53 protein-coding genes (1 of these 53 only partly in view) are annotated in these 56,370 nt (G+C 70.2%); 28 read left to right on the top strand and 25 right to left on the bottom strand.

The window, feature by feature from the left end:
* A protein-coding gene (locus ATM97_RS11145; protein ID WP_255587555.1) for a sugar porter family MFS transporter crosses the window boundary here: on the top strand, positions 1-444 show its final stretch. It extends 1,125 nt beyond the left edge of the window; only the last 444 of its 1,569 coding nucleotides appear in the window; its start codon lies beyond the left edge, outside the window; it ends in the stop codon at positions 442-444.
* 14 nt (positions 445-458) lie between these two features.
* Here ATM97_RS11145 and ATM97_RS11140 read toward each other — a convergent pair whose 3' ends face one another.
* On the bottom strand, positions 459-1,298 hold the full coding sequence (locus ATM97_RS11140; RefSeq protein WP_218717899.1) for an NAD(P)-dependent oxidoreductase: 840 nt from the start codon (positions 1,296-1,298) through the stop codon (positions 459-461).
* 105 nt (positions 1,299-1,403) lie between these two features.
* On the opposite strand from ATM97_RS11140, the gene ATM97_RS11135 reads away from it, so the two are divergent.
* Entirely contained in the window at positions 1,404-2,141 is a 738-nt protein-coding gene (locus ATM97_RS11135) for a PaaX domain-containing protein, C- domain protein (protein WP_308248447.1), read from the top strand.
* A 226-nt stretch (positions 2,142-2,367) separates the two neighbouring features.
* Here the strand turns inward: ATM97_RS11135 and ATM97_RS11130 are convergent, their stop codons facing one another.
* On the bottom strand, positions 2,368-3,225 hold the full coding sequence (locus ATM97_RS11130) for a TetR family transcriptional regulator (protein ID WP_218717898.1): 858 nt from the start codon (positions 3,223-3,225) through the stop codon (positions 2,368-2,370).
* A gap of 129 nt (positions 3,226-3,354) precedes the next feature.
* Here ATM97_RS11130 and ATM97_RS11125 point away from each other — a divergent pair, with 129 nt between their 5' ends.
* Genes ATM97_RS11125 through ATM97_RS11115 form a run of 3 tightly spaced genes read left to right on the top strand, consistent with a single transcriptional unit; the run spans position 3,355 to position 6,322 of the window.
* A complete protein-coding gene (locus ATM97_RS11125; RefSeq protein WP_218717897.1) occupies positions 3,355-4,563 on the top strand; it encodes an acyl-CoA dehydrogenase family protein in 1,209 nt (402 codons plus the stop codon).
* Between the two features lie 11 nt (positions 4,564-4,574).
* Positions 4,575-5,582 (top strand): phosphotransferase family protein, encoded by a 1,008-nt coding sequence (locus ATM97_RS11120; RefSeq protein ID WP_218717896.1) that lies wholly within the window; start codon positions 4,575-4,577, stop codon positions 5,580-5,582.
* The gene (locus tag ATM97_RS11115; protein WP_218717895.1) at positions 5,579-6,322 is read left to right on the top strand and encodes an SDR family NAD(P)-dependent oxidoreductase; all 744 of its coding nucleotides are present in this window, start codon (positions 5,579-5,581) and stop codon (positions 6,320-6,322) included. The genes ATM97_RS11120 and ATM97_RS11115 overlap by 4 nt, the downstream gene beginning before the upstream one ends.
* Here the strand turns inward: ATM97_RS11115 and ATM97_RS11110 are convergent.
* A complete protein-coding gene (locus ATM97_RS11110; RefSeq protein WP_218717894.1) occupies positions 6,310-7,299 on the bottom strand; it encodes a diiron oxygenase in 990 nt (329 codons plus the stop codon). The two genes, ATM97_RS11115 and ATM97_RS11110, sit on opposite strands and share 13 nt — an antisense overlap.
* A 98-nt stretch (positions 7,300-7,397) precedes the next feature.
* Positions 7,398-8,246 (bottom strand): SDR family NAD(P)-dependent oxidoreductase, encoded by an 849-nt coding sequence (locus tag ATM97_RS11105; RefSeq protein ID WP_218717893.1) that lies wholly within the window; start codon positions 8,244-8,246, stop codon positions 7,398-7,400.
* A gap of 54 nt (positions 8,247-8,300) precedes the next feature.
* Between ATM97_RS11105 and ATM97_RS11100 the strand changes: the two genes are divergently transcribed.
* The gene (locus ATM97_RS11100) at positions 8,301-9,299 is read left to right on the top strand and encodes an alpha/beta hydrolase (protein ID WP_308248446.1); all 999 of its coding nucleotides are present in this window, start codon (positions 8,301-8,303) and stop codon (positions 9,297-9,299) included.
* A 67-nt stretch (positions 9,300-9,366) separates the two neighbouring features.
* On the opposite strand, the gene ATM97_RS11095 is transcribed toward ATM97_RS11100, so the two are convergent.
* Positions 9,367-10,020, bottom strand: coding sequence for a TetR/AcrR family transcriptional regulator (locus ATM97_RS11095; protein WP_218717892.1), 654 nt, complete (start codon positions 10,018-10,020; stop codon positions 9,367-9,369).
* Positions 10,021-10,122: 102 nt separating this feature from the next.
* Here ATM97_RS11095 and ATM97_RS11090 point away from each other — a divergent pair, with 102 nt between their 5' ends.
* From ATM97_RS11090 to ATM97_RS11070, 5 genes are all read left to right on the top strand, one after another.
* A complete protein-coding gene (locus ATM97_RS11090; RefSeq protein WP_218717891.1) occupies positions 10,123-10,959 on the top strand; it encodes an SDR family oxidoreductase in 837 nt (278 codons plus the stop codon).
* Positions 10,960-10,983: 24 nt separating this feature from the next.
* Entirely contained in the window at positions 10,984-11,907 is a 924-nt protein-coding gene (locus ATM97_RS11085; RefSeq protein ID WP_218717890.1) for a ferritin-like domain-containing protein, read from the top strand.
* The gene (locus ATM97_RS11080; RefSeq protein ID WP_218717889.1) at positions 11,904-12,470 is read left to right on the top strand and encodes an NAD(P)/FAD-dependent oxidoreductase; all 567 of its coding nucleotides are present in this window, start codon (positions 11,904-11,906) and stop codon (positions 12,468-12,470) included. The genes ATM97_RS11085 and ATM97_RS11080 overlap by 4 nt, the downstream gene beginning before the upstream one ends.
* On the top strand, positions 12,467-13,951 hold the full coding sequence (locus ATM97_RS11075; protein WP_218717888.1) for an NAD(P)/FAD-dependent oxidoreductase: 1,485 nt from the start codon (positions 12,467-12,469) through the stop codon (positions 13,949-13,951). Before ATM97_RS11080 ends, ATM97_RS11075 begins: the two co-directional genes overlap by 4 nt.
* 130 nt (positions 13,952-14,081) lie before the next feature.
* Entirely contained in the window at positions 14,082-14,810 is a 729-nt protein-coding gene (locus ATM97_RS11070) for an HAD family hydrolase (protein ID WP_218717887.1), read from the top strand.
* A gap of 4 nt (positions 14,811-14,814) precedes the next feature.
* Here the strand turns inward: ATM97_RS11070 and ATM97_RS11065 are convergent, their stop codons facing one another.
* From ATM97_RS11065 to ATM97_RS11030, 8 genes are all read right to left on the bottom strand, one after another.
* Positions 14,815-15,276 carry a cupin domain-containing protein gene (locus ATM97_RS11065; RefSeq protein ID WP_218717912.1) on the bottom strand — a complete coding sequence of 154 codons (462 nt, stop codon included), beginning with the start codon at positions 15,274-15,276 and terminating at the stop codon, positions 14,815-14,817.
* A 166-nt stretch (positions 15,277-15,442) separates the two neighbouring features.
* Positions 15,443-17,623: an MMPL family transporter gene (locus ATM97_RS11060; RefSeq protein WP_218717886.1), complete on the bottom strand. Its 2,181-nt coding sequence runs from the start codon at positions 17,621-17,623 to the stop codon at positions 15,443-15,445.
* Positions 17,620-18,825, bottom strand: a complete 1,206-nt coding sequence (locus ATM97_RS11055; protein ID WP_218717885.1) for a peptide synthetase — start codon at positions 18,823-18,825, stop codon at positions 17,620-17,622. The genes ATM97_RS11060 and ATM97_RS11055 overlap by 4 nt, the downstream gene beginning before the upstream one ends.
* 31 nt (positions 18,826-18,856) lie before the next feature.
* The gene (locus tag ATM97_RS11050; protein ID WP_218717884.1) at positions 18,857-19,900 is read right to left on the bottom strand and encodes an NAD-dependent epimerase/dehydratase family protein; all 1,044 of its coding nucleotides are present in this window, start codon (positions 19,898-19,900) and stop codon (positions 18,857-18,859) included.
* The gene (locus ATM97_RS11045; protein ID WP_218717883.1) at positions 19,897-21,558 is read right to left on the bottom strand and encodes a fatty acid CoA ligase family protein; all 1,662 of its coding nucleotides are present in this window, start codon (positions 21,556-21,558) and stop codon (positions 19,897-19,899) included. The genes ATM97_RS11050 and ATM97_RS11045 overlap by 4 nt, the downstream gene beginning before the upstream one ends.
* Positions 21,555-22,460, bottom strand: coding sequence for a hypothetical protein (locus ATM97_RS11040; protein ID WP_218717882.1), 906 nt, complete (start codon positions 22,458-22,460; stop codon positions 21,555-21,557). Before ATM97_RS11040 ends, ATM97_RS11045 begins: the two co-directional genes overlap by 4 nt.
* 8 nt (positions 22,461-22,468) lie before the next feature.
* Positions 22,469-23,518: a 3-oxoacyl-[acyl-carrier-protein] synthase III C-terminal domain-containing protein gene (locus ATM97_RS11035; RefSeq protein ID WP_218717881.1), complete on the bottom strand. Its 1,050-nt coding sequence runs from the start codon at positions 23,516-23,518 to the stop codon at positions 22,469-22,471.
* Positions 23,519-24,089: 571 nt separating this feature from the next.
* Entirely contained in the window at positions 24,090-25,100 is a 1,011-nt protein-coding gene (locus ATM97_RS11030; RefSeq protein WP_218717880.1) for an LLM class flavin-dependent oxidoreductase, read from the bottom strand.
* 144 nt (positions 25,101-25,244) lie between these two features.
* On the opposite strand from ATM97_RS11030, the gene ATM97_RS11025 reads away from it, so the two are divergent.
* The 3 genes from ATM97_RS11025 to ATM97_RS11015 all read left to right on the top strand — a co-directional run bounded on the left by ATM97_RS11025 (position 25,245) and on the right by ATM97_RS11015 (position 27,767).
* Complete coding sequence (locus ATM97_RS11025) at positions 25,245-25,676, top strand: DUF779 domain-containing protein (RefSeq protein ID WP_218717879.1); 432 nt, start codon at positions 25,245-25,247, stop codon at positions 25,674-25,676.
* Positions 25,677-25,725: 49 nt separating this feature from the next.
* Positions 25,726-26,430 (top strand): hypothetical protein, encoded by a 705-nt coding sequence (locus ATM97_RS11020; RefSeq protein WP_218717878.1) that lies wholly within the window; start codon positions 25,726-25,728, stop codon positions 26,428-26,430.
* A gap of 101 nt (positions 26,431-26,531) precedes the next feature.
* Entirely contained in the window at positions 26,532-27,767 is a 1,236-nt protein-coding gene (locus tag ATM97_RS11015) for a cytochrome P450 (protein WP_218717911.1), read from the top strand.
* Positions 27,768-27,809: 42 nt separating this feature from the next.
* On the opposite strand, the gene ATM97_RS11010 is transcribed toward ATM97_RS11015, so the two are convergent.
* The 4 genes from ATM97_RS11010 to ATM97_RS10995 all read right to left on the bottom strand — a co-directional run bounded on the left by ATM97_RS11010 (position 27,810) and on the right by ATM97_RS10995 (position 32,903).
* Positions 27,810-29,072 (bottom strand): cytochrome P450, encoded by a 1,263-nt coding sequence (locus ATM97_RS11010; RefSeq protein ID WP_374104848.1) that lies wholly within the window; start codon positions 29,070-29,072, stop codon positions 27,810-27,812.
* Positions 29,073-29,119: 47 nt separating this feature from the next.
* Positions 29,120-29,539: a roadblock/LC7 domain-containing protein gene (locus ATM97_RS11005; protein WP_218717877.1), complete on the bottom strand. Its 420-nt coding sequence runs from the start codon at positions 29,537-29,539 to the stop codon at positions 29,120-29,122.
* Positions 29,536-30,942 (bottom strand): ATP-binding protein, encoded by a 1,407-nt coding sequence (locus ATM97_RS11000; protein WP_218717876.1) that lies wholly within the window; start codon positions 30,940-30,942, stop codon positions 29,536-29,538. The genes ATM97_RS11005 and ATM97_RS11000 overlap by 4 nt, the downstream gene beginning before the upstream one ends.
* Positions 30,943-31,178: 236 nt before the next feature.
* A complete protein-coding gene (locus ATM97_RS10995) occupies positions 31,179-32,903 on the bottom strand; it encodes a GMC oxidoreductase (protein WP_218717875.1) in 1,725 nt (574 codons plus the stop codon).
* A gap of 182 nt (positions 32,904-33,085) precedes the next feature.
* Here ATM97_RS10995 and ATM97_RS10990 point away from each other — a divergent pair, with 182 nt between their 5' ends.
* Positions 33,086-33,787, top strand: coding sequence for a TetR/AcrR family transcriptional regulator (locus ATM97_RS10990; RefSeq protein WP_218717874.1), 702 nt, complete (start codon positions 33,086-33,088; stop codon positions 33,785-33,787).
* Here the strand turns inward: ATM97_RS10990 and ATM97_RS10985 are convergent.
* Positions 33,763-34,389: a TetR/AcrR family transcriptional regulator gene (locus ATM97_RS10985; protein WP_218717873.1), complete on the bottom strand. Its 627-nt coding sequence runs from the start codon at positions 34,387-34,389 to the stop codon at positions 33,763-33,765. The genes ATM97_RS10990 and ATM97_RS10985 overlap by 25 nt on opposite strands.
* 107 nt (positions 34,390-34,496) lie before the next feature.
* Between ATM97_RS10985 and ATM97_RS10980 the strand changes: the two genes are divergently transcribed.
* Positions 34,497-36,419, top strand: coding sequence for an acyl-CoA dehydrogenase family protein (locus tag ATM97_RS10980; protein ID WP_218717872.1), 1,923 nt, complete (start codon positions 34,497-34,499; stop codon positions 36,417-36,419).
* 124 nt (positions 36,420-36,543) lie between these two features.
* Here the strand turns inward: ATM97_RS10980 and ATM97_RS10975 are convergent, their stop codons facing one another.
* The 4 genes from ATM97_RS10975 to ATM97_RS10960 form a co-directional block, all read right to left on the bottom strand.
* Positions 36,544-37,773 carry a sensor domain-containing diguanylate cyclase gene (locus tag ATM97_RS10975; protein WP_218717871.1) on the bottom strand — a complete coding sequence of 410 codons (1,230 nt, stop codon included), beginning with the start codon at positions 37,771-37,773 and terminating at the stop codon, positions 36,544-36,546.
* Between the two features lie 214 nt (positions 37,774-37,987).
* Positions 37,988-39,400, bottom strand: a complete 1,413-nt coding sequence (locus ATM97_RS10970) for an NAD(P)/FAD-dependent oxidoreductase (protein WP_218717870.1) — start codon at positions 39,398-39,400, stop codon at positions 37,988-37,990.
* 14 nt (positions 39,401-39,414) lie between these two features.
* Complete coding sequence (locus ATM97_RS10965; protein ID WP_218717869.1) at positions 39,415-41,226, bottom strand: DUF3556 domain-containing protein; 1,812 nt, start codon at positions 41,224-41,226, stop codon at positions 39,415-39,417.
* 90 nt (positions 41,227-41,316) lie between these two features.
* Positions 41,317-42,759: a class I adenylate-forming enzyme family protein gene (locus ATM97_RS10960; protein ID WP_218717868.1), complete on the bottom strand. Its 1,443-nt coding sequence runs from the start codon at positions 42,757-42,759 to the stop codon at positions 41,317-41,319.
* A gap of 160 nt (positions 42,760-42,919) precedes the next feature.
* Between ATM97_RS10960 and ATM97_RS10955 the strand changes: the two genes are divergently transcribed.
* From ATM97_RS10955 to ATM97_RS10945, 3 genes are all read left to right on the top strand, one after another.
* The gene (locus tag ATM97_RS10955) at positions 42,920-44,140 is read left to right on the top strand and encodes a CdaR family transcriptional regulator (protein WP_218717867.1); all 1,221 of its coding nucleotides are present in this window, start codon (positions 42,920-42,922) and stop codon (positions 44,138-44,140) included.
* A 223-nt stretch (positions 44,141-44,363) separates the two neighbouring features.
* Positions 44,364-44,939 (top strand): hypothetical protein, encoded by a 576-nt coding sequence (locus ATM97_RS10950; RefSeq protein WP_218717866.1) that lies wholly within the window; start codon positions 44,364-44,366, stop codon positions 44,937-44,939.
* An 81-nt stretch (positions 44,940-45,020) separates the two neighbouring features.
* Positions 45,021-45,851: an alpha/beta fold hydrolase gene (locus ATM97_RS10945; protein WP_218717865.1), complete on the top strand. Its 831-nt coding sequence runs from the start codon at positions 45,021-45,023 to the stop codon at positions 45,849-45,851.
* A 45-nt stretch (positions 45,852-45,896) separates the two neighbouring features.
* On the opposite strand, the gene ATM97_RS10940 is transcribed toward ATM97_RS10945, so the two are convergent.
* Positions 45,897-46,292 (bottom strand): nuclear transport factor 2 family protein, encoded by a 396-nt coding sequence (locus ATM97_RS10940; protein ID WP_218717864.1) that lies wholly within the window; start codon positions 46,290-46,292, stop codon positions 45,897-45,899.
* A gap of 126 nt (positions 46,293-46,418) precedes the next feature.
* On the opposite strand from ATM97_RS10940, the gene ATM97_RS10935 reads away from it, so the two are divergent.
* The 4 genes from ATM97_RS10935 to ATM97_RS10920 all read left to right on the top strand — a co-directional run bounded on the left by ATM97_RS10935 (position 46,419) and on the right by ATM97_RS10920 (position 48,872).
* The gene (locus ATM97_RS10935; protein ID WP_218717863.1) at positions 46,419-47,021 is read left to right on the top strand and encodes a TetR/AcrR family transcriptional regulator; all 603 of its coding nucleotides are present in this window, start codon (positions 46,419-46,421) and stop codon (positions 47,019-47,021) included.
* A 39-nt stretch (positions 47,022-47,060) separates the two neighbouring features.
* A complete protein-coding gene (locus ATM97_RS10930; protein WP_255587552.1) occupies positions 47,061-47,936 on the top strand; it encodes a siderophore-interacting protein in 876 nt (291 codons plus the stop codon).
* Between the two features lie 100 nt (positions 47,937-48,036).
* Positions 48,037-48,498: a MarR family winged helix-turn-helix transcriptional regulator gene (locus tag ATM97_RS10925; RefSeq protein WP_218717862.1), complete on the top strand. Its 462-nt coding sequence runs from the start codon at positions 48,037-48,039 to the stop codon at positions 48,496-48,498.
* Positions 48,495-48,872 carry a DUF5313 family protein gene (locus ATM97_RS10920; RefSeq protein ID WP_218717861.1) on the top strand — a complete coding sequence of 126 codons (378 nt, stop codon included), beginning with the start codon at positions 48,495-48,497 and terminating at the stop codon, positions 48,870-48,872. Before ATM97_RS10925 ends, ATM97_RS10920 begins: the two co-directional genes overlap by 4 nt.
* An 8-nt stretch (positions 48,873-48,880) precedes the next feature.
* On the opposite strand, the gene ATM97_RS10915 is transcribed toward ATM97_RS10920, so the two are convergent.
* A complete protein-coding gene (locus ATM97_RS10915; RefSeq protein WP_218717860.1) occupies positions 48,881-49,570 on the bottom strand; it encodes a TetR/AcrR family transcriptional regulator in 690 nt (229 codons plus the stop codon).
* A 205-nt stretch (positions 49,571-49,775) separates the two neighbouring features.
* On the opposite strand from ATM97_RS10915, the gene ATM97_RS10910 reads away from it, so the two are divergent.
* From ATM97_RS10910 to ATM97_RS10895, 4 genes are read left to right on the top strand one after another with little or no spacing between them, the layout of a single operon-like run.
* Positions 49,776-50,717 carry an alpha/beta fold hydrolase gene (locus tag ATM97_RS10910; RefSeq protein ID WP_218717859.1) on the top strand — a complete coding sequence of 314 codons (942 nt, stop codon included), beginning with the start codon at positions 49,776-49,778 and terminating at the stop codon, positions 50,715-50,717.
* Between the two features lie 7 nt (positions 50,718-50,724).
* A complete protein-coding gene (locus ATM97_RS10905) occupies positions 50,725-52,503 on the top strand; it encodes an amidohydrolase family protein (protein ID WP_218717858.1) in 1,779 nt (592 codons plus the stop codon).
* Positions 52,500-53,390, top strand: a complete 891-nt coding sequence (locus ATM97_RS10900) for a metal-dependent hydrolase (RefSeq protein WP_218717857.1) — start codon at positions 52,500-52,502, stop codon at positions 53,388-53,390. The genes ATM97_RS10905 and ATM97_RS10900 overlap by 4 nt, the downstream gene beginning before the upstream one ends.
* Entirely contained in the window at positions 53,387-54,493 is a 1,107-nt protein-coding gene (locus ATM97_RS10895) for a PDR/VanB family oxidoreductase (RefSeq protein WP_218717856.1), read from the top strand. Before ATM97_RS10900 ends, ATM97_RS10895 begins: the two co-directional genes overlap by 4 nt.
* Here the strand turns inward: ATM97_RS10895 and ATM97_RS10890 are convergent.
* Positions 54,455-55,042, bottom strand: a complete 588-nt coding sequence (locus ATM97_RS10890; protein WP_218717908.1) for a TetR/AcrR family transcriptional regulator — start codon at positions 55,040-55,042, stop codon at positions 54,455-54,457. The two genes, ATM97_RS10895 and ATM97_RS10890, sit on opposite strands and share 39 nt — an antisense overlap.
* Before the next feature lie 160 nt (positions 55,043-55,202).
* Here ATM97_RS10890 and ATM97_RS10885 point away from each other — a divergent pair.
* The coding region (locus ATM97_RS10885; protein WP_218717855.1) for a molybdopterin-dependent oxidoreductase at positions 55,203-56,370 on the top strand (1,168 nt) is incomplete at its 3' end.

The following is a 56,370-nucleotide window of genomic DNA, read 5'->3' as shown; positions in this document are numbered from 1 at the left end:
ATCGGGATGAGTCTGATCGACCGGATCGGCAGGCGGCCGCTGATGTTCATCGGCCTGTCGGTGATGGTGGTCGCGCTGGTCGGCATGGCGCTGGTCGAGCGGATGACCCAGGACACCGCGACCGGCTATCTGCTGCTGGCGCTGATGATCGTCTACATCTCCTCGTTCCAGGTCGGCGTCGGCGTGCCCACCTGGTTGCTGCTGTCGGAGATCTTCCCCGCCCCGATCCGGGCCACCGCGATGAGTATCACCACGTTCCTCATCTGGGCGGGCAATTTCCTGGTCTCCCTGGTGTTCCCGCCGCTGGGCGAGCTGTGGGGCGCCTCGACGATGTTCTTCCTCTTCGCGGCGATCTCGGCGGTGTCGCTGGTGTTCTGCTACCGCCGGGTGCCCGAGACCAAGGGCGTGTCGCTGGATCAGATCACCGCGGTGGCGGAGAGCTGATCCAGCGCACCAGGTCAGGCCTGCGGCGGGTCGACGAAGATGTCGTACTCGAGGGTGCCCGAGCCGCCGTAGCCGGACAGATCGGTGATGCCCTCGGCCGCCAGGACATCGACGTCGAGGTAGGTGTTGCCGGTGGTGGTGCGGGCGTCGCGGCCCAGGATGGCGACGGCGGCGTCGGCCACGATCTCCGGGGTGCGGGCCTTGGCGATGGCCTCGTCGCCGCCGAGCAGGTTCTGCACCGCGGCGGTCGCGATCAGCGTCTGCGGCCACAGGCAGTTCGCCGCGACGCCGTGTTCGGCGTACTCGGCCGCCCAGCCGAGCGTGAGCAGCGACATGCCGTACTTCGCGACCATGTAGGCCGGATGTCCGCCGAGCCAGTGCGGGGCCATGTTCAGCGGCGGCGACAGGCTCAGGATGTGCGCGTTCTCGCTGTTGCGCAGGTGTGGCAGGCAGGCGCGGGAGAGCAGGTAGGTGCCGCGCAGCTGGATCTGCTGCATGAGATCGAAGCGCTTGATGGGCAGTTCCTCGGTGGAGGCCAGCGCGATCGCCGAGGCGTTGTTGACGCAGTAGTCGATGCCGCCGAAACGCTCCACCGCCTGGTCGACCGCGTTCGCCACCGAGGCCTCGTCCCGGACGTCGCCCACCACGGCCAGCGCCTGACCGCCCGCTTCCTCGATCTCGGCGGCCGCGGTGTGGATGGTGCCGGGCAGGCGCGGATCCGGCACGTCGGTCTTGGCCAGCAGCACGATATTGGCGCCCTGGCGAGCGGCGGCGACGGCGATCGCCAGCCCGATGCCACGGCTGCCACCGGACATGATCATCGTGCGCCCGGCGAGCGGGTGGGTAGCGGTCATGGGCGAGGCTCCTTGTCGTCGGCGACGCCGGAGAGGCGGCTGATGGTCGGCAACGTTACATATTTCTGATGGCCGTGGCAATAGTGAAATATGTAGACTCGATCCGTGCAACCCCCTGTGACCGGCCCCGATACCGAGGTCCGCCCGGTATCGGCCCGCTCGGCGCTGGTCCGGATTCTCATCGCTGCCGATTCGCCGACGATGACCTCACGCGAGATCTGCGCCGCCACCACCACCCTCGGCTACCCGGAGGCGACCGTCCGCGTCGCCGTGTCCCGCATGGTCGCCGCGGGCGAGCTGATGCGGGAGAACCGCGCCTACACCCTCGCTCCCGCGTTGCGCGCCCGCCGCACCGAACTCGCCGAACCGGCGACGCTCCCGTGGACCGGCGACTGGGAACAGGTCGTCGTCACCGCCACCGGCCGCCCCGCCACCGACCGTGCCGCCCTGCGCGCGCGCCTGCTCTCGCTGCGGCTGGCCGAACTGCGCGAGGGTGTCTGGATGCGTCCGGCCAACCTCGACCGCGCCTGGCCCGCTGACCTCGACGACACCGTTTTCCGCCTGCGCACCCGCCCGGTCGCCGACCCCGCCGACCTCGCCGCCCGGCTCTGGCCGCTGGCCGACTGGTCCGCCCGCGGTCACGCGCTGCTGGCAGCCATCGAAACCCCCGACCCCACAGCCAGATTCGCCGCTGTTTGCGCCGGGCTGGATCACCTCACCACCGACCCCGTCCTGCCCGCCGAACTCCATCCCGACGACTGGCCCGTCGCCCGCCTGCGCGCCGTCACCGCCGACTACCTCGCCTGGTTCGCCGCGCTGGGCGCGGAAGCGGTCACGTCCTGAGGCCGGCTCGCCCGGCCCGATCCCCGTCTCGGCATCGTGCGGGGCGAAATCGATAGTGAGATCTGCGGACAACCCGGGGTCCGGCATGTTGTCCTCGGCAGTCCGGGTGTGGTTGCGGGAGAGATGAGGTCGGTCCGTCTACGATGGACCCTGCCGTGCGACGTGGCGGCGCCGCATGGTGCATGGGGAAGGGCCCGCCCCGAGAGTTTCGGGGCGGGCCGCACCGTCAGCGGGGGATGCCCAGGACGCCGAGGGCGAAGTCGGCGTAGTCGGTGGCGATCTGTTCGGGCGTGGCCGGGCCGTCGAGGCGGAACCACTGCGGCAGGGCCGTGCACATGGTGGCGATCGCGCGGCCCGCGGCGCGCGCGTGTTCGGTGCTGCGCTGGTTCTCGGTGAGCGCGGCGTCGATATCCGCGTCGAGCAGATACTGGATCTCGTTGCGGGAGTCGGTGATCCGGCGCCGGTTGGCGGGTTCGAGGCTGCGCATCTCACTGGCGCCGATGAAGGCGAGCTCGCGCCGGTGGGTATGGAACAGTGCCAGCGCCTCGACGACCCGCGTCACCCGGTCGCGACCAGTGCTCGCCTCGTGACGCGCCGCGTCGACCCGCCAGTGCAGCTCGTCCATCGTGAGGTCGAGCGCGCGCACCAGCAGGTCCTGCTTGTCGCGGTAGTGGTGGTAGACGCCGGGCACGCTCATCCCCGCGCGCTGGGCGATCGAGCGCATGGTGGCGCCGTGGTAGCCGGTCTCGACGAAGGAGTCGATCGCGGCGGCGAGGACGGGATCGATGTCCAGCGGCGGGAATCGGCGCCAGGCGCGGGCGGTGTCGGCCGCGGGGGCGGCGCCGCGCGGCCGCGGTTGCGGTGCCCGCGCGGACTCCTCGCCGATCAGCCACTGGGTCGTCGTGTCGAGTTCGGTGGCCAGCGACCGCAGGCGCGGGACCGAGATGCCGGTCTTGCCGGTCTCGATGGCGCTCAGCGTGGCGGCGCTGACCTCGATGCGGCGCGCGGTCTCCCGCAGCGACAGGCCGGCCGCGGTCCTCGCCTGTCGCAGGCGGGCGCCGAGCCCGCCGTCGGAGGTGTTCATGATGTTCAGAATAGCTGAACATTGCCCCCTCGAGAATCCGTCGATTGACAGCAGTTATCGGGTCATGTCACTGTCGTAGGTGTCCGGTGCCGAGCGAACGTTCGGCAAGTGTGTGGAGGAGTGAAGCCCGTGGCGATCGACCTGTCCCATCCGCCCGAGGTACAGCGGCTGGCCGAGCGCACCCGCGCCTTCATTCGTGACCGGGTGCTTCCGCTCGACGACACCCATGACGGCGACATCACCGCCGCGGGCGGCGATGCCCTGCGCGTGGAGTTGCAGCGCGAGGCGCGCGAGGCCGGCGTGTTCGCCCCGCACGCGCCGATCGAATTCGGCGGGCACGGCCTGGGGATGTCGGATCGCGCCCCCATCTTCGAGGAAGCCGGGTACTCCCTGTTCGGGCCGACGGCGCTGAACATCGCCGCCCCGGACGAGGGCAATGTGCACATGCTCGCCCACATCGCCGATCCGGAACAGAAGCAGCGGTTCCTGGCGCCGCTCGCGCGCGGCGACATCCGTTCGGCCTTCGCGATGACCGAGCCGGCGCCCGGCGCCGGCTCGGACCCCGCCGCCCTGGCCACCCGGGCGGTGCGTGCCGAGGGCGGCTGGCGCATCAACGGCCACAAGTGGTTCATCACCGGTGCCGACGGCGCGGGCTTGTTCATCATCATGGCCCGCACCTCGGGCGAACCCGGCGATCGCGGCGGCGCGACGATGTTCCTCGCCCCCGCCGACACCCCCGGCATCCGGGTCGGCAGGCATATCGACACCCTGGACCGGTCGATGCTCGGCGGCCACTGCGAGGTGTTCTTCGAGGATCTGCTCGTCCCCGATGCGGCGGTGCTCGGTGCGGTCGACCGCGGCTTCGAGTACGCCCAGGTGCGGCTCGGCCCCGCCCGGATGACCCATGTGATGCGCTGGCTCGGCGCCGCGCGCCGCGGCCACGACGTGGCGGTGGACCGGGTGGCGCAGCGGCGCGGATTCGGTTCGCGCCTGGGCGATCTCGGCATGATCCAGCAGATGATCGCCGACAACGAGATCGACATCGCGGCCACCCGCGCGCTGCTGACCCGTGCCTGCTGGGAACTCGATCGCGGCGAGTCCGCGGCCGACGCGACCTCCATCGCGAAGACCTACGCCGCCGAGGCGATCTTCCGGATCATCGACCGCAGCATGCAGATGTGCGGCGGCCTCGGCGTCGCGGCGGACCTGCCGCTGGCGCGCCTGTCGCGCGAGGTCCGGCCGTTCCGGATCTACGACGGTCCCTCCGAGGTCCACCGGTGGGCCATCGCCAAGCGCGCGGTGCGCGCGGCCGAACGAGCGCATCGGGCCGCCGAATGAGCCTTCCCGGAATGGATGTCGCCGCGCTGGAGCGGTTCTTGCGGGCCGGCGGCGTCGAGGTGCGCGGCGAACTGCGCGTGGAACTGATCAGCGGCGGTCGCTCCAATCTGACGTTCAAGGCCGCCGACGACGCGTCCACCTGGGTGGTGCGGCGCCCACCCGTCGCCGGGCTCACCCCGTCCGCGCACGACATGGCGCGTGAGTTCACCGTCACCGCCGCGTTGCAGGGCTCGGCGGTGCCGGTCGCGCGCACGGTCGCCTTCGACGAGCGGGGATCCGCCCTCGGCGCGCCGATGACCGTGGTCGAGTACGTCGACGGGCGGGTGATCCGCGACCAGGACGACCTCGCCGCACTCACCGACGACCAGGTCGCCGCGAGCGCGACCGAGCTGGTCGACGTGCTGGCCCGGCTGCACGCCGTCGACCCGGAGGCGGTGGGGCTCGGCACATTCGGCCGCCCGGCCGGTTTCGTCGAACGGCAGGTGAATCTGTGGGCGTCGCAATGGGATCGGGTGAAGACCCGGGAGCTCGCCGATGTCGCGGTGCTGCACGCGGCCCTGTCCGAGGCGGTGCCGAGCACGTCGGCGTCCTCGATCGTGCACGGCGACTTCCGCATCGACAACACCATCCTCGACGCCGCCGATCCGAGCCGGGTGCGTGCCGTGGTCGACTGGGAGATGTCGACCCTCGGTGATCCGCTCACCGATGTCGCGCTGATGTGCGTGTACCGGTCGCCGATCTTCGACCTGGTGCTCGGCTCGTCGGCCGCATGGACCAGCGACCGCATGCCCAGCGCCGACGCCCTCGCTCAGTCCTACGCCGACGCCTCCGGCCGTGACCTCGGCGACTGGGGCTTCTACCTCGCGCTGGCCAACTTCAAACTCGGCGTGATCGGGGAGGGCATCACCCACCGGGCGCTGCGTGGCTCCGGCGCGGGAGCCGCCGCGGAGCGTGCCGCGGAGGCCACCCCGGAGTTCATGGCCGCCGGCCTGCGCGCATTGAAAGGACACCGGAAATGACCGCGACCAAGTCCGCACTGATCAGCGGAGCCTCCCGTGGCATCGGCCTGGGCATCGCGAATCGGCTTGCTCGGCAGGGCTATTCGCTGACGATCACCGCCCGCGACGCCGACCGGCTCGCCGCTGTCGCCACCGAGCTGCGCGCTCTCGGCGCCCCCGACGTGGTCGCCGTCGCCGCCGACATGGCCGACGAGGACGGGATCGCCCGCCTGCTCGCCGAGCATGCCGACCGGTACGCGACCCTGTCCGCGCTGATCCTCAACGCCGGTGTCGGTACCGCGGGCACGCTCGCCGAGTCCTCGATGAAGCGGTTCGACAAGACCATCGCGGTGAATCTGCGGGCCCCGCTGCAACTGATCCAGGGCGCGCTGCCGATGCTGCGGGCGGGGGCCGCCGCCGATCCGGACCACGGCGCCAAGGTCATCGCGCTGTCCTCGATCACCGGCGTGTACGCCGAGGCGGGTCTGGCGGTCTACGGCGCGGCCAAGGCGGCGATGATCTCGCTGCTGGCCACGCTCAACGCCGAGGAGTCCGGCAACGGTGTCACCGCCACCGCCATCGCGCCCGCCTATGTCGACACCGACATGAGCGCCTGGATCCACGACCGGATCCCGCCCGAGCGGATGCTGGCGGTGAACGACATCGTCGAGATGGTCGACTCGCTGCTGCGGTTGTCGGCCCGCGCGGTGGTGCCGACGATCGTGATGTCCCGCGCGGGCGCCGACGGCTACCGCGCCTGAGCGGTGCGGCGGTCGGGCTCGCTGCGGTAGCGGGCCTGACCACCGTCGATCTTGAGCAGCTTCCACAGCGGCCTGGTCACCGGGTTCAGCAGACCGAGTTCGCCGGCCAGAGCGCGCATGTCGCCGAAGAACCCGCTGAGGATCTTGCGGGAGGTCGGGCTGCGCCAGAAGGCGTCCTCGAACACCTCGTCGGGAATGTCGAACTTGGTGGCGAACGACTTCGACGGCTTGACCAGTTCGTCGGCGAGCCAGCGCATGGCGATCGGGAACGCCACGGCGCAGACCGCGGTGCTCACCGGGTTCATCCGCGCGAGGTGGTTGCGCAGGAACTCGTTGGCGAAGGAGATGTGGCGCGCTTCCTCGGCGATGTGGATCTCCATGATCCGCAGCAGCGTCGGCTGGGTCGCGGTGCCGGACCGGATCAGGGCCTTCTGATAGTGGTCGATCGGCTCCTCGCCACCGAGGATGCCGATGAACAGGATGGCCCAGAAGTAGCCGCCCGCGACGCCGATGAACGGCGAGGCGACCCGGAACAGCGGCCGCATGCCCGGCACGTCGTCACCGATGCGGTTCACCAGCTCCTGGAACATCTGGATGTGGTTGCACTCCTCGGTCATCTCGTGGAGGCAGTACCGGAATTCGGGCGACCCGTTGGGCAGGGCCATCGCGTACTGCATCATCCCGCGGATGAGGATGGACTCGAAGGCCAGCCCGACCTTGGCGGCATTGGCCTGCCGCCAGCGGCCGATCTCGATGCGGCGCTCGAGCGGCAGCGATTGATACCACGCGGTGGCGCCCAGCGGATCGAGTTCGGCCGAGAGAACCCAGCGCGGGTCGTCCCGATCGATCGCGAATTCCGGTGCGTCCCAGTCGATATCGAGGAAGGGATCGAACCTGCGGTGTACCGAGCCCTCCGACAGGGTGAGCAGGGCGTCGGTGTAGTCCGGATCGGCGGCAGCGGTCTTCGAGAACGTCATTGTTTCTCTCCATCGTCACAGGGATCGTCGTCGAGCCGACTCTCCCTGATTTGAATGTAACGCACTGTCTCACCTAAATCCAGGGGTGAACTCCGCGATCAATCGGCGCGTGGAATTCGGCCGTCGACGTCGGTGAATCCGTAGTCGACGGCGAGGTCGGCGACCTTCCAGGCCCCGCCGCCGCGGGTCGATCGATCGGGGTCGGCGGCCAGTGCCACGACCGCGCGGCCGGGGAACCGCGGCGTTTCGGCGGCATTGAGATCGAAGGTGCCCTCGCCGGGCAGGGTCACCTCGCGGCGCCCGTTCTCGTCGGCCGGAACCATCTGTAGCAGTTCGGTATCCACGATGCCAGGCCAGATCGAGACCGCGGTCGCGCCGGTGCCGAGCAGGTCGTGGGCCAGGTCGGCGGTGAGCCGGTCCAGTGCGGTCTTGGCGACGCCGTAGACGGCGTTGTGCATGTAGCGCTGGGAGCCGGGGGAGGAGACGTTGACGATCAGCCCGGCCGACTCGATCAGCAGCGGCGCGGCGAACACGCTGGCCACGTAGTGCGAGCGGACGCCGATGTCGAAGGTCTCGTCCCAGGCCTTCGGTGGGACGTCCCAGAACTTGCGTCCGAGCCAGCGCGCCGCCGCGGGGGAGTTGTAGACGTTGTTCACCAGCACATCGAGGCGGCCCTGCTCGTCGCGGACCTGCGCGAACAGCTTCTCGACGGCGGTGTCGTCGGCGTGGTCGCACACGACCGCCACGCCGTGACCGCCCAGCGCGGTGATCTCCTCGGCGGTCGCGTGCACGGTCCCCGGCAGTCGGCCCGCTGTGGTGGTGCGGCCGGTGACGTACACGGTGGCCCCGGCCGCGCCGAGTTCCTGGGCGATGCCCTTGCCGATGCCACGGCTGGCGCCGGTCACCACCGCGACCCGGCCGGCGAGAATCTTGGGTGTTCCGCTCATGGCCTCCAGACACTACCGTCAAAATAGGAACACGTTCTAGAAACGGAGACGGTAGTGGAGCTGACCCATCGATTCCTGGACACCGGCGGCATCCGGATGCACGTCACCGAGCAGGGGCAGGGGTATCCGGTCGTCTTCTGCCACGGCTTCCCGCACACGGGTTTCGTGTGGCACCGCCAGCTCGCGGCCGTGGCCGGCGCGGGTTTCCGGGCCATCGCCCCGGACCTGCGCGGCTACGGCCGCACCGACGTCCCCGCCGACGTCGCGGCATACACCAACGAGGCGGTGATCGGTGATCTGCTGGCGCTGCTCGACGACATCGGCGCGGCGAAGGCGGTGTTCGTCGGCCTCGACTTCGGTGCCCAGCTCGTGTGGGAACTGGCGTTGCGCGCCCCCGAACGCGTGGATGCCGTTGTCGTGCTGAACAATCCGTTCTCCCCGCGCCCGCCGCGCGCCCCTTCGGAGTACTGGACCAAGGCTGCCCAGCGGCACTTCCTGCACCTGGCCTACTTCCAGGAGCCGGGCGTGGCCGACGCCGAACTGGCCGCGCGACCCCGTGAATTCCTGGCCAGGGTCTACTACTCGCTCTCCGGCGACTACCACTACCTCGACACCTGGAAGAACCCGCCGGGCCTGGGCTACCTCGATGTCCTGCCGCAAGCCCCCGACCTGCCCTGGCCGTGGCTGAGCGAGAACGAATTCGACACCCTGGCAACGGAGTTCGAACGTACCGGCTTCACCGGTGGCCTGAACTGGTATCGCAATCTCGACCGCAACTGGGCGCTCACCGAAGCCCTCGCGGACGCGCGGGTGTCGGTACCCACCTACTTCCTCTACGGCGAGAACGACCCCGACATGGAGGGCTTCAGCGGCCGCGACCCGCTGGCCGTGCTGCGCGCGAACGTCCCGGATCTGCGCGCGGTGGTGAAGGTCCCGGGCGCGGGCCACCTGGTGCAGCTCGAACGCACCGACGCCGTCGACGAGTTCCTGGCCGACGCCCTGCGCGACCTCGGTGTCGCCGCCTTGCCGAGCGGTCAGCACACCCGGTCGTAGTCGAGCGCGAGCCCACCGAGTTCGCCCACCCCACCGATCCCGCTCGGCGAAGCCCTTCCGCGACGGGCTATCGGTCGCCGATGATCTCCGGGGGTAGGAACATCGTCGCGAGCTGGGCGGCGATGGCACTGGTGTGGTCGATGATGCGGTCGGCGTCGACGTCGAGGACGCCGGTGCGCCAGGCCGAGAGCAGTTCGATGAAGCCGCCGATGCCGGTCAGGGTGCTCATCCGGATATCGGTCTCGTCGACGCCGGCGCGCAGGTAGGGCCAGGCGGCGGCGATGAGCAGATCGGTCGCGTCGGTGAGCATGGTCTTGCGGCGCTGCTCGAGCACGGCGCTGCCCGCGTGATCGGCGAGCAGGATGCGGGCGCGCCCGCGCGGGTCGGCCTGGAGCTCGACCGCGCGGGTGATCGCCGCGCGCATGACCTCGAGTGGCGTGCGATCCGCGGTCTCGGCGAGCACGCAGGCCAGGTCGGCGAAGACCTCGGCACACACCTCGTCCCACACCGCCGCCAGCAGCTCGTCGCGGTCGGCGAAGTGTTCGTAGAAGTAGCGGTCGTTGAGCGAGGTCCGCTGGCAGACGCCCCGCATGGTCACCGCGGCCCAGCCGTGCTCCAGCCAGATGGTCAGGGCGGCGTCGACCAGGCCGGCGCGTCGTTGCGCCCTGCGCTGGTCGGCGGTCAGTCCGCCCCAGGTTCGTGCCGGTGCGCGCACATCCATGGTTGACAAAGTACTCCGCCGCGAGCCTAATTGGTGTCAGGTGCGGCCAATGGTGGCAGATGCCACCAATTCGAGTCGTACCGGGTCGACCCGGGAGTTGCCATGCGACTGTTTCCCTTCGGCGGACGCCGCCGGACCACGAGCGCCGATGCCGTGGTGACCGGCGCGGGCAGCGGCATCGGGCGGGCCTTCGCCGTGGAGCTGGGCAGGCGCGGTGGCCGCGTCGTGTGCTCCGACCTCGATCCCGACCGCGCGGCCGAGACCGCGGGACTCGTCGAGGCCGCGGGCGGGAAGGCGATCGGCACCGCCTGCGACGTCACCGCGATCGCCGAGGTCACCCGGCTCGCCGCCACCGCCCAGGACTGGTTCGGCGACGCGCCGACGGTCGTGATCAACAACGCGGGTATCGGCGCGGGCGGACCGGTGATCGGGGAATTCGCCCTCGACGATTGGCAGCGCACCCTCGGCGTCAACCTGTGGGGCGTGATCCACGGCTGTCATGTCTTCGCGCCGATCCTGCGGGCGGCGGGGCGCGGGGCGATCGTCAATGTCGCCTCGGCGGCCGCGTTCGGCGCGGCGCCCCGGATGGCCGCCTACAACGTCAGCAAGGCGGGCGTGCTCGCGCTGTCGGAGACCCTGTCGGCGGAGCTGGCAGGCACCGGCGTCGGCGTGACGGTGCTGTGCCCGACCGGCGTGAAAACCAACATCATGCAGGCCGATTCGCCGATGGACGAGACCGCCGAGCGCCTGGGCGGTCTGCTGCTGCGGTGGACCGGTCGCGCACCGGCGACCATCGCGCGCGCCACCCTCGATGCCGTCGACCACGGCGAGCTCTACGTGGTGCCGCAGCTCGAGGCCAAGGTGCTCTGGCAGGCCAAACGCTGGATGCCGGCGACCTACACCCGTTCGGCCGGCCTGCTGGAGCGGGTCGTGCGCTGATCCATCACCGAAGGAGATCGAACAATGACGTTCGCCTATCCCGATATGCTCGCCACCGTGCGCGCCAAGCAGTGGGCGCTGGCCGACATCGACTGGGACGCACCGGGTGCCGACACCATCACCGACGAGCAACGCCCCCGGCTGGCCACCTTCATGGCCGATCTGGTGTGGATCGAACACGTCGGCGCGCGCGGTTTCGCCGCCCTCGTGCACCAGGCGCCGCCGGGCCCGCTGCGCGAGATCTACCGCTACTTCCACGCCGAGGAACAGAAACACGCCAACGCCGAACTCGCGCTGATGCGCCGGTGGGGAATGCTCGACGGCGACGAGATGCCGGTGCCCAACAAGAACATCCGCCTCGTGATCAGCTGGCTCGACCGCTACGCCGATCAGCTGAGCCTGCCGGTGCTCGGCACCGTCATCCCCTCGCTGGAGACGGCGCTGGACGGCGCGCTGGTGAAATTCCTGCTGGACGAGGTCGACGACCCGGTGTGCCACGAGGTCTTCCGCCACATCAACAACGACGAGTCCCGGCACCTGGCCGTCGGTTTCCAGGTGCTCGAACAGCTCGGCGCCGGGCCCCTCCGCCGGATCGCCATCGAGACGGCCGGTTTCGCGGTGCGTCCGTCGTTCGTGCTCGGCGCGCTGCTGTACGCGCCGCTGCTGTCGCGGATGTCGACCAACATCATCGCACTGGGCCTCGACGAGGAGAAGCTGTGGCAGGCGGTGCGCCGCTACGAGAACGTCGGCGAACGCAGCCCCGCCATCCGCCGGGTGCCGCTCTATCACGTGGTGAAGACCCACGGGAAGGCCACGATTCACCGGCGACAGCCGTTCCAGCTGCTGGCGGATGTGTCCAACGCCTGTATCGACCGGTTCCCGATCCGGGTGCTGGGCCGCAGGCCGGCCTGGTCCGACGAACTCACCTACGAACCGGTGGCGAAATGACCGCGCTTCGTTTCGCCGAGACCTTCACCGGCCGCCAGCTCCATCACACGAGCTTCGTCCCGCGCCACGAGTTCAGCGGCAGGCGGGTGGCGATCGTCGGCAGCGGGGCCGCGGCCGCGCGCCTGCTGCCCGGCATCGCCGCCGAGGCCGCGCGGGTGACGGTGTTCCAGACCGACGCGGTGTGGATCGTGCCGCGCGCGCCGCTGCCCGGCGCGATCCTGCGCCGGCTGCCCGAGCCGGTGGTCCGCCTGGGCGCGCGGATCAATCTGCGTGTCCAGGTGCGGGATTCGTGGCTGCGGCACCGGCTCACCCCGGACGAGGATGCCGGGGTCGCCGTGCACAACGGCTACTACCGCACACTGCGGCAACCACACTGCTCCCTGGTGACCTGGCCGATCGCGCGCCTGGTCCCGCTGGGCCTGCGCACGGTCGACGGGATCGAGCACCGGGTCGACACCATCGTCTACGCCGAGGACACCGGACACGTGATCCGCACCCTCGCCCGTCGCGGCCGCACCCACTACTCGCCCGAATTCGCCGGCGAGACGAAGGAGATCGCATGAGCACCACCGGGATCGACCACGAGATCGTCATCGTCGGCGCCGGATTTTCCGGGATCGGCGCCGCGATCGCACTGCGCAACGCCGGATTCGAGGACTTCCTCATCGTCGACGAAGCCGACGGCGTCGGGGGAACCTGGCATTGGAACACCTATCCCGGTGTCGCCGTGGATATCCCGTCGTTCAGCTACCAGTTCTCGTTCGAGCAGCGCACCGACTGGTCGCGGGTCTACGCGCCGGGCCGCGAACTCAAGGCCTACGCCGAGTCGTGCGTGGACAAATACGACCTGCGGCCCCGAATCCGCTTCGGCACCACCGTCACCGGGGCCGACTTCGACGAGAAGGGTCGGCGCTGGGTGCTGCACACCGCCGACGGCGCCGATCTGACGGCGCGGTTCGTGATCAGCGCGACCGGCGTGCTCACCCGGCCCAAACTGCCCGACATCCCCGGCATCGAGGACTTCGCCGGTATCACCATGCACACCTCGCGCTGGGATCACCGCCAGGATCTGCGCGGCAAGCGGGTCGCGATCATCGGCACCGGCGCCTCGGCCGTACAGGTGATTCCCGAGATAGCGCCGGAGGTCGCGCAGCTGACGGTGTTCCAGCGCACGCCGATCTGGTGTCTGCCCCGACCCGACATGCCGCTGCCGCTGCCCGCGCGCTTGGCGCTGAAAGTGCCGGGCGGACGCACCCTGACGCGGTTGGTGAGTCAGACCTATGTCGAATTCACCTTTCCCCTCGCCGCCCACTACCACCGGTCCCTGCCGACCGCCGCGATCGGGGAACGCGCGGGGCTTGCCCATCTGCGCCGCCAGGTGAAGGACCCGGCGGTCCGCGAGGCGCTGACCCCGAAGTACGCGCTCGGCTGCAAGCGGCCCAGCTTCTCCAACGACTATCTGTCGACCTTCAACCGGTCGAACGTGACCCTGGAGACCACGGCGATCAGCGCGATCACGCCCACCGGCGTGCGCACCGAGGCGGGCGCCGAACACCGCGCCGACGTGCTGATCCTGGCCACCGGGTTCAAGGTGATGGAGTCGGGCAACATGCCGACCTATGACCTGCACGGCGTCGGTGGCCGCGATCTGGAGACCTGGTGGGACGAGAACCGCTTGCAGGCCTACGAGGGCGTCAGCGTCCCCGGCTTCCCGAACTTCTTCTCCATCATCGGTCCCTACGGCTACAACGGCGCGTCCTACTTCACCCTGATCGAGAACCAGACCCGTCACATCCTGCGCTGTCTGCATCACGCCCGCAGCACCGATGCCGAGCGCATCGAGGTCACCGAGGAGGCCAACGACCGCTACTTCCGGGAGATGCTCGCCCGCCGCGGCGGGCAGGTGTTCTGGCAGGACAGCTGCGCCACCGCCAACAGCTATTACTTCGACAAACACGGCGACGTGCCCCTGCGTCCCGCCTCCACCCTCGAAGCCGCTTGGCGCAGCGGTCATTTCGCTCTCACCGACTACGCCTTCACCTAGCGGACGGCGGCGCGGCGGCGGCCGGGATCGCGGGCGCGGCGACGGCAGCGGAGACGGCACTGTCGTCGCGATCGGCGTGTGCGATGCTCGAGGGAGGCGACGCCGGGGGAGCGTCGGAACCGAGAAAGGGATGTCCGTGCCGATCCGAGGTGTGCTCTTCGACGTCGACGACACCCTGTTCGACTACTCGTCCTCGGAAGCGGCCGGTCTCCTCGCGCACCTGCGGGCGGACGGACTGCTCGACCGTTTCGCCGATCCCGCGGCGGCGGTGACGCTGTGGCGGGAGATCACCGAGGTCGAATACCACCGCTTCGTCGTCGGTGAGCTCACGTTTGCCCAGCAGCAGCTCTCCCGCGCTCGCACGTTCGTCTCCCGTCTGCGCGGCGTCGCGCCGTCGGCGGTGCCCGACCCGGAGGCGGCCGCCTGGTTCACCGGATACGCGGCGCGTCGCCGGGCCGCCTGGTCGGCGTTCCCGGACGCGGAGCCGGTCTTGCGGCACCTCGCGCCCGGGTATCGCCTCGGCATCGTCTCGAACGCCGCGGTGCCCCAGCAGCGGCGCAAGCTCGCGGCCGTCGGGCTGCTGGACTACTTCGGTGACCGGGTGGTGTGCAGCGAGGAACACGGTGCGGCGAAGCCGGAACCCAGCATCTTCCTCGCCGGCTGCGCGCTGCTCGGGCTCGCACCGCGCGAGGTCGCGTTCGTCGGCGACAAGTACCTCGTCGATGCCGTCGGCGCCCACGAGGCGGGCCTGCGCTCCTGCTGGCTCGATCGCGCGAACATTCGCTCCGGCACCGTGATCCGCGACGGCATCCACGTCATCGACACCCTCGACCACCTCCCGCAACTGCTGACGGAGTAGATCCTCAGCTGCGGAAGTCCGCGAAGTCGAAGCCCGGCGCGACCAGGCAGCTCACCAGGACCTCCTCACCGCCGGCGGGCCGCGCGGCCTGCCAGTGGCCCGCCGGAACCACGTACTGCACGCGCTGACCGGCTTCGATCAACGGCCCCAGCGTCACCGTCGTCGCGGTACCCGGCCGATCGCCGTCACCACCCAGATCGAGCTCGAGCGGCCCGCCCCGATGCCACAACCACACCTCGGCGGAACGCACCGCATGCCAGATCGACTGTTCGCCGGGCGGCAGCAGGAACAGGATCCCGGTCGCCGCGGCCCGCGTGCCCGGATAACCGTCGGGCGTGAAAGTGTGCTCGCTGCGCCAGGTCTCGCGATACCAGCCGCCTTCGGGATGCGGTCGCAGGTCCAGTGTCGCCGCCGTCGACGGCTGCCGCAGCACCTGGGTGTGGCGTCCGTCCGGTCCGCGTCGCATCCACCGGACCTCCTCGACGGCGTCGACCGGCACACTCTCGACGGTCGTGCCGAGCTCGGGCGTGGTCAACGCCAGCACCTGGGCCGTCGCGGGCAGGTCGTCGGCAACGCGCAGTGCGGCCTCGTCGTCCTCGGCGTGGACTACCTCCGCGCCGATCCGCAGCCGGTCACCGGCCGACTGCCACCTCTCGCGGGTTGTCACGATCATCGGCGTCGTCCTTCGTTCGGGAGTCGGGCTGCCGGGTCCATGGTGCTCTCCGAGACCTGCCGGTGCGCATCCGGACCAGCCGCGGCCGCCAGGGCAGCCACCAGTTGGCTTCTCCCATCAACCGTACGAGGGCGGGGACGAGCAGCATGCGGACCAGCGTGGCGTCCAGGACCAGGGCGATGATCATGCCGAGGCCGAGGAAGCGCATGGGAGTCAACGGGGAGAGGGCGAACGCACCGGTGACGAGGACGAGCAGGACGGCGGCGGCGGTGATGACGCGCGCGGTCTTGACCGTGCCGACCCGCACGGCGGTGGTGGTGTCGGCGCCCGCGCGGTGCGCCTCGGCCATGCGGGAGAGCAGGAACACCTCGTAGTCGGTCGACAACCCGAACACGACCGCGATGATCAGCACCAGCATGCCCGCCGGGATCGGCCCGGCGGTGATGCCGAGCGGACCCGCGAGATGCCCGTGGTAGAAGATCATCGTCAGCACGCCGAAGGTGGCGGCCAGGCTGAGGAACGCCATCGCGACGGCTTTGAGCGGCAACATGATCGAGCGGAACGCGACGGTGAGCAGCACCATGGTGGCCAGCACCATCACCGCGATCATGAGCGGCATGCGCCGCACCGTCGAGTCGACCGTGTCCACGGTCGCGGCGGTGTCGCCGCCCACAGCCAGCGTCGTTCCCGGCGGTGGGGCCAGTGCCCGGATGGCCTGGACGGCGGCGGTGGCGTCCTCGCTGCGGTCGGCGGCGGTGAGGAAGGCGTGCAGGACGACGACATCGTCGGCGCGCCCCACCTGCACCACATCGCGCACGCCCGCGATCGCGTCGACATCGGTGAGCACCGCGGTGATCGCGGCCGTCTGCGGTGGACCGTCGAGCCCGTGGATCAGCACGGTCGCGCCACTCGCGGCGGCCGGGAAGGTCGTAGTGAGCTCTTCTACCGTGCGGCGCATCTCGCTGTCGGGTGGCAGGGCGCGATGGTCGATATCGCCGAGCCGGATGCCGGTCAGCGGTGCGGCCAGGGCGAGCAGGATCGCGCCGACGACGACCGTGACGACCCCGGGCCTGCGCAGCACGGCGTCGACCACCCTGGTCCAGAAGTGCTCGGTGCGGGTGGTCGACCTCGCTCGTCCGATGCGGGTGCCGAACAGCGCCAGCAGGGCGGGCAGGACGGTCGACGAGAGTCCGGCGGCCAGGGCCACCGCCGCGATGGAGCCGATGCCCAGCGATCGCAGCACCGGCTGCGGGAACACAAAAGTGCCCGCGAACGCACACATCAGCAGCAGCGCCGACAGGGCGACGGTGCGCCCGGCGGTCGCGTAGGTGCGGGCGATGGCCGCTGGCACGTCCCGGCTCTCGGCGTATTCCTCGCGAAACCGGTTGACCAGGAACAGGCCGTAGTCGATGGCCATGCCGAGGCCGAGCAGCGAGGCGATGTTCACCGCGAAGGTGGTGACCTCCGTGGTCTCGGTGAGCAGCCGGATCACCCCCAGGGACCCGGCTACCGCGAGCGCCCCCACCAGCACGGGCAGCGCGCCGGCGAGCAGTCCACCGAAGACCAGCACCAGGATCAGCAGTGTCAGCGGCAGCGAAATCGACTCCGCCACCACGAGATCGCGCTGCGAGCGCGCGACGATCTCGGAATTGAGCGCGCTGTAGCCGGAGAGCCGGGTGTCGACGCCGGGCACGCGCAGCGCGTCGGCGATCGCGGGATAGGCGGCGATGCGCGCGGTGTCGTCACCGGCGGTGAACACCGCCGCCACGGCCTGCCGGCGATCCGGCGAGATCAGGAAGTTCCGCAGCGGCGCGGCGGTGTTCCAGTAGCTCTGCGCCGGTCGCGCGAGCAGGGCCGGATCGATTCGGTCCAGCGCCGCGGTGATCTGCGGGCCGATCTCGTCGACGGTGCGGCCCGCGGGCACGGTGTAGAGCGCGATCACGTCGGGACTCTGCGGTCCGAAATGCTCGGTGACCGCCCGATCGACCAGCGCCGACTCACTGCCCTGATCGGCGAACCCACCCGCGCTGAGCCGCTGGGTGACATCGGCGCCGAAGGCCGCGCACAACCCGACGACCGCCACGATCACCGCCAGCACCGCGCGCGGCCGGGCGATGACCAGGCGAACCAGCGCCGTCACAGCGGCCGGTCCACCGAGGGACGCGCGGCCAGTTCGGTCTCGAGCATCGCCACGATCCGGTCGAGCAGCGCCTCGAGCCGGGCCTCGACGCCGTCGCCGTTGCGCGCCGACACCGTCAGATCGGTGTGGCCGTCGAATTCGGTGAGCCCGAACAGCAGCGGCATCGCGACGCTGTGCTGGGGCAGCACGTACAGCCCCGTCGGCCGGAAACCTGGCACGGCGAGCTCGTCGGCGGTGAAGCGGCCCATGTGGGACACGGTGGCCGAGGCCAGATTCCGGCCCCAGCGGGCGCCGAGCCAGTTCGTCGTGTGCAGGACACCGCGATTGACCGGGTCGGGCACCAGGGTGATGCGGGTGTTCGCCAGCTGGTTCAGTTCGCGCCGTTCGCGCAGACCGGTCTTGATCTGCTCCTTGACCCACGTCCAGTCGCGTCCGGACTCGATGTCGAGGAACAGCGGCAGGGCCAGATTGGCGGTCGAGCGCAGCGCCGGGTCGTGCCTGCGCAGGTCCACCGGCATCATGATGCGCGAGGTCCCCGGTGTCTCGGCGGCCAGCAGCGCGCAGACCCTGGCCAGCGCACCGGGGCCCGCCGCGTCGATGCGCCGGTGCCGCAACAGATGCCGGGCGACGCCACGGCGCTGCCTGGCCCGGCCCGTCGCGCTGCGATAGCGCGGCACCATCGCGGCGGGCTTGCCGGGCGCCCCGACCCGGTCCACGAGCTCCTGATCGGCCACCGGGTCGAGCTGGGGGATCGGGTCCTGCCCGCGCAGCGCGCGCAGGACATTGGTCACCCACAGCACCATGCCCATGCCGTCCATCACGCCGTGGAAGACCCGGAAGACCAGCGTCACCGGCGCGCCCGTCAGCAGCAGCACCTCGACGGTGGTTTCCGGCGTCGGTCCGATCGGGCTGGCGAGCACCGGATCGGCCTCGAGCGTGGTCTCGTGCAGCACGTGACCCGGCACCACCCGGACGGCGGGCGCGATGCCCGCGTCGACCCACTCGGCGCCGCGACGCACCAATCGTGCGCCGGGGGTCACTGTGGCGGCCACGGCGACCGCGCGGCGCAGCCGGTCAGGGTCGAGATCGCCGTCGCCGGGGACGACCAGCTGCATGAGAAACGGCGGCGCGAGGTCGCGCATGGGGAAGTACATGCGCTCGGTCGTCGAAATCGGGCGGCGGAAGGTGCTGCTGCCGTTCATGATTGCCTCCGGTGGGTCGGTCGTGCGGTGACTACCGCAGGTCCCTGGTGAGAGTCTCGATGCCGCCCGCGGCGTCGAGCCAGGTGAGGAATTCGGTCAGTCCGGTATCGCGATCGGTGACCGGCGCATAGCCGAGATCGCGGCGGGCGGCGCCGGTGTCGTAGGTGGCGCTGCGCGTCATCAGCGCGACGGCGTAGCGCGACAGCGGCGGCGACCAGCGCTGCGCCACGGCGGGAATCCGCCACACGGTCTCGACGGCGGCCACGACGGCGGTGAGAACACGGCGATTCGGTCTGCGCGACGGCGGTGCGTAGCCCAGCCGGGAGGCGACCGCGCCGAGGAACGCCCACACGTCGGTCTTCTCGGCGTCGGCGACGAAATACGCCTTGCCGCCGACGGATTGCGCCGTGAGCGCGAGCCGGCACGCGTGCACGATGTTGTCCACGTGACACAGCGAGGCTTCGATCGTGCGGCCGTAGGACAGATCGGGCAGCGACCCGGTCGCGGTCCGGCCGAGCAGCCGCACGATCGGCCCCGAACGATCGCCCGCGCCCCAGATCGCCCGTGGACGCAGGGCGACGGTGGTGAAGGTGTCGGTGTTCGCGGCGAGCACGGTCCGCTCGGCGGCGGCCTTGGTCTCGGAGTAGAAGTTCAGGTAGCGGTGTGGATAGGGCAGTGATTCGTCGACGTCGACCTGATCGCCGCCGTCCCGGTCCATGAGCGCGCTCGGACTCGACACGAAGACGAATCGGGACGCGCCGCTGTCGCGGGCCGCGTCGAGCAGTGTCTCGGTGGCGGCCACGTTCTCCGCCCAGAAGCGGGCCCTGGTGCCGCGTTCGTCGACTCTGGCCGCGCTGTGCACCACGACGTCCATGCCTGAGGTGGCGGCCGCCAGCGACGCCGGATCGGCGAGGTCGCCGTAGACGACGGCGACCCGGTCCCGCGCGGACCCGAGGTCGTCGAGCACGCTGGTGGGCCGCACCAGGATCGACACGTCGTGGACGCCGTCGGCGACCAGCGCGCGCACGAGCGCGCCGCCGAGGAACCCGGACGCGCCGGTGACCAGAACCTTCATCGTCGTGCCTCCAGTTTCTTCGCCGCCCACCGCGCGAGTTCCTCGCGGCCGATCTTCGCGTTGTGCCGGATGTCGACCGGGAAGCGGGGATGGACGAGGAATTCGGTGACCGGCGCGGTGACCTCGAATTCGACGGCGCGGGTGCGCAATCGGGTCAGCGTCGCCGCCGGATCGGCGCCCGGTTCGAGCTCCACGCACAGCACCGGCCGCTGAACCCCCCGCGTGCCGAGGCCGACGAGCGCGGTCCGCGCGACGCCGGGCACCACGTTGAAGACCTGCTCGACCTGCACGGTGAACATCGGTCCCCGCGCGGTCTCGACGCGCTGACTCTTGCGTCCGCAGAACCAGATCCGGCCCTGCTCGTCGATCCAGCCCAGGTCGCCGGTGCGATGCCAGGTGCGATCACCGTCGGCGATCTTGCCCGCCGCGTTGGCCGCCGCGGGCCAGTAGTAGCGGGTGCTGACATTCGGGCCGGTCACGACGATCTCGCCCACCGCGCGCGCCCCCGCGGGCGACGCCGCCGCGTCCCAGTTCGGCACCGGGTCGTCGGTGATCGCAAGCAGCCGCACCTCGACCCGATCGGCCGCGCGGCCGATACAGGTGCCGTCGCCCTGGTGGGCGCGCTCGACCAGACCATCGAGCAGTTCCCTGGATTCGATGGTCGACATCGGCAGCGCCTCGGTCGAGCCGTAGCCCGCGTAGATCTCGGCGTCGGGGCTCAGCACCTCACGCAGCCCCGCGACGCACCAGTCCGGGACCGGCGCACCGCCGGAGAACACGCTCGACAGGGTGCTCAGTTCGGCCGGATGCGCGCGCAGATGTTCGAGCAGCGGAATGAGCAGGGCGGGGGAGGCGAACATGGTTCGGACGTCGAAACGTTCGATCGCGTCCACCACGTGCGCCGGATCGGTCGACCCGACCTTGCTCGGGATCAGCGGCGGCAGCACGCAGCGCGCGCCGAGCAGCAGATCGAGCACACCGACCAGCGGCAGGGTGATCAGCGAGGTCTCCGGCGGGGTGTGCCCGCGGGCGGCGTGCACCTGCTCGACCATCGCGGCCAGATTGCCGTGCGTCAGCTCCACCGCCTTGGCCGGACCCGTACTGCCGGTGGTGAATCCGATGATCAGCACGTCCTCGGGTGCGGCGGGCACCCGCTCGGGCAACGTGCCCGAGGGCCTGCGGCCCCAGGCCCGCAACGTCGGGCCGCCCCAGAACCAGCGGCGTCCCACCGTCAGCGTGGTGCGCACGCGACGGAAGCTGCGTGGGAACAGCACCCGCAGGGCATGCGCGGGCGGAATGCCGATGAACGCCTCGGCCTCGACCGCGCGCAGGCAGTGCACCATCCGGCGCACGCCCATACCCGGATCGATCACCACCGGCACCGCGCCGATCTTCAACAGCGCGAACAGGATCGCGTACAGCTCCGCGCTGGGCAGCACCAGCACGATGGTCCTGGTCCCACTGCCGACGCCGGACCGCAGGAGCTGCTCGGCGATCGCGTCCGACCACTGGTCCAGCTCCTGGTAGGTGATCCGCCGGTAGTCGGGCAGACCCGCGGCGGTCTGCCCGTCGGGGTAGATCACCGCGGCCCGGTCCGGTTCCGCCTGCGCGAAGCGCCGGAAGTCGTCGATGGTCCGCCAGTAGGTCGCCGTCCTCACGCGGTGGTCTCCGCGGGTAGTCGGTACACGGTGGCGGCCGCGGCCGGACCGGCGCCCGCCGCGACGAACAGCACGTGGGTGCGGCCGGTCAGCGAGCGCTCGGCGACCGCGCGGTCGTAGGCCAGCGGCAGCGCGGCGGTGTGCGGGTCGCCGTCGGTCAGGTCGGGGGTGCGCACCGCGTCCTGGTCGATGCCGAGCGCGTCGGCGAGCCGCTTCGGGAAGTGCGGAGTCGGCGTCGAGGCGATCAAGACCAGCCCGGCCGGGTCGATCTCGGCCGTGGCGAGGGCGGCGCGGGCCGCTTGGTCCGCGACGGCCAGGATCCGGTCCTCGAAATCGGGGTCGCGTTCCACGGTCATCAGGCTGCGGCCGGTCGTGCCCATGGTCGCGGTGTCGACGTAGGCGACCTCGGCGGGACTGCCTGTCGAGCGCGCGGAGTGCACGGGCCCGAACCCCTCCGGCCCCTCGACCTGTTCGAGCAGCAGCGCGGCGCCGGCGGTCGCGTAGGGGAACGCGGCGTCGGCGGTGCCGCGGGTGAGCGACGGATGGGTGTCGCCCGCGACGATCAGCACGTGCTCGGTGCTGCCGGTCGCCAGCACCGACCCGGCGACCCGGACGGCGTCGAGCACGCCGACGGCGCCGTTCATCAGGTCGAAGGAGAAGGTCCGCGGATCGTCTCTGGTGTAGTCGAGGCCGATGCCCGCCGCCTTCTGGATCAGCGCGGAGACCGCGGGTTCCACCGTGTTGGAGTCACGGAAGATGCCGGTGTTGATCAGCACGCCCACCTGGTCGGGCCGGATCTCGGCGCGCTGCAGGCATTGCCGCGCGGCGCGCCCGCTGTGCTCGACGATGCTGTGTGTGTCGGCGGCCTTGCTGGCGCCGGTGGCTCGGATACGCACGCCCATGACGAACCTCAGACCTTCAGCGAAGAGATGGTGGTGGACAGGAAGCCGGCGACGACGCCGGAGGCGGCCGGAACCATGAGGAGTTTCGACCCGGCCTCGATGCTCTGCTCGGACAGCTGGTCGTGCAGCACGATGAAATGCGAGGTGGTCGAGGTGTTTCCGTACTTCTCGATCACGTTCAGATCCGGCGGCATCGGGGTGCCGAACTCGCGGGCGGCGACACCGTTGATGTACGGCACGGCGGCCGCGCCGAACTGGTGATGGATGATGTAGTCGAACTTCTCGTCGGCGAAGGTGCGTCCGCGCTGCTCGAGGTAGGTGCCCTGCGCGTCCGGCCACAGCATGAACCGGGCCTCGTTGTGCATCTTGCGGTTGTCGGTGTAGAGCGCGACGCCGGCCGACTTGTCGCTGGGCATGCCCAGGCACAGGTGGGAATGCTCGGACGCGGTGAACAATTCGACGTAGTGGATCATGTCGGCCTCGTCGACGGCCTGGTCGAGCACGACCGCGCACCCCGAGTCGCCCACCGACAGCGACGCGAACTGCAGGTCGTACTTCTCGGAGATCTCGTTCACGGCGGTGTCGGCGATCGGGGTGATCGACTCACCGCTGACGACCATGCCGTTGCGCACCACGCCGGCCCGGATCATCCGGTCGAGAATGTAGGTGCCGGTGAGCATTCCGGCGCAAGCGTTGGACACGTCGAAGGTGATCGCGGAGTCGGCGCCCAGCGCTTGCGCGATCGTCGAGGCGAACGAGGGCTCCATGTACATCCGGGTGCCCTGGTTGCTGCGGGTGATCGAACAGGAGATGATCACGTCCAATTCGCCCGGGGCGTAGCGGGACCTGGTCAGACAGTCCTGCGCGGCGTTCATCGCCAGTGCGAACGAGTCCTGTATGCGGTCGGGCGCGGTGTCGCGCACCCGGCGTTCCTTGATCCCGGTGATCCGCTCCAGGTCGAACGAGGGCGGAACTTTCAAACGGGAAATCAATTCCGCGGTGGACACGATATTCGACGGAAGATATGCGCCGATCGACTCGAAACGTGAATGCAACACGTGAACTCCTCCAACGTCTGTAAGTGCGCCTGGGATCATTTCCGACCGTCGGTGGGACGGAACCCTACCTGAGTTATTGCGTTCGCCCGGAAACGATCTGAGGGCCCGGTATTCGAGGAACAACCATCGACGAGCCTACGTGTGACCGGAAGTGCTGGATATGTGGCTATCGCCGGAAAAGCGAGGCTGTGCAGGGGTGATGCATTCATTTACGGCGTACGGGCAGTGGGTGGCTATCGCTGCTTCGCGATCTCTCGGCCAAGGCGGATGCCGGATTGCCGAGGCTTCGGAGTGAGGGACCTCACGAAGGAACTCCGGATGGAATGTATCGCCGGGGCCACACCTTTTGTCGCCGGGGCACAATGGTCGCCGTGAAGTTTGTCGCGAAAGGAAAAGGTCCCGCGCGAACGACATCGCGGCCCCGGGGCGCCGTCGAAGGTGGAACCTCGACGACGGTCGGCGCTGTCACACGCCCCGGCTCGGGCTCTGGCGCCACACCTGCGAACAGACACCGCGAAGACCGTCGAGGAGATCCTGGCCAGGGCCCGGACCGAGGCCGCGGTGGGCTGAGTCAGTGGGCCGGGGAGCGCAATCCGGCCAGGCGCGCCAGGCGTCGATGCGAATCCAGCCGTGCCGCGCGATCGAAAGTACTGGTGTGTACGAGGATTTCATCGGCGCCCGACTGGGTAATCAAGTGCCCCAATGCGTCCGCGACCTCCGTCTCGGCACCGTGGATCTGGTCCTCGAGCGCCCGCTCGAACAGGTCGCGCTGCCGGGCGGTCATCGTCGTGGCATCGACCTCCTCGGGAGAGACGAGGGCGGGGAATTCCCCGCGGGTGCGCGAATACGCGCTCGACCACGCCTCCGGGAGCAGGAGTCGGTGTGCCTGCGCCGCCGAGTCGGCGATCATGACCGTTGCCGAGACGATCACATACGGCTGCTCGGCCCACGCCGACGGCCGGAACTCGGCCCGGTAGCGATCGATCGCCCGCACCATGGCCGCCCTGCCCCCGACCTGCGCGATGACCAGCGGCAGCCCGAACCGGGCCGCGCGCTCGGCGCCCGAACTCGTCGCCAGCAGGAAGGTCGGCAGGTGGGTGCCCTCCGCCGCCACGGCGTGCACGCCGGCACGGCCCGCGCCGAAGTAGTCGAGCAGTTCGACCAGGTCGGCATCGAAATCCTCGGCATCGGCGCGGTCGTGGGCCAATGCCCGGCGGACGCCGTCGGTGAATCCCACCGACCGGCCCAGACCCATGTCCACCCGCCCGGGGAACAGGGACTGCAGCACACCGAACTGCTCGGCGACGACCAACGGCTGGTGGTTGGGCAGCATGACCCCGCCGGTCCCGACCCGGATCCGGTCGGTCGCCGCCGCGACCGCCGCGGCCAGCACGGTCGGGGCGGTACCCGCGACACCGGGCACGCTGTGATGTTCGGCGACCCAGAACCGGTGGAATCCCCACTGCTCGGCGAGCTGGGCGAACTCGACGGTCTCGCGCAGCGCGTCGGCGTGGGACTGCCCGCGCCGGACGCGGGAACGATCCAGGATCGAGAGGCGAGTCGACTCGAGTGTCGGGGTCATATCGATGTCAACGCCGCGTGTCGCGAGGGATTCCACCGGCGGGTCGCGGCTTCGCAAGATTCGATCGGCACCAACCCTGGACCAACCTTGCCCACCCATAGTGTCTGGCGACCCCGACAACCGAGATTCTCCGAGGAGCGCACCATGCCTTACCAAGCCGGGTCCGGACGCCGTGAACGGCATCCGCGCGTACGTGCCGCGAGCCACCGTCACCGCGCGATCGAGACGACCGAGGACGCCCGCCACGTGCTGCAACTGCTGACCGCCATGCACGGACCGGTCGTCCTCTACCTCCCCGCCGACGCCGACGGCTACACCCCGATCTGTGTGCGCCGCACCGACTTCCACGCCGGCGCCGGCGACGTCCTCGCCGGGCAGACGGCCTGGCACACCGAATTCTGGCTGGCCGAGCGCTTCCACGTCGGCCTCGAGGATCTCGACGTCGGCATCGACGTCCGCAGCGCGCCCGGCGGCGACCGCCGGACCGCCTCGCTGGAATCCTCGTGCGGTTTCCGCTTCACCCTGCGCATCGAGAGCGCCCAGGACGTCACCGGCCTCGTCGAGGAGGCCTCCTAGCCGTCGACGACCACGGGGGGTTGTCGGTGGGTGTGGATACCCTGCCGGGATGGTCGGACTGGACTCGGCGTTGCGCCGGTTGACGCGGGATGTGGGAAAGCTGCTGCAGCCGTACGGTTTCCATGGATCGGATGCCAGATGGGTGCGGGTGGCGGCGGGTGGGGTGGCGTCGGTCGGCCGCGGCCGGGTCCAGCGGAGCTGGACGGACGGACAGCAGGAGGTCCGCTTCGGGCTGGAGGTGAGTGCCACACCGACCGCGTGGTGGGAGTTCGGCAACTGGTGCCATGAGCGGGCGGGTCGCGCGCACACGATGCTGGCGGACGCGACCGGGCCGGGCCTCGTCGACGCGCGGAGCATACCGGCCGAATTCACCGAACCGTGGTCGCTGCGTGTCGATCCCGCGGTCGACGGACAGCAGGTGCGCCCGTCCGATATCGAGGCGTTGCGCGCCGACCTGCCCCGGCGGGTGCACGTGTACGCGCGCCGGGCGCTGCGGTTGCTCGAGCCGGACCGCTATCTGGACGAGTTGCTGGCCGATCCCGAGCCCGGGTGGCGCACCTGGGAGGCGATCGTCGTGCTGCTGGCCGAGCACGGCCCCGACGACCGCCTCGACGCGGCGCTGGACCGGCTGCGGGCCTGTCTGCCCGCAGCGGAGGACGCCGGAGGGTCCGCGAATGTCTTTGCCTACGTGCGCGACCGGTCGGCGGTCGCCTCGATGCCGCTGTCCCCGAGTCCCTGCGACCTGACACGCTGACCGGTAGCATCGCTAACCGAATCGGAAGATTCAGTCCAGCAGTATGTTTCGATGCGATCGCCTGCATTGGGGTCCGGGAAACACCGGTGATCGAGAGGTTCATGGTGGAATCGGTGACGAGTCGGTTGGTAATCGATACAACGGGAGAGGACATCCAGGGCGAGATCGCGCGCATCCGGGAGCAGGGTCGGGCCACGCTGGTCGAGCTGCCCGGCGGGGTGCAGGCGTGGTCGGTCACCGATGTCGCGCTGCTGGAGAAGCTGCTCACCGATGCACGGGTCTCCAAGGACGCCGGGCAGCACTGGCCGCCGTTCGTCGCCGGCGAGATCCCGGCCGACTGGCCTCTGTATCTGTGGGTGGCCGTGGCGAACATGTTCACCGCCTACGGCGCCGACCATCGCAGGCTGCGCCGCCTGGTGGCGCCCGCGTTCACCGCCCGCCGCACCGAGGCCATGCGGGAACAGGTCGAGCGGATCACCACCGATCTGCTCGACCAGCTGGCCGCGACCCCGCGCGGCGAGGTCGTCGATCTGCGGGAGCACTTCGCCTATCCGCTGCCGATCCAGGTGATCTCGGAGCTGATGGGCGTGCCCGAGGCGCTGAACCCGGGCCTGCGCACGTGCGTCGACGGCATCTTCGACACCACCCTCACCCCGGAACAGTCGCAGGCCAACTATCTCGAGATGTACCGGATTCTGGGTGAGCTGGTGGCCTTCCGGCGCGAGCACCCCGGCGACGACATGACCAGCGTGCTCATCTCCCAGCGCGACGAGGACGAGGGCGGCGCGCTCACCGAGGAAGAACTGATCGGCACCCTGCTGCTGGTCATCTCGGCCGGACACGAGACCACCGTCAACCTCCTCGACCAGGCGATCACCGCCCTGCTCACCCGGCCCGCGGTGCTCGCCGAGGTCCGGGCGGGCGCGATCACCTGGGCCGACGTCGTGGAGGAGACGCTGCGCTACGAGTCGCCGGTCGCGCACCTGCCGCTGCGGTTCGCGGTGTCCGACATCGACATCGACGGCGTCCACATCGGCCAGGGCGAGGCGATCCTGGCGAGCTACGCCGGCGCGGGCCGTGACCCGAAGCGGCACGGCGCGACCGCCGACGAGTTCGATCCGACCCGGCCCGACAAGTCCCACATGGCCTTCGGCTACGGCGTGCATCACTGCCTCGGCGCGCCGCTGGCTCGGCTCGAGGCACTGGTCTCGCTGCCCGCGCTGTTCGACCGCTTCCCGGCGATGAGCCTGGCAGCGCCGGTCGAGGAACTCGGCACCGTGCCCAGCTTCATCTCCAACGGGCACCGGCACCTGCCGGTGCGCGTGCACGGCGAGTAGCCCCGAGGGGTCCCTGCTCGGCCGGCCGAGCAGGGACCACGCTCATCGCGTCGGCGCCGCGAGCGGTGGCGTCCTCGGGAACCGCACCGGCAGTGCCGCCAGCGCGCGGTGGAAAGGCCCGGGCCGCCAGACCAATTCGGCCTCCGGTACCGCCAGTTCCAGCTCGGGCAGCGCGTCGAGCAGCTGATCGATCGCCTCCTGCGCGATCAGGTAGGCGGGGGACTTGGCCGGGCAGCCGTGCGGGCCCGTGCTCCACGCCAGATGCGCCCGGTTGTCCAGGAAGTCGCCGCTGCCGATCGAGGGATCGTTGTTGCAGGCGGCCATGCTGATCACCACCGGCTGATGGGCGGGCAGCCACACGTCGTCGACCAGGATCGGCTGGCGCGGGTAGGTGGTGCAGAAGTTGGCCATCGGCGGATCGGTGTAGAGCACTTCGTCGAGCGCGTCGCGGGTGGACAGGCTGCCGCCCAACAGGCTGCCCGCGAAGCGGTGATCGGTGAGCATCAGCCGGATCGTGTTGAGCACCAGGTTGAGCATCGGCTCGATGCCCGCGCCGTACATCGTCAGCAGCTGGTTCATCAGCTCTTCGTCGTTGAGCTGCTGCGGGTGCTGCACGAGCCGGGTGGTGATGTCGTCGCCCGGGGTGGCCTGCTTGAGCCGGACCAGGTCGTAGAGCGCGTCCTCGAGCATCTGCGCGCCGCGCACCGCGGTGTCACCGCCCTCGAACATCTGCGCCATGCCGGTGGCGACCCGCCCGCCGATCTCCTCGGGCACGCCGAGCATGGCGTTGATCGTCGCGAAGATCACCGGAAAGGCATACTGGCTCAGCAGATCCGCCGTGCCGTCGGAGCAGAAGCCGTTGATCACCGGCATCGCGATCTGCTCCACGGTGCGATGCAGCCGGTACAGGTCGACGCCGGCCAGACCGGCCACGGTCACCTGCCGATACCGGACGTGTTCGGCCCCGCTGGTGCGAATCGCGTTGGGGCGGTACCGCATCATCGGATACACCGGGCAGTCCACGGGGATGTCGCGCTGCCACATCCGCGGATCGGCCGGGAAATGGTCGGGATCGTTGAGGATCTGGACCGCCGTGCGATATCCGATCACGAGGGTGGCCGGGACTCCGGGCACCAGGTCGACCGGCACCAGCGACCCGTAGCGATGCCGCATGGCGCGATAGGCGCTCTGCGGGTCGGCGGCGAATTCCGGGGAGTACAACGGCACGCGATCCTGGCCGTCCCGCGAGTCCGGTGACACCGGGCAGCGGGTGGGATCGAGGTCGAGCGGAAGGTCGAGCGGCACGGCGTGTTCTCCTCTCGATGGCACGCGCAGGGGGGTCGGGTCGGCCGTCACGCGGGAGACCGATCGTTGCGCCGCGGTGCCGTCCCCAGCTCGCGCCCGACCCGTGCCGCCAGTTCGTTCATCCGGTGCGCGACCAGGGCGAGGTCGACGTCGCTGGTCGTCGCGACCCCGAGCAGGGTACCCGCGCCACCCGCGGTGATCAGCACCATGCCTTCCTCGTACTCGGTCATGTTCTGGCGCACGGGATTCCCGGCCGTGCCGCAGAACTCGCCGAGCGCCTTGCCCAGTGACCGCAGCCCCGACGCGGCGGCCGCGAATCGCTCGGCCTCGTCGCGGGTGATGCCGGCGGAATGGGCCAGGCGCAGTCCGTCATCGGACAGCAGCACCGCGAAGCGCACACCGTCGAGCTCGAGATCGTCGAGTAACCAGGCGAGCCGGTTGGTGCTGTCTGCGAGGGGAGTGCTCATCGGATGTCCTGCCCTTCCGTCGATTGCGCGGCCGCGGCGCGGCCGTGTCGGGAACCGCTGTGCCAGGCGGCGGCGAGTTCCGGCCTGCCCGGGGTGTCGGCGACGTTCGCGCGGTCGTCGGGTGGGGCGACGTCCCTGCGCCTGCGTTTGGGGAGCCCGCCGGTGGTCCGGCTGTCGGCGAGGTCGTCCGGCGCCGGCGCGGCGGGCAGTGCCGCCGTGGGCCGGTGCCTGCCGGTCGACTCGGCCTCGGCGGTGATCGCGACCTGCTCGCGCGCGACGGGTTCGGCCTCGATCGGGCGCGGCTCGGGCTCGGCGGCGACGAGCAGGGCCGCCGGGATGAAGACCATCGCCCGCGTGCCGCCGTAGATGTTCGGTCCGTCGACATAGGCCGCGAAGCCGTAGCGCCGCGCCAGCGCGGCGACGCCCGGGAACCCGACCCGGGGCGAGGGACCCAGCGAGTTGATGTCGACCACGCGCTCGCCGGAGAGCACCTGACGCGCCTCCTCCATCTGCTCCTGGCTCATCCGCACGCCCGCGTCGTCGATGATCAGCGTGACGCCGTGGTGGCCCTCCTGGAAGGTGATGTCGACGAACGACGAGGGCGGTGAGTAGCGCAGCGCGTTGTCGAGCAGTGTGGCCACGGTGTGGACGAGCGGTTCGACGGCCCGGCTGACGATCACCTGATCGCAGTGGCCGGCCCGGATCCGCAGGTAGTCGCGCACGCGGCTGGTCGCGCCGCCGATCACCTCGTCGACGGTCTGCTGCGGCCAGCGCCTGCCGGGCAGGCCGCCGGAGACGATGACGTAGGACTGCGCCTGCCGGATCATCTGCTGCACGGTGTGGTCGATCCGGCTCAGGATCGCGTAGACCTCGTCGTTGCGGTTCTCCCGCAACGCGTTGCTGACCACCTGGCCGACATCGGCGCCGAGGCTGACCACGGTGGTGCCGAACGCGCGGACCGCGCTGTTGGTCGCTGCCCTGGCGTCGGCCGCCACCTGTGCCCGCGCAGCCGCCTCCGCCGCCTCGACCCGCGCCGTGGCACGCTCCTCGGCGGCCAGTTCCACGGCCGTGGTGGTGTCCTGGCGGAGCTGGCGCAGGTCGGCGGCATGGGTGACCGCGATCCTGGCCAGCTTCTGCGCGAACGGGGAATCCTGGAGCAGCGCCGGGACTTCCGCGGTGACGACCGGATCGGTGTGCCGGCGGATCTCGTCGGTGATGCGCGGCAGGGTGAGCTCGGCCAGCCGCGTCATCGCCTCCTCGTGGGCGTAGAGCTCGCGTTCGGCCGCGTCCAGGCGGTGGCGGACACGGCGTTCGTTCCGCAGCGCCAGGACCGCGACCGTCACCGCTCCCAGGAGCACCAGAGTGGCAAGGCAGAACAAGAGCACCGCGATTGTCGGAGTCATCGGTTCCTTTGTCGTCACCGACCGAAGAGCCCATGTGGCCGGCATCCCGCCGGTCTCTCCGGCGAGCCGCGTCGCCGCTGCTCATTGTCCGAAGTGGTTGTACCGCTGCACCCTTCGAGACGAACAAGGGCGAACTCGGTTCCTGCCCGAGCTCGTTGCCCTGCGCTGTCCGGCGATCCCGGACACCCTAGCAGTGCCGTGTCGGACTATCGAAATGTGTTGCTGGGAGCTGCTATTCAGCGCGCCGGCCAGATCGGCAGGCGCAGCGCGGCAGCGGCAGTGGCGGGCACCACCGGACGAGCGGGCGCCACCGGGGCGATCCGCCGGTAGGGCACGCCCATCGGTGGGCGCGGGTCGGGCTCGCCGTTGTTGGGCCACAGCGACGCCGCGCGTTCGGCCTGCGCGGCGATCGTGAGCGAGGGATTGACACCGAGATTGGCCGAGATGGCCGACCCGTCGACGATGCTCAGCGTGGGATAACCGTGCACGCGGTGGAACGGATCGATGACACCGGTGTCCGCGTCCGTTCCGATCACACAGCCGCCGAGGAAATGCGCCGTGACCGGAACGCCGAACACGTCGGGCCAGGTGCTGCCCGCGGTCGCGCCGAGTTTGTCGGCGACCCGGCGGGTGGCCTCGTGGCCGGCCGGAATCCAGGACGGATTCGGTTCGCCGTAGCCCTGTTTGGAGGTGAAGCGGCGGCCGAACAGGCCGCGCCGGGTGTAGGTGGTGATCGAGTTGTCCAGGCTCTGCATCACCAGCAGGATCAGCGTGCGCTCACTCCATCGGCCGGTGCGCAGCAGCCGCGGGGTCAGCACCGGATGCCGCGCGGCGGTGAGCAGGACCCGGGCCCACCGTGGCGTGCGGTGACCGCCGTCGACGAGATAGGTCTGCAGCAGCCCCATCGCGTTGGAGCCCTTGCCGTAGCGCACCGGCTCGACGTGGGTGTCCGGGGTCGGATGGAACGAGGAGGTGATCGCCACGCCCGCGGTGAGATCGCGCTCCGGGTCGATGGTGGTCCGGCCCGCGCCGAGGATGGCCTCGGAGTTGGTGCGGGTCAGCACCCCGAGCCGGTCCGACAGACCGGGCAGCACAGCTTTGTCGCGCATGCGGAACAGCAGGTTCTGGGTACCCCAGGTGCCGGCCGCCAGGACCACCTGCCGAGCCGACACGGTGGTGCGGTTCTTGCGGATCCAGGCGCCGGTGCGGTGGGTGTCGACGCGCCAGCTGCCATCGGCCTGCGGCCGGATCGCTTCGACAGTGGTCAGCGGAAGTACCTGCGCGCCCGCCTGCTCCGCGAGCCCGAGATAGTTCTTGACCAGGGTGTTCTTCGCGCCGTGGCGGCAGCCGGTCATGCACTCGCCGCAGGCGACGCAGCCGGTGCGGGCGGGGCCGACCCCGCCGAAGTAGGGGTCGGCGACGGTGCGGCCCGGCTCGCCGAAATAGACGCCGACCGGCGTCGGCACGACGGTGTCGCCGACGCCCATCTCCTCGGCCACCTCCCGGATGACGGTGTCGGCGGGGGTGAGATGCGGATTGGTGACCACACCGAGCATCCGGCGGGCCTGGTCGTAGTGCGGGCTGAGTTCGGCGTCCCAGTCGGTGATGTCGGCCCACTGCCGGTCACCGAAGAACGCGGGTCCCGGCTTGTAGAGGGTGTTGGCGTAGTTGAGCGAACCGCCGCCGACTCCGGCGCCGGCCAGGATGAAACAGTCGCGCAGGCGGTGCACGCGCTGGATGCCGAAACAGCCGAGGCGCGGGGCCCACAGGTAGCGGCGCAGGTCCCAGTTCGTCGCGGCGAAGTCCGAGTCGGCGAACCGGCGGCCCGCCTCGACGATCCCGACCCGGTAGCCCTTCTCGACCAGTCGCAGCGCGGTGACGCTGCCGCCGAACCCGGAGCCGACGATCAGCACGTCGAAATCGAACCCGGCCTCGCTGCCGTCGGTGGTCTGTTCCAACACCGTCCAGACACTAGGGCGCGGGCTGTCGCGGGAGGGAAACGTCACAGGGAGTTGGACGAATTCACCATGGCGGCCCGGCCGATCTGTCACGTGGAACAGCCGGAGCGGCCGCCGTGCGGTGGACGGTTCTCCTATTCTGGGGAGCGCTTCAGGTCCCGGGCGTGAAATGTGGAGGTCAGTGAATGCCGCCCAAAGCAACCCGCCGGCGGAAGCAGCCGAGCCAGCCGCGCCGCCAGCCCTCCCAGGATCGCGCGAAAGAGACTCGGGATCACATTCTCGACACCGCCGCGGAATTGTTCGGCTCGCACGGTGTCGCGCAGACCTCGACCAATCGCATCGCGGCCGAAGCGGGGGTCAGCATCGGTACCCTGTACCGGTACTTCGCGGACCGCTCGGTCATCGTCGACGAGCTGCTCGATCGCCTGCTGGCCGATCTCGAACACGGCTTCACCGCCCGGGCTTTCGAGTTCTCGGACTCGGTAAGCGAGGCCTCGGCCGAGTACTGCACGCGCGTGGTCGGTGAGATCCTCGGGATCTTCAGCGACATCCTCGTCGCGAATTCCGCGCTGTTGCGGGCCCTGATCGGCGGCGTGCAGTTCTACAGCACCGGACTGCCGCAGTTCGAACAGCGGCTGCGGCTGATCGTCAAGGTCGTGCTGATCCAGGGGCTCGGTCCCGCCGACGACGGCTACCTCGACACGGTGGCCTTCGTCTTCATCAACACCGGGTTCGCCGCCGTCGTGCGCGCCGCCGCGGTCGAGGTCACCGCGGCGGAGCGGGCCGACGCCATCGCGATGACCGCCCGCATGATGGGCACCTGGCTGGCGGCCGAGGTCGCCGAGCGGGAACGGGCGGAGGCTCAGGCGGCGCGCATGGCCCGGTAGACGGCCGCGCCGACGAAGGCCCCGAGTTCGTCGGGCGCCCAGCCGGATCCGCTGGTGAACAGGGTCCGCACCGCGCCCTCGCCGGCCGAGACCCACAGCTCCACCAGGGCGGGCAGCTTGTGCTCGGCATCGACGGTGCCCCAGGCGTGCAGCGTCGGGCGCAGCAATTCGGTGCAGCGCGCGATCGCCAGGGTCCGGCCCCGGCCGAAGGACGCGGCGACCGCGGGATCGGGATTGCCGTACAGCAGTCGCCACGCGGCGGGCCTGCTCGCCACCTTGTGCAGCAGCGCGCGATAGCCCTCGACGAAGACCGTCTCGTCGGCGTCGGTCGCGCGCGGTGGCAGGACGTCGAGCACGCCGGAGACGAGGAAGGCCTCCTCGCGCTCGATCAGCGCGTCGATCAGCTGGACCCGATCCGGGAAGCAGGCGTAGACGACCGGCCTGGTCACGCCCATGTGCTCGGCGATCGCCCCCATGGTCACCGCGGCGATACCCTGCTCGGCCGCGATCGCCAGCGCGGCGTCGAGGACCTGGGGGCGCCGCCGCTCCGGACCCAGATGTGCCGCCCGTTCTCGCCGCCGCACGGCCGACTCGCTACCCATCGCACCACGATAGCAATCGCCGACAGCTTCCTACACATGTGTAGATAAATGCTACATTCATGAATGAAGCGTCCGACAACGCTAGACGCCCGCACGAGGAGCCGACGATGCCCCAGGTCCTGTTCAACCCGAAGAGCTGCGATTTCGCCCAGTTCGACCCGGAGACCCGCAGGCTGCTGCACGCGGTCGTCGACTGGTTCGAGGCCCGCGGCAAGGTCCGGCTGCTCCAGGACGACAAGGAACAGGTCTGGCCCGCGGACTTCGTGGACTTCGTCAAGCGCGAGCGCCTGTTCGCGACGTTCCTGACCCCGGCCGCCGAGGCCGACGGCGACCCGAACAAGCGCTGGGACACCGGCCGCAACGCCGTGCTCAGCCAGATCTTCGGCTTCTACGGCATGACCTACTGGTACGTCTGGCAGGTCACCATCCTGGGCCTCGGGCCGATCTGGCAGAGCGGCAACGCCGCGGCCAAGAAGAAGGCGGCCGCCCAGCTCGACTCCGGGGAGATCTTCGCCTTCGGGCTCTCGGAGAAGGAGCACGGCGCCGACGTGTACTCCACCGACATGATCGTCGACCCGCAGCCCGACGGGGGGTACTCGGCCACCGGCGCCAAGCACTACATCGGCAACGGCAACCTGGCTTCGATGGTCTCGGTGTTCGGCCGCCGTTCCGACAAGCCGATCATCGACAGCGCCGAGGCGCTGACCGCCAAGCCGACCGAAGCGGATTACGAGGGGTATCTGTTCTTCGTCGCCGACAGTCAGCACCCGGCCTACAAGCTGCGGCGCAACGTGGTCAACAGCCAGATCTACGTCGCGGCCTTCGAGCTGGACAACTACCCGGTCGCCGAGGCCGACATCCTGCATCGTGGTGAGGACGCCTTCCACGCGGCGATGAACACCGTCAACGTCGGCAAGTTCAACCTCGGCTTCGGCGCCATCGGCGCCTGTGAGCACTCCTTCTACGAGGCGATCGATCACGCCGAGAACCGGATCCTGTTCGGGCACAGGGTGACCGAGTTTCCGCAGGTGCGCTCGCTGATCGCCGACTCCTACGCGCGCATCGTCGCGATGAAGCTCTACAGCGAGCGTGCGATCGACTACATGCGCTCGGCCTCGCCGCAGGATCGTCGCTACCTGCTGTTCAACGCCATCGAGAAGATGTCGGTGACCCGGCAGGGGCAGCGCGTCATCGAGGATCTCGCCGACGTCATCGCCGCGCGCGGTTTCGAGAACGACATGTACTTCCCGGTCGCGATGACGGCCATGTTCGGCCTGCCGCGGCTCGAGGGCACCGTGCACGTGAACATGGCGCTGTCGCTGAAGTTCATGGCCAACTACATGTTCCACCCGGCCGACGCGGGACTGGCCGCGCTGCAATCGATTCCCGGCGCCGCGGTGGCTCCCGCCGGTGCCGCGCGGGCGGTGACCAACGCGCTGAGCTGGTCGAGCCGCAAGCTCGCGCCGCGACTCGGCGCGGTGGTGAAGCCGCTGCGCGCCGAATTCGCCAGTGCCGGCTACGCTCCGGTGCCGACCCGGCGCGACCCCGCCGACGACGAGTTCCTGTTCCGCCAGGGTCCGAGCAGTGGCCTCGGCCGGATCCGCTTCGCCGACTGGCGGCCGGTCTTCGAGGGCTTCCGCGACGTGCCGAACGTGGCGGTGTTCCTGGAGCAGGTGCGCGCGCTGCAGGGCCTGCTGGCCGCGGCGGGGCCGACGGCCGCGCAGCGCCAGGATGTCGACTTCCTGTTCGCCCTCGGCGAGTTGTTCACCGCGGTGCCCTACGCTCAGCTGATCCTGGAACAGGCGCGCATCGACGGCACCGACGCCTCGGTGCTCGACCAGATCTTCGACGGCTTCGTGCGCACCTTCTCCGCGAACGCGGTGACGCTGCACAACAAGCCCACCGCGACGCCCGCCCAGCAGCGCCGCGCGCTCGACCTGGTCCGTCGGCCCGTCGTCGACGACGTGCGCTTCGACCGGGTGCTCACCGAGGCCCGCTCGCTGGCCGGCGCCTACCGCATGAACCCCTAGCCGGGTGGCGTTTCCTGCGAACTCGAATTATGTTGCTGTGCAACATTATTGATAGTGTTCGTGGCGGTGGTGTGGCCGACGGATCCCGCAGACCCGTTGCGCCGCACCACCTCTGGGGGATCGATCAGGAACCGGTGCCGACCGGATCCCAGTGCCGCAGGATCCAGCGGTTCTTGCCGAGTGCCTTGGCCGCATAGAGGCAGTTGTCGGCGGCGGTCAGCAGGTCGCGGGGCTCGGCGCCGGCGATCCGCGCGAAGATCGCGCCGAGGCTGATGGTGATCTGGATCTCGTGCTCGGCGACCACGAAGGGTTCGTCGACGGCGGCGTGGAGCAGATCGACGGTGCGCTGGATGCGTGCCTCGTCGGCCGGGGGTGGCAGCACCGCGATGAACTCGTCGCCACCGATACGCGCGAGCACATCGGTCTCGGGATCGAGGCAGGCCTGCATGCGCGCGGCGACCTCGATGAGCAGGCTGTCGCCGACGGTGTGCCCGAAGGCGTCGTTGATCTCCTTGAAGCCGTCCATGTCCAGCGCGCACACCGCGGCGATGTCGTCCGGCGCAGCCTCGGTGATCAGGGTGTCGAGCTGGGCGAGCAGATGCCTGCGGTTGGCCAGGGCGGTGAGTGGGTCGTGGTGGGCCTGCCAGTGCAGGCGTTCGGTGGTGGTACGCCGCTCGGTGGTGTCCTCGCCGAAGCCGAGCAGGTAGCTGCCGCCGGAGGCGGAGACGCACCGGGTGACCGTCCAGTTCGCCCAGCCCTCGCTACCGTCGGGGCGCACGTATTCGCCTTCGATCCGGATGGTGCCGGTCTCGGAGCGTTCGAGTTCGCCGTGGACGCGCTCCCTGGCCTGGTGCACCTCCTCCTCGGCCAGATCGAAGCCCGAGGTGCCCTGGAGCTCGGCCAGGGTCTTGCCGGTCAGCCGCTCGAAGGCGGGATTGGCGTTGATGATGTTGCCGTAGGCGTCGCCGATGGAGATGGCGATGGACGCGTGCCGGAACGCCGCCTCCAGCCCCTCGGTAGCGGGCGTGGCCGCCTGCGCCAGTGCCCGCGCGAAGCCCTGCCCGAATCCACCCGCGAGGGTGCCGAACGCCGCCGTATCGGCGCCGGTCGCCTCGGTCATGGCCTGCAGGATCGGCATCGACCGGGCGATGGCCACCGGATCGGCGCAGCCGAGGTCGTGCACGGCGGCTCCGGCCCGCTCGGCGACGGCGGGATCGGGACGCCCGGTGGCGAGGGCGGCCAGCAGTCGATCGGTCCAGGCCGCGAGCTCGGCCACGAGCCGCTCCGGGGGCGCGGTGTCGTCGGCGGCGGCGAGTAGCTGCGCGGCCCAGCGCGCGGCGAATGCGCGGGACATGTCGGCTGACCACCTCCTGACCGAGTGGGATCGGCAACCAGCTATGGGCTGGCAACCGAACCTACCACCTGCGGAAACGGTCGACGCCAGGGTTGCCGAACTCCAGGTCGATCGTCCGACAAGGAAGGCTCCGCGGACTGGGCCGACCACTCGTCGGCGGTGGGGGCCTGCGCCGCCGCCGGCGTGCCCGGAGGCCGATCGGAGTGCCGCGCGGTCAGCGGAGGCGGCGCAGTGCCCGCTCGGCCGCGTTGGCGCCACACATGCCGTGCGCGCCCGGCCCCGGTGGGGTCGCCGCCGAGCACAGGTAGTGGCCGGGGAGACCGATGTCGTACGGCTGCAGTGTTTTTCGTGGGCCGAAGACCAGCTGGGAGATGTCCTTGGCGCCGGTCATGATGTTGCCGCCGACGTAGTTGGGGTTGTAGTCGGCGAACTCCGTGGTGGTGCGGGTGGTGGAGCCGACCACCCGGTCGCGGAAACCGGGGGCGAAGCGTTCGAGCTGGGCGATGATCGCCTCGGTGGCGTCGCCGGTGTAGCCGCGGGGGACGTGGGCGTAGGTCCACACCGGGTGGACCGAGCCCACCGACCGCTGCGGATCGGCGAGGTACTGCTGGCCGACCAGGACGAACGGGCGTTGCGGCATCCGGCCCGCGTGGATGTCGCGCTCGCCCGCCGCGATCTCGGCGAACGAGCCCCCGAGATGCACGGTGCCCGCCCGGCGGGCCGCCTCGACCGTCCACGGGACGCCGCCCTCGACGGCGAAGTCGACCTTGAAAGCGCCGGGGCCGTACCGGAATCGACGATAGGCGCGGGCGACCCGGACGGGCAGCCGGTCGCCGAGGATCTCGGCGACCGCGGTCGGCGCGACATCCCAGACGGTGATGTCGGAGGCGGGCAGGTCGGCGGCCGACCGCACCCGCACCCCGGTCTCGACCTTGCCGCCGTGATCGGCCAGGACGGCCACCATGCCGTCGGCGATCCGCTGTGAGCCGCCGACGGCCACCGCCCAGCCGTAGCGGTGTCCCGCGGTCAGAATGCCGAGCCCGATACTCGCGCTCAGCGGCCGTTCTAGCGGATGGAACGCGTGCGCGGCGACACCGCCGAACAGGGCCCGCCCGGGTTCGGTGCGGAAGGCCCGCGCCAGCACGGACGCGGGCGCCGTCGCGGGAATGCCGAAGCGCGCCAGCCGGAACGGATGCCGGGGGAGCCGCAGCAGCGGCCGCATGATGTCGGCGCCGGTCTCGTCGTAGCCGGCGACCGTCCGCTCGAACAGGGCGCGCCACAGCCGTTCGTCGGCGCCGAGACCGGCGGCGGTCTCGGTGACCGACCGGTGCAGGACCCCGGCGCTGCCGTCGTCGAGCGGATGTACGCAGTCGAGGTCGGCCCACGCCCAGCGCAGACCGTATCGCTCGAGATCGATCCGCCGCAGGAACGGCGACCCCACGGCCATCGGGTGGATGGCCGAGCAGTGGTCGTGCAGCAGACCGGGCACGATCGCCTCGCTCGAGCGGGTACCGCCACCGATCGTGTCCGCCGCCTCGAGCACCGTCACCGCCACCCCGGCCATGGCCAGGGTGATGGCCGCGGCCAACCCGTTGGGGCCGCTACCGACCACTGTCGCCGTCGTCATCGACTCGTCCTCTCCTACTCGGCCGACTGGGCCGCGGTGTCGTGCTGCGGGGTGATCGTGCCGGTGACGTCTTCGCGTCGCCAGGTCACCCGGTGCGGGATGGGGCCGTCCGGCAGCCACGGCAGCGCGGCCACCGCGTCGGCGACCTCCCAGGTACCGCGCTCGAGCACGCCGAGCGCGGCGTCGACCACCATGTACTGCTGGGTGCCGCGGTGGATCGGCTGCGACTCCACCCACACCACGATCCATTCTCCCGGTGCGAACCCGACCCGGGCTTGCACCGCGTCGATCAGATCGAGGTTGTGCAGGTGACCGTCGCCGAAATTGAAGCCGATCAGCGAGTTACAGGCGAACTCGGCCTCGCGCACCGTCCAGCTGTCCAGCGCGGGAACGTGCTTGTACAGCAGCGAGAACAGGCCGCGGCCCTGACTGTGCATCGACCGCCAGGCGATGGTCTGCTGCATGGTGATCTCGGCGACCTCCGGCGGGTAGCCCATGGCCAGCAGTTGGTCGATCTGGTTGTCGGCGGGCCGGTGCGCGATGGTGTTGAGCTTCGCCTCCGCGCCGGGGGAGAAGGCCCACAGCGCCGAGGCCCAGTTGCCCGCGTACTGGCGCATGGACGGCAGGAACGACACCAGATCCGGGCGCAGATTGCCCAGCACCGGGAAGAACGCGAGACCCGCCGCGATCGCCACCGTCAGCCACGGCGAGGACATGTCGAACACGCCGTAGCCCGCCGAGTTCGGGAAGCCGAGGAACAGGAACACGGTCAGGTAGGCGAACAGGATGTTCCACTCCAGCGGCACCGCCAGCGGGAAGGTCGAGGTGATGAACAGGTGGAAGATCACCATCATCGCGACGCCGGCCAGGTTCAGCCAGTGGTTGGTGGTGAACAGCAGCACGATCGGGGTGACCACCTCGACGGTGGTGCCGCCGACGTGGGCCATGAACGAGGCCAGCCCCGACGGGCGGATGTCGTGCGGGAAGTCGCGGTAGTGCGCGCGCTTGATCGACCGGAACGGCATCGACGGGCTGTTGGACACCATCGGCGGCACCACATTGGTGAAGTGCTTGCCGAATTTGGACACCCCGGCGCCGACCCACACGATCACGATCAGCAGCTTCGCCGCGATGATCATGTCGGTGAACGGCAGCACCGCGAAGAACAGCAGCGCGGGCAGGTACTGCTCGCCCCGGGCCGCCAGGAAGATCGTCTTGTCGCGCAGGCCGCACAGCACGTACAGCACGATCGGCGCGATCAGCAGGGCGGGCCGCACCAGCCCGGACGTGTTGTCCGGCAGGGCTTCCAGCAGTGACGCGGTGGTCTTGCCCGGTGCCAGCAGCGCGACCAGCAGGGACGCGAGGAAGCCGAGATAGAGACCCACGTCGAGCAGGGTGCGGGAGTTGCCGTCGGTGAACGGCACCCGATGCCACGGCCGCAGCCTGATGCTGCCGCGCCGGGCGAAATACAGCGCGCCGCCGGTCATCGGCTTGAACTTGCCCGCCAGCGGCCCCCAGGAACCGGCGACACCGATCGCCTCGAGCAGCACCGTCCACAGGACCAGCTTCTGGTAGACGATCGGCTGGTTCCACCACTGCGCGATATCCCAGAACGGCCCGGTGCCCGACGTCGCGGTCGCCACCAGGACGCCGCCGAGCATGTAGAGCACCAGCAATTTCATGATGTAGATGGTGTGGATCATCTTCGGCGTGCCGAAGCCGTATTCGGCCCAGTGCAACGCCAGCGTCCGAACACGTTCGCGCAATGGCAGATCCAGAAATGTCTCGGTATCCACCGGCGGGAAATCTCCCGTCTTGAAGCCCATGGCGCTGTTCCTTTCCTTCTGCTCGCGGGCGCGGCGGACCGCGACCGAAAGTCCGACTTTCGTTCGAATCGAATTGCGGCGCAGTGGCGCTCAGCCGCGCGTGGCGAGTATCCGCAGCTGCTTCTTGTCGATCTTGCCGACCGGATTACGCGGCATCTCGGCCGTGAGCACGATCGCGGCGGGCACCTTGAACGCGGCCAGCTCCGCCCGGCAGTGCTCGGTGAGCTCCTCGGCGGTGACGGTGGCCCGCGGCGCGGCCACCACATGGGCGACCGGCACCTCGCCGAGCACGGGGTCGGGCACCCCGACGACCGCGGCCTCGTGGACCGCCGGGTGCCGGTAGAGGGCGTTCTCGATCTCCTTGGGGTACAGGTTCTCGCCGCCGCGGATGATCATGTCCTTGATCCGGTCGACCAGGACCAGGTAACCGTCGGCGTCGAAGTAGCCGACATCGCCGGTGCGCAGCCACCCGTCCACGACGGTGGCCGCGGTCTCGGCGGGCTTGCCGAGATAGCCCCGCATGACATTCGGCCCGCGGACGACGACCTCACCGGGTTCGCCGGGTGCCGACAGCGCGCCCTCGGGATCCATGATCGCCACCGTCTGACCGGGCAGCGGGAGACCGACCGTGCCCGGTTTGCGCTGTCCCACCACCGGATTCAGGGTGGACGCGCAGGTGCCCTCGGACAGGCCGTAGCCCTCGACGATCGGCACGCCGTAGCGCCGCTGGAAGCGATCGATGAGCTCGGCCGGCATGGGTGCCGCGCCGCAGATCGCCAGCCGCAGTGAGGACGTGTCGGGGTGCTCGCCGTCGGGCTGGGCCACCAGCATCGCGTAGATCGCGGGCACCGCCGAGAAATAGGTGGGCCGGATCCGGGCGACGGTGTCGACGAACCCGGACGCGGAGAACCGGCCCGCGATGGTGGTGCGTCCGCCCGCCAGCAGCGGCGACAGCACGCTGACCACGATGCCGTTGACGTGGAACAGCGGCAGGATCAGCAGGCTGTGGTCGGTCGCGTCCAGGCCGAGCGCGCCGATGATCATCGTGCACATGGCGGCGAGGTTCTCGTGACCGAGCAGCACGCCCTTGGGCCTGCCGGTGGTGCCGCTGGTGTAGATGATCAACGCCAGGCTGTTGATGGGCGCCGCGACGGCGACCGGGCCCGCGGACCGGGCGAGGTCGGCGACATCGAGGGTGATACCCGCCCGCCCGGGCTCGCCGATCACGACCTCGGCGCCCGAATCCTGGATCTGGTACCGGATGTCGTCATCGGTGAGCCCGGGATTGACGGGCGTGACCGCGGCGCCGAGCCGCCAGGCGGCGAACAGGATCACCACGAGTTCCACCCGGTTGGGCAGCACGACGGCGACGACGTCGTCGGCCCGCACACCCGCCCGGTGCAGCACCGACGCGGCGGCCTCGACCCGCGCGTGGAACTGCGCGTTCGACAGGCTGGTCGCGTCGTCGGCCACGGCGTGTCCGTGCGGATCGGTGGTGGCTCTGACCTCGGGCAATTCGGCGATGTGTCGCATGATTCCTCACCGTGACGGATGTGATCTGGATTACATGTCCCAAGGTAGGGGCCGGATCCGGCGCCGCCTACGGGCCCGCGGCCCAGCATTGCGGCGCGGTGTTGTGCCACGAGCACAAACAGCGCCGTCCGGTGGGCCGCCGGGGGTACTGTCTGCGGCCATGGCCGACGACAACGATCCCCTCGTCCGTGCGGTGGCGGGCCGGATCAAGGCGGACCTGGACCGGCTGGCGCCGACGATGACCTCGATGTTCGTCGAGGTCATCCCGGAATTCCGGCACGACGACGAGGTGCGCAGGCTGATGGTGGCCAGCACCGAGTCCAACCTCGCCGCGATCCTGGACATGCTCACCCTGGCCATCGGCCTCGACGACATCACCGTGCCGCCCGCCGCCGCCGAATACGCGCGCCGCTTCGCCCAGCACGACCTGTCGCTGGAAGCGCTGCTGCGCGCCTACCGGCTCGGCGAGCACATGTTCGTGCAGTGGACGATGACCCTGCTGACCGAACTGAACCCGCCCACCGACGTCGCCCTGGCCACCGCCGCCCGCATCGCCGACCTCGTCAACGGCTACATCGATCAGGTGATCGAGGGCCTGATCGACATCTACGAGAGCGAACGCCGTCGCTGGGACGCGCGCACCGATGCCGCCCGCGCCGCTCAGGTCCGCGCGGTGCTCGACGCCGACGATCTGGATGTGGCCTCGGCCGAGCAGATGCTGGGCGTCTCGCTGCGTGGCTGGCAGCAGTTCGCGGTGCTGTGGACCCCGCCGGGCACGCGTGACCCCGGCGCGGTCCTGCGCGCGGGGACCGCGCTGGTGGCCGCCGCCACCGGCAAGACCCCGATGACCGTCGAGGTCGACGACTACAGCCGGTGGGTCTGGATCTCCTCGGCGGGCAAGCCGGTGCTCGACACCGAGGGCCTGGTCCGCGATCTGCGCGCGCACCCGAACCTGTCGGTGGCCCTGGGTGATCCGGCCACCGGCCTGGAGGGCTTCCGCCAGACCTGCCGGGACGCGCAGCGGGCCCGCACCGTCGCGCTGGCCACCCGCACGCACGGGCTCACCGGATACGCCGACGTGGCGCTGTCGGCACTGTTCACCGACCGCGTGCCCGCGGTGCAGGAGTGGGCGAGCCGGGTGCTGGGCGGACTGATGGCCGAGGACGAGGCAGCCGCGCGGCTGCGCGAGACGGTCCGGGCGTTCCTCGACGCGCGCGGCAGCTACACCGACGCCGCGGCCCGGCTGCACGTGCACAAGAACACCGTGCACTACCGGGTGCGCAAAGCCGAAGAACTGCTGGGGCATCCGCTCGCCGAGCGCAGGCTAGACATCGAGGTGGCGCTGCGCGCCTGTGCGCAGCTGGGCCTGCCGAAGCCGTAATTCCGGCGTGGTCCGCTGTGAATGCCCACAGCGTTGCACCGAACCGTGTGCGGTCCGGGACGAGGGCACCGATGGTGGAGCCCTGGGAAGGTGATTCCCGGATCGATCGACGCACTACTGGGGAATCGCAATGAACGCACCGGAGAATCATCGGAACAGAGCCGCGCAGGAATGCAGGCCGAGGCCCTCGCGCCGGAATATCGACCCCTATATTCGGTCCGAAGTGGCCCGAATTCACGAGAATTGGCTCGGCGGCGCCGAATTCACGGCCTCCGCCCGCGCTGCCCGCATCGATGCCGAGGCCGCCGAACTGACCGGCCGCGTGGCCGTCGCCGAAGCCCGCATCCTCGACGATCTGCGCGCCGACTGGCGTGCCGTCCACGGCAGTGGGCTACCGTCGCCGCGCACCGTCGCCGCCCTGCGGAACACCGCGCGCGAGGACGCCCGCCACGCCGTGCTGTGCGAGTACCTCTATCCGCGGGTGTCGCCCGAGGCGATCGCGGAGCGGCACCGCGTCGAGTACCTCGCGGCCGACCGTCGCCTCAATGCCGCGGTCCACACCGACCTGCACCGGTGGCGGCGGCGCCCCGTGCACCCGACGCCCTCGACCCGCGCGATCGTGGCCAGGACCTGGGGCACGGTCCGATCCGGGGAGTTCCTCGCCCTGGCGCACGCCCTCGTCCAGACGCGCGTGGAGGACGGGCTGCCGCTGCCGGTGACCCCGCTGGACCCGTTGACCGAACAGCTCACCGAGGTCATCCGTGATCAATTGGTGTCCGACGGCCTGCTGCCGGTCTGAGAGTTCGCCCGAATCGGCCGTCTGCCTCGAGTTACCGTGACCACACCACGACGATGTGGTGTGGGGAAGGAGGCATCGCGGATGCCACGTCTCGATATCGGTGGAACCTCGATCGCCTACGACGTGGCGGGATCGGGTCCGGCGATCGTCTTCCTGCACAATCTCGGCGGCGATCGCACCATCTGGCGGGCGCAGTACGAGGCCTTGCGGTCCTCGCACCGGGTCGTCGCGATCGACCTGATCGGCTACGGCGCATCGGACGCCCCCGACGACGGCTACACCCTGGAGAACTACCTCGCCATGGTCGAGGCGGTCTTCGCCGCACTGGATCTGCGCGAGGTCACGCTGGTCGGGCACTGCTTCGGCAGCGCGCTGTCGCTGCTGTTCACCCAGGCGCGTCCGGACCTGGTGCGGTCGCTGGTGCTCAGCAGCCCGCTGACCCCGGCCACGGTGAAACCGACCAGGACCGGCTGGGCGGCGTTGGTGGGCAAGCACGTACGCCTGGACTCGCTGCTGTCGATGGTGCGCATCCCCGGCCCGATCGCCGGGCTGATCGTGGCCGAGCAACTCGGCGCGGGCGGCGCGCACACCGACGAGACCGCCCGGCATCTGCGGTCGAGCTGGACCGAGCCGCGCAGGCTGATGGTGACCGCCGCGATCGCCCGGGAGATCCCGCGCCTGGCCATCCTCGACGAGTTCGTCCCGCCGCCGGACTTCCCGCCGATCACCACCGTCTGGGGCGCGCGCAACCGGGTACTCTCGGCCCCCGCGGGCGCGCGGCTGAACACGACGCTGCGGCCGGTGCGCGACATCGTCGTCGACGACGCCGGGCACCTGGTCATGGTGGAAGCCCCCGAAACCGTCACCGCCGCGGTGCTTTCGGCGATCGAGCACGCGAACCAGCAGCACTGACGAGTGTCGCCGGCGGGGCGGACCCACCGGCGAATACCCCGTGGCTCAGGAGATCTCGGCGGGCGCGGCCAGGGCGGCCTGCATGGCGACCCCGTCCACGTAGGTGTGCTTCTCCTTCACCGCGCCGTCCTCGACCAGCACCATGTCCGCGATGTCCACGTCGACGGTGCCGCCGGTGACGGAGGTGCCGGACAGCTTCCAGCGCACCACCCAGAAGTCGTCGCCGACCCGGAGATCGACCTGGGTGAAGGTCAGATCGGGGACCAGGGCGAAGGTCTGTGCCGCGGCGGTGCGGATCTCGGCCCGCCCGTGCGCAGGCGCGCCGCCGGAATGCAGGTGGAAGATCGAATCGGTCGTATGCAGGGCGACGATCCGATCGGGGTCGCGGTCGGCCCAGCAGGCGTGGTAGCGCTCGAACAGATCCTTGGTGGCATCGGACATGGTGGCCGGCCCCTTCTAAGATACAAACAGGATGACTGTATGTTCCCGGACGGTGGATGACCGGTCAAGGGGCGAAGGGCCTCGATCGGTCGCGGCCGTCGTGCTGCCCTAGACTTCGACGTCGCCATGAACCCTGATCGCCGTACCCAAGCCGAGCGCTCGGCCGCCACGCGCGCCGCGGTGATCCGCGCCGGGCGAGAACTGTTCGGGCAGTTCGGTTATGGCGCGGTCAGTACCATCGCGGTCGCCGAGGCCGCCGGGGTCAGTCGTGGCGCGCTGTATCACCAGTTCGCCGAGAAGAAGGATCTGTTCGAAGCGGTCTTCGAGGATCTCGAACGCAGCCTGGTCGAGGTGATCGCCGGCGCGGTCGCCGCGGCGCGCGAAGCGGATCCGATCGCGAGCCTGATCGTCGGCTGCCTGGCGTGGCTGCAGGCCTCGACCGCCACCGAGGTGCAGCGGATCGCGCTGCTGGACGCGCCCGCGGTGCTCGGGTGGAGCCGGTGGCGCGAGATCGAGTTGCGGCACACGATCGGGCTGGTGGAGAACGCGCTGGCCGGGGCGATGGCCGCCGGGCGGATCCGCAAGCAGCCGGTGCGGCCGCTGGCGCTGGTGGTGGTGGGTGCGCTGGACGAGGCGGCGCAGTACCTCGCGAATTCCGGCGACGCGGAGGACATGACGGCCGTTCGCGGGGTCATCGAGCAGCTCATCTCGGGGCTCGCGATCGACTAGGGAGTGCCCGGTTGCCATTTAATAGGTTAGCCTTGCCTAATGGCAATCGAGACTGTGTCCCGTCCGACCATGGTCTACGCGCCGCTGCGGGTGTGCCGCACGGTGCGGCTGACCCCGCGCATGGTGCGCATCACCCTCCGCTGTGCGCATCCGGCCGCGCTCGGCGACACCGGGCCGGATCAGTACACGAAGCTGTTCTTCCCGCTGCCCGGCCAGTCGCGCCCGGTCGTGCCGCCGCCGCTGGACGACTCCGGCAGCGTGATGAGTTGGTATCAGCGGTATCTCGCCATGCCCGACGAGATCCGCCCGCCGATGCGCACCTACACCATCCGGGCGCAACGATCCGAGATCGGTGAGCTGGACATCGATTTCGCGCTGCACGCCGAGCACGCCGGCCCCGCCTCCGACTGGGCGTCGACCGCGGCGCCCGGCGACGAGATCGGGCTGCTGTGCCCGCCGCACGCGCTCTACGCTCCGCCGCCGGATCCCGCCTGGCAGTTGCTGATCGGTGACGAGACCGCGATTCCGGCCATCGGCGCGATCGTCGAACGCCTCGACGTCGCGGCGTCGGTGCGCGTGTTCATCGAGGTCGCCGGACCGACCGACGAGCAGCGGTTCGACACGCGCGGTGACGTGCGCGTCCAGTGGGTGCATCGCGGCGATCGCCCGCACGGCGCGGCCTTGGTGGACGCGGTGTGCTCCGCCGAGCTTCCGGCAGCGGTGCCCTACGCGTGGATCTCCGGCGAGGCCGAGCTGGTGAAGCTCGCTCGGCGCAACCTCGTGCGCGACCGTGGTTTCGATAAGCGCGCGATCACCTTCACCGGCTACTGGCGCCAGGGTCGCACCGAGGAGGACAACGGCCGCGAGAAGGTCCGTCGCGCCGCCGCCGGGGAGCCGCTCGTCGACGAGGACTGACCAGGAGCGCCCTCGGCCGCACGGTCTGTGACGCCACTAATAGTTATTGCACTAACTATTAGTGGCACAATAGTGTGTGGACGAAGGAAGGCGGTGGACCATGCAGGAGCTCGACGACCCGTTGCGGCTCGACCGGCAGGTGTGTTTCGCCCTGGCGGTGGCCAACCGATCGGTGCTGGCGGTCTACCGGCCGCTGCTCGAACCGCTCGGCCTGACCCATCCGCAGTACTTGGTGATGCTGGCCCTGTGGGGCGAGGCGCCGATGTCGGTCAAGGCGGTCGCCGAGGCGATCCAGCTCGACTCGGCGACGCTGTCGCCGCTGCTCAAGCGGCTCGAGTCGGCCGGTCTCATCACTCGCCGCCGTGATCCGCACGACGAGCGGACGCTGCACATCGATCTCACCGACGCGGGTCGTGACCTGCGTCGGCAGGCCGAACAGATCCCGCCCGCCGTCGTCGACCGGCTGGGCGTGAGTCTGGCCGATCTGGAAGAATTGCGCGATGTCCTCGGCCGGGTCAACGCGGCCGCGCGACGCGCATCGGACGTGAGGGAGCACCAATGACCGCCTCGACCCCCAATCTCTGGCAGCGCGTGCGCTACGTCACCGGCGGCACCCTGCCGCCCTCGATGTCGGACTGGGTCCTGGCCGACCTGACCGGTCCCGGCGCCACCCGCCGCTACCTGATGCGCTTCCTGCTGCCCGTCCTGCCGATCCTGTGCCTGTTCCTGCTGGTCCCGGGCCCGCTCTGGATGGGGCTGTCGATGATGGCCCTGCTCTATCTGCCGCTGGTCTACTTCACCGTCGCCCTGGTCTATGTCTACCGGCGTCACCGTCTGGTCAGCCACGGCTTCGATCCGGAACTGGCCGACGAGGCCGAACGCCGCCGCGCCGACGCCGAGCGCGCCGCCTACGAGAGCCGCCACCAGCGCGGCTGAGCGCGGCATCAAGCCTGGGGGAGACCCTGGGAGATCGCGGCGAGGGTTTCGACGACGGGCTGATCCGGGTCGACGGTGACGCCCTTGCCGCGCAGAAAGCCGTCCAGGAGCTGACAGACCGAGTCGGTGCTGCGCTCGATGAATTCCTGGGTGGCGGTGGGATCCGGGGTGCCCGGTACGTCGAGCCACAGGTCGGTGACCGCGACGAGGAAGCCGACGATGCCACGGGCCAGGTGATCGACGCCGTCGGTGTCCAGCCCGACCGCGGCGAAGAGCGTTCTGGTGCGTTCGGCGAGGTCGCCGGACAGCCGCCTGCCCACGTCGAGCGGGCGGGCCGAGCCGTCGCCGGGCGGGATGCTCTGGGTGATCGCGACGTAGCGGAACACGTTCGGGTGGGTGAGCACGACCTCGGTGGCGGCGGTCAGGAACTGGTGCACGGTCGCCCTGCGGGTCTGCATCATCAGTGACAGATCCGGCGCCACCGCCCGGTAGATCTGGTCGACCAGCCAGTCCGCGACCGCCCGGTCCAGGTCGGACTTGTCGGTGAACATCCGGTACAGCCGTGGCTTCGCGACGCCCACTTCGGCCGCGATCGCCCCCATGGTCACCTGCGCGCCGTCGCGGCCGATGGCGCGGATCGCCCCGCGGACGACATCGTCGCGCGAGAGGATCCGCGCGGCCGAACGCCCCGATGTCATCGACATGTCCTTTGTTCTCTCCGCGTCGCCCGATGCCGTATCGGCAGCATACCGGCAGTTCCAGCCGCGCCGACCCCGCCGCGATCACAGCCGTCCTTGACAGGACCGCCGCCCGCCCTGGAAACTCACCGACGGTACCGGCGGTACCGTGAAAGAGAACCCGGAGTACATCGTGCAGTGGCGCACGCGTCCAGAAGGAATTCCCATGGCGGCTCACCTCGACCATCAGCCCAGTGTCCGACCCGAACCACGGCGACAGCATCGGGTCGGCAACGGTGACATCGAACTCGCCGTCTTCGAGTACGGACCGCCCGACGGTGTACCCGTGGTACTGGTGCACGGCTGGCCGGACACCCACCACCTGTGGGACGGCGTGATCGCGCTGCTGGCGGACCGATACCGCGTGCTCGCTTACGACACTCGCGGGTACGGCGAGTCCAGCGCGCCGCGCGCGGTGTCGGCGTATCGCCTCGACCGGCTCGCGACCGACTTCTTCGCTGTCGTCGATCAGCTCAGCCCGGAACAGCCGGTGCACGTCGTCGCGCACGACTGGGGCTCGGTCCAGGTCTGGGAGGCGGTGTGCGAGCACGGCGCCGACGAATTCGTCGCCTCGTTCACCTCGATCTCCGGCCCCAATCTCGACCATCTCGGCAAATTCCTGCGGGCGCCGCTGCGCACGCCGACCCCGCGCGCGGTGTGGAACACGCTGGCCCAGGGCCTGTCCTCGGCCTACACCGGGTTCTTCATGCTGCCGGTGCTGCCCGGCCTGTTCTTCCGGGTTGCCGGCTCGGCGCGGATGTGGCGGCTGTTCCTGCGCCTGGTCGAGGGCATCCGGCCCGAGCAGGTCACCGTGGCCGCGACCCTGCGCCGCGACATGGTCTCGGGCCTGCGCTTCTACAAGGCCAACATCCTGCCCCGGATGTTCTCCCCTCGCGACCGCCGCACCGCGGTGCCCGTGCAGCTGATCGTCAACACCCGCGATATCGCCGTGCGCCCGGCCGGCTACGACGGCTACGAGGACTGGGCCGACGAACTGATCCGCCACGACCTGCCGCGCGGCCACTGGCTGCCCTTCGCCGACCCTGGCGCGATCGCGGACTACGCGGACAAGTTCATCACGGCGCACTCGATCGACACCGGAAAGTAGTTCTCCCATGACCGATTTCGATCTCGTCATCACCGGCGGCACCTGGTTCGACGGCACCGGAGCGCCCGCGCGACGGCGCCACCTCGGCATCACCGGCGGTGTGGTGCGGCGGGTGTCGGCCGAGCCGCTGCCCGTCGGCCCCGGCACCGAGGTGATCGACGCCGACGGCAAATGGGTCCTGCCCGGCTTCGTCGACGTGCACACCCACTACGACGCCGAGGTGCTGATCAAGCCGGAACTGTCGGAGTCGCTGCGCCACGGTGTCACCACCGTCGTCATCGGCAACTGCTCGCTGTCGACGGTGCTGGCCTCCAACACCGACTGCGCCGACATCTTCAGCCGGGTCGAGGCGGTGCCGCGCGATGCGGTCTACGACACCCTCGACCGCGTCCGGACCTGGTCGGGTCCGGCCGAATACGCCAAGGCGATCGACGAACTGCCGCTCGGGCCGAATATCGCGGCGTTCCTGGGACATTCGGATCTGCGCACCCATGTGCTCGGGCTCGGTCGCGCCGTCACCCGCGACACCGAACCGACCGCCGCCGAGATCGAGCGGATGCAGGAACTGCTCGGCGAGGCGATCGCGGCGGGCTTCCTCGGTCTGTCGTCGATGTCGAACCCGCTCGACAAGATCGACGGCGACGAGTACCGCTCGCGCTCGCTGCCCTCGACCTACGCGCGCGGCAAGGAGGTGCGCGCGCTCAATCGGGTGCTGCGCCGCCACCGCCGCATCCTGCAGAGCGCGCCGACGGTGAGCCTGCGCCCGAACATCGCCAAGTTCTTCCTGGCCAGCGCGGGAATCGGCCGTCGCCCGCTGCGTACCTCGCTGCTCTCGGCCGCCGACTCCAAGGCCTATCCGCCGCTGGTGTGGTTCATGCTCACGGTCGCGCCGCTGCTGAACCGCTTCGCACGCACCGACTTCCGCTGGCAGCACCTGCCGGTGCCGTTCACGGTGTACGCCGACGGCATCGATCTGGTGGTCTTCGAGGAGTTCGGCGCCGGCGCGGCCGCGCTGCACCTGAAGGACCAGGTCGAGCGCAACGCGCTGCTGCGCGAGGAGTCCTACCGGCGCTGGTTCCGCCGCCAGTACGACAACAAGTTCACCCCGCGCATCTGGCACCGCGACTTCTTCGACGCCGAGATCATCGCCTGCCCCGACGCCTCGGTAGTCGGCAAGTCGATCGGCCGGGTCGGCAAGGACCGTGGCCTGCATCCGGTCGACGCCTACCTCGACCTGGTCGTCGAACACGGCTCGGCGCTGCGCTGGCGCACCACCATCGCCAACGACCGGCCCGGCTACCTGAACAAGCTCGCCGCCAGCAGCGGCGTGCAGATGGGCTTCGGCGACGCGGGCGCGCACCTGCGCAACATGGCCTTCTACAACTATCCGCTGCGCCTGCTCGAACGCGTGCTGCGCGCGCAGGAAGCGGGCACGCCGTTCCTGAGTGTGGAGCGGGCCGTGCACCGGCTCACCGGTGAACTGGCCGACTGGTTCCGCATCGATGCCGGTCACCTGCGCGAAGGCGACCGCGCCGACCTGCTCGTCCTCGATCCCGCCGGTCTCGACGCCCGGGTGCACGAGCTGCACGAGGCGCCGCTGCCGGAATTCGGGCTGGACCGCATGGTCAACCGCAACGACGACGCCGTCGTGGCCACCGTCGTCGGCGGCAAGCGGGTGTTCGCGCGCGGCGCGCTCGCCGACGGGCTCGGCACCGCTTGGGGCACCGGCAGTTTCCTGCGCGCCGGCGCCGCTGCCCGCACCGCGTCCTCGGAGGAGTACCGATGAAGTCGACTCGCCGCCGCCGGACCCCGGCCCCGCACGTCGCGCTGCACGCGCGCGACGTGCGGTTCGACTGGACCGACACCGCCCTGCGGTGGATGCCGGACGAACCGGTCGCCTCGCACGTCGTCAACTCGCTGAATCTGCTGCTGCCCGAAGGGGAGCGGATGTTCTGCGCGGCCTACACCGAGGCGCTGCCGTATGTGAAGGACGCCAAGCTGCGTGAGGACATGCTCGGCTTCATCGGCCAGGAGTCGATGCACGCCGAGACCCACCAGAAGGTGCTGGCCGGGGTGCTGGCCGCGCACGGCATCGACACCGCGCCGTATGTGCGGCAGATGGAATTCGTCTTCCGCAACACCCTCGGCGCCCGGGACGCGGGCACCGCCGCGACCGAGGTGCGGATGGTGGAGCGGCTGACCTTCATCGCCAGCCTCGAGCACTTCTTCGCCTGGCTCGGCGACTGGATCCTCAACGCCGACTTGGAGAAACACCACGCCGATCTGCGCATGCTCGACCTGTTCCGCTGGCACGGCGCCGAAGAGGTCGAACACCGCAATGTCGCCCACGATGTGGCGATCTACTTCGGCGCGGGCTACCTGCGGCGCGCGGTGATGATGATGATCGTCATCCCGATCCTGCTCGTGCTGATCCTGCGCGGCACCCGCTACCTGATCAACCAGGACCCCGGCATGCCGAACATCGGCTATCCGATGCTGCTGTGGCGGATCCTCGGCGCGATGCGGCGCGGGGCGCTGCCGCGCCTGCGCGCGCTCGCGATCAGCGCGCTGTCGACGTTCAACCCGCGCTACTCGCCGAACACTGTCGGGTCGACCGAGCAGGCGATCGCGTATCTGGCCAAGTCGCCCGCGGCGAGGGCGGCACATCGGTGACCCGGCCCGACGTCCCCGCCACGCTGCCGCCGGACCTCTACGGCAAGCACGCCCACGATCCGACCACACGAGTGATCGACCGGATCGCCACCGCGAAGGTGGGCCTGTCGACGCTGATCAACCGGGGCAGGCTCGAATCCGGGGTGGACGACCGGCGCTTGCCGGTGCGGGTGACCGAGCGGACGATCGTCGCGGCCGACGCCGACGTGGTGAGCCTGCGCCTCGAGTCACCGTCGGGGCGCGCCCTGCCGCGCTGGCAGCCGGGCGCGCACATCGACCTGGAGCTGCCGTCGGGACGCGTCCGGCAGTACTCGCTGTGTGGCGATCCGGCCGACCGGGGCGGCTACCGGATCGCGGTGCGCCGCATCCCCGCCGGTGGTGGCGGGTCGATCGAGGTGCACGACGCGCTGCCGGTCGGCACGGAACTGACGGTGCGCGGTCCGCGCAACGCCTTCCCGTTCGCCCCGCCCGGGCGCGGATCCACCGCGCGTCGACTGCATTTCGTGGCGGGCGGCATCGGCATCACCCCGATCCTGACCATGGCCAGGGCCGCCGACCGGCTCGGCGTGCCGTGGACGATGCTCTACTGCGGCCGCACCCGCGCGACCCTGCCGTTCCTCGACGAGATCGCCGAGTTCGGCGACCGTGTCACGGTGCGCACCGATGCCGAGCACGGCGTCCCCACCGCCGCGGAACTGCTCGCCGGCGTCGACGGCGACAGCGCGGTCTACTGCTGCGGACCGACCGTGATGACCGCGGCCCTGCTGAACGCGGTCAGACAGCGCGACGGCGTCGAATTCCATTCGGAGCGTTTCTCGCCTGCGCCCGTCGTGGACGGCAGGCCGTTCGCCGTGCGGCTGGCGGGCAGCGGCGAAGTCGTCGACGTGGGTGCCGAGGAGACCATGCTCGCCGCCCTTCTGCGCGCCCGGCCCGATCAGCCCTATTCCTGCCGTCAGGGCTTCTGCCGGACCTGCGTGGTCCGGGTGGTGGCCGGAGACCCCGACCATCGCGACACCGTGCTCACCGACGCCGAGCGCGCCGAGGGCAAGACTCTCGCGTGCGTATCACGGTGCGACGGGGGAACTCTCGTCCTCGACCTGTGAGAGCGCGTGGCCGGTGGCGGCGCCGAGCATGGTCTCGAGCTCGGCGACGACCTCGTCGAGCGGCTCGGTGGAGCGGTCGACCCGGCAGAGGATGACCGCGCCCTCCACGGCCGCGATCGCCATCGTGGCCAGGCGGCTCGCGCGCGCAGGCTCGACGCCGTCCGCGGCGAGGGCGGCGTCCAGCGCGCGATGCCAGCGGCGCAGGATCTCGGCGATCTCCGGGCGCAGATGCCGGTCGTCGGAGGAGCCGCCCACCGCCACGGAGACCACCGGGCAGCCCGCCTCGAAATCGGAGGCCGCCAGGATCGAGGTCCAGAACTCGCTGATGCTGCGCAGGGCCGTGCGCGATCCGCGCGCCGCCGCCTGATCGATGATCGTGCCGATCGTGTCACCGGCGAGCGCGAGCGACTCGGTCATGATCTGGGCCCGGCCGCCGGGGAAGTGGTGATACACCGACCCGCGCGGCGCGCCGCTGCGGGCCAGCACGGCATCGACGGTCACCCCGGCCGCACCGCGTTCACGCAGCAGTTCCACGGCGCTGTAGAGCATCTTCTGCCGGGTGTTGGTGCGGGCTCCCACGGGTGCGGTCTCCTTCGGCGATCTCGGGTCGGGCAACTGTCATGGTAAGCGCCCCACCGCTATGTTATGTTGCATAGCATATTACTCGGGTGTGACGGCGACCTCTGTCACCGCGGCGAAGGATGTCCCCATGGTGGAAACGCAGCCGAAGGCGACCGCGTGCGTCCTGTGTGAATGCAACTGCGGCATCACCGTCGAACTGGACGGGCGCAGGCTGACGAAGATCCGCGGCGACAAGACCCACCCGGCGTCGGCGGGCTACACCTGCGAGAAGGCGATGCGCCTCGACCTGTACCAGAACGGCCCCCATCGCCTGACCACCCCGCTGAAGCGGCAGGCCGACGGCAGCTACCGCGAGATCGATTGGGACACCGCGCTCGACGAGATCGCCGCGCGGCTGGCCGCACTGCGCGACGAGCACGGTGGCGACACGATCTTCTTCTACGGCGGCGGGGGACAGGGCAATCACCTGGGCTCGGCCAACGCGCTCGCGCTGCGGGGCGCGCTCGGGTCGGGGTATCACTCGAATGCGCTGGCGCAGGAGAAGACCGGCGAGATCTGGGTCGACGGACGTCTCTACGGCGGCCACACCAAAGGCGATTTCGAGCATGCCGAGGTGCTGGTCTTCGTCGGCAAGAATCCCTGGCAGTCGCACAGTTTCCCGCGGGCACGGCCGATCCTCAAGCAGGTCGCGGGCGACCCGGCGCGGTCGATGGTGGTGATCGACCCGCGGGTCAGCGAGACCGCCGCCATGGCCGACTTCCACCTGCGGGTGGCCCCCGGTCGTGATGCCTGGCTGATGGCGGCGCTGGTCGCGGTGATCATCCAGGAGGATCTGGTCGACGCCGAGTTCGTCGCCGCGCACACCGCCGGGTACGACGAGGTCCGGGCGGCGTTCCTGGACATCGACATTCCCGCTTTCGCCACCATCAGCGGCGTCGAGGTCGACCGGATCAGGGCCGCCGCCCGCCGGATCGCGACCGCGTCGAGCGTGTGCGTCTACGAGGATCTCGGCATCCAGCAGGCGCCCAACTCCACCCTGGTCTCCTACCTGAACAAGCTGCTGTGGATCGTCACCGGCAATTTCGGGCGGCCCGGGACGATGTTCCTGCACTCGTCGTTCGCGCTGCTGGCCGGCGGCTCGGGGACGCCGTCGGGCCCACGCAAGCCGCCGAGCGCGCTGGACAAGCTGCGCAAGAAGGCGACGGCCCGCGCGGTCACCGCGGTCGCGGCCACGGTCGGGACGACGCTGCCCGCGCTGGCCCGGGTCGGTGCGCTGCGACCCGGCGTCGAGGCGG

The organism is Nocardia sp. MH4 (assembly GCF_019266065.1).
Lineage (GTDB): Bacteria > Actinomycetota > Actinomycetes > Mycobacteriales > Mycobacteriaceae > Nocardia > Nocardia canadensis.
Note: the sequence above shows the minus strand (reverse complement) of the source record. Positions and strands in the feature narration are given on the sequence as shown.

Coding starts and splice junctions, on each gene's coding strand:
- ATM97_RS11140 (WP_218717899.1), bottom strand. CDS start 1,298: ATGACCGCTACCCACCCGCTCGCCGGGCGCACGATGATCATGTCCGGT.
- ATM97_RS11130 (WP_218717898.1), bottom strand. CDS start 3,225: ATGAACACCTCCGACGGCGGGCTCGGCGCCCGCCTGCGACAGGCGAGG.
- ATM97_RS11120 (WP_218717896.1), top strand. CDS start 4,575: ATGGATGTCGCCGCGCTGGAGCGGTTCTTGCGGGCCGGCGGCGTCGAG.
- ATM97_RS11115 (WP_218717895.1), top strand. CDS start 5,579: ATGACCGCGACCAAGTCCGCACTGATCAGCGGAGCCTCCCGTGGCATC.
- ATM97_RS11110 (WP_218717894.1), bottom strand. CDS start 7,299: ATGACGTTCTCGAAGACCGCTGCCGCCGATCCGGACTACACCGACGCC.
- ATM97_RS11105 (WP_218717893.1), bottom strand. CDS start 8,246: ATGAGCGGAACACCCAAGATTCTCGCCGGCCGGGTCGCGGTGGTGACC.
- ATM97_RS11095 (WP_218717892.1), bottom strand. CDS start 10,020: ATGGATGTGCGCGCACCGGCACGAACCTGGGGCGGACTGACCGCCGAC.
- ATM97_RS11090 (WP_218717891.1), top strand. CDS start 10,123: ATGCGACTGTTTCCCTTCGGCGGACGCCGCCGGACCACGAGCGCCGAT.
- ATM97_RS11085 (WP_218717890.1), top strand. CDS start 10,984: ATGACGTTCGCCTATCCCGATATGCTCGCCACCGTGCGCGCCAAGCAG.
- ATM97_RS11080 (WP_218717889.1), top strand. CDS start 11,904: ATGACCGCGCTTCGTTTCGCCGAGACCTTCACCGGCCGCCAGCTCCAT.
- ATM97_RS11075 (WP_218717888.1), top strand. CDS start 12,467: ATGAGCACCACCGGGATCGACCACGAGATCGTCATCGTCGGCGCCGGA.
- ATM97_RS11070 (WP_218717887.1), top strand. CDS start 14,082: ATGTCCGTGCCGATCCGAGGTGTGCTCTTCGACGTCGACGACACCCTG.
- ATM97_RS11065 (WP_218717912.1), bottom strand. CDS start 15,276: ATGCGACGCGGACCGGACGGACGCCACACCCAGGTGCTGCGGCAGCCG.
- ATM97_RS11055 (WP_218717885.1), bottom strand. CDS start 18,825: ATGAACGGCAGCAGCACCTTCCGCCGCCCGATTTCGACGACCGAGCGC.
- ATM97_RS11050 (WP_218717884.1), bottom strand. CDS start 19,900: ATGAAGGTTCTGGTCACCGGCGCGTCCGGGTTCCTCGGCGGCGCGCTC.
- ATM97_RS11040 (WP_218717882.1), bottom strand. CDS start 22,460: ATGGGCGTGCGTATCCGAGCCACCGGCGCCAGCAAGGCCGCCGACACA.
- ATM97_RS11030 (WP_218717880.1), bottom strand. CDS start 25,100: ATGACCCCGACACTCGAGTCGACTCGCCTCTCGATCCTGGATCGTTCC.
- ATM97_RS11025 (WP_218717879.1), top strand. CDS start 25,245: ATGCCTTACCAAGCCGGGTCCGGACGCCGTGAACGGCATCCGCGCGTA.
- ATM97_RS11020 (WP_218717878.1), top strand. CDS start 25,726: ATGGTCGGACTGGACTCGGCGTTGCGCCGGTTGACGCGGGATGTGGGA.
- ATM97_RS11015 (WP_218717911.1), top strand. CDS start 26,532: ATGGTGGAATCGGTGACGAGTCGGTTGGTAATCGATACAACGGGAGAG.
- ATM97_RS11005 (WP_218717877.1), bottom strand. CDS start 29,539: ATGAGCACTCCCCTCGCAGACAGCACCAACCGGCTCGCCTGGTTACTC.
- ATM97_RS11000 (WP_218717876.1), bottom strand. CDS start 30,942: ATGACTCCGACAATCGCGGTGCTCTTGTTCTGCCTTGCCACTCTGGTG.
- ATM97_RS10990 (WP_218717874.1), top strand. CDS start 33,086: ATGCCGCCCAAAGCAACCCGCCGGCGGAAGCAGCCGAGCCAGCCGCGC.
- ATM97_RS10985 (WP_218717873.1), bottom strand. CDS start 34,389: ATGGGTAGCGAGTCGGCCGTGCGGCGGCGAGAACGGGCGGCACATCTG.
- ATM97_RS10980 (WP_218717872.1), top strand. CDS start 34,497: ATGCCCCAGGTCCTGTTCAACCCGAAGAGCTGCGATTTCGCCCAGTTC.
- ATM97_RS10975 (WP_218717871.1), bottom strand. CDS start 37,773: ATGTCCCGCGCATTCGCCGCGCGCTGGGCCGCGCAGCTACTCGCCGCC.
- ATM97_RS10970 (WP_218717870.1), bottom strand. CDS start 39,400: ATGACGACGGCGACAGTGGTCGGTAGCGGCCCCAACGGGTTGGCCGCG.
- ATM97_RS10965 (WP_218717869.1), bottom strand. CDS start 41,226: ATGGGCTTCAAGACGGGAGATTTCCCGCCGGTGGATACCGAGACATTT.
- ATM97_RS10960 (WP_218717868.1), bottom strand. CDS start 42,759: ATGCGACACATCGCCGAATTGCCCGAGGTCAGAGCCACCACCGATCCG.
- ATM97_RS10955 (WP_218717867.1), top strand. CDS start 42,920: ATGGCCGACGACAACGATCCCCTCGTCCGTGCGGTGGCGGGCCGGATC.
- ATM97_RS10945 (WP_218717865.1), top strand. CDS start 45,021: ATGCCACGTCTCGATATCGGTGGAACCTCGATCGCCTACGACGTGGCG.
- ATM97_RS10940 (WP_218717864.1), bottom strand. CDS start 46,292: ATGTCCGATGCCACCAAGGATCTGTTCGAGCGCTACCACGCCTGCTGG.
- ATM97_RS10935 (WP_218717863.1), top strand. CDS start 46,419: ATGAACCCTGATCGCCGTACCCAAGCCGAGCGCTCGGCCGCCACGCGC.
- ATM97_RS10930 (WP_255587552.1), top strand. CDS start 47,061: ATGGCAATCGAGACTGTGTCCCGTCCGACCATGGTCTACGCGCCGCTG.
- ATM97_RS10925 (WP_218717862.1), top strand. CDS start 48,037: ATGCAGGAGCTCGACGACCCGTTGCGGCTCGACCGGCAGGTGTGTTTC.
- ATM97_RS10920 (WP_218717861.1), top strand. CDS start 48,495: ATGACCGCCTCGACCCCCAATCTCTGGCAGCGCGTGCGCTACGTCACC.
- ATM97_RS10915 (WP_218717860.1), bottom strand. CDS start 49,570: ATGACATCGGGGCGTTCGGCCGCGCGGATCCTCTCGCGCGACGATGTC.
- ATM97_RS10910 (WP_218717859.1), top strand. CDS start 49,776: ATGGCGGCTCACCTCGACCATCAGCCCAGTGTCCGACCCGAACCACGG.
- ATM97_RS10905 (WP_218717858.1), top strand. CDS start 50,725: ATGACCGATTTCGATCTCGTCATCACCGGCGGCACCTGGTTCGACGGC.
- ATM97_RS10900 (WP_218717857.1), top strand. CDS start 52,500: ATGAAGTCGACTCGCCGCCGCCGGACCCCGGCCCCGCACGTCGCGCTG.
- ATM97_RS10890 (WP_218717908.1), bottom strand. CDS start 55,042: ATGCTCTACAGCGCCGTGGAACTGCTGCGTGAACGCGGTGCGGCCGGG.